Here is a 55,688-nt window from a genome sequence, read left to right as displayed (position 1 = left end):
CCGGCCGCCCAAAAGTCTTTGTGGAAGGTGCTGGCGTTATCGCCGTATCTAAGTGGGAAACCCTGATTGGTTCAGTATCAGAACGACTGAGAGTTACGATCCCCATACCAGCGAGTCGAATGGACAAGGCAATTCATGGCTTGGAGATTGACCTGCGTGGTGTTGGGTTAACCCTTGAAGAAAGAACAGCTACTGACCCTACTGAAAGCGCACCAGATGCTGACTTGGAAGAGGATATGGGAGATGTGGTAGTTTTGCGCAATCAGGAGGCTGTTATACCCACAGCCACCATTGCTACAACACCCTCGCCCGAGCAACAACCCGTCAAAACACGCACATTCACACGCCCCAGAACACAACGCCCGTCATAACAGGAAAAACCATGAATACTTATTTTACTGCATCCCTGCAGGGCAAAACCCTGTCTGTTTATTCACGAAAGTCTGGCAATGACCAGGCAATCGCCATTCTTGCTCTGGGTACACATCCTCGTTTTTATATTAAAGACAATGACGTCTACCACGATAGTCGCGACCTGAAACAAGCGATTATCCATCACGGAACATCCCCTGACGATGCCCAGACAATACTGTGCGCAATAAATAAAGCCGTGCTTCGCCAGCGCGATAAGCAAGTTCAACGTGGGAAACTGGCTGCCAGTGTCATTCTCGGTGCTGCCGTTACCCTAGCCTTCTTCACCGCCTGGAACCATGGAGCCTCTGTTACCATTACGCCACCGGTACCATTGAGCCTACAGCACGTGGTTCAGGCACCAGTGATACCTGTTTCTACCGCACCAACTCGACAGCTCCAACCAGCCCCTGCAGATAGATTGTCCGTAGATTCGGTACCGATTAGCCGCCAGCCTGAACCTGCAGTCGAGCCCTCGAAAACCGCCGACTATCAAAAGACAGCTGAGATTTTGCATAAAACAGCCCAAAGTGGCCAATACACGATCGCACTGTCCTCTGGTCACGCACGCACGCTGTACGTATTTGCTGACCCGTTGTGCCACAACTGTCAGATTATTGAACCCGCGTTAGAAGCCCTATCAGAGAAGTACAATATTGAAGTTTTCCCGGTAACCCTCGTTGGCAAGCAACAGACCCTTAACCTGGTGAGTCCTATCTTGTGCCAGGCACCAGCGGCGCGGCCGGCACTATGGAAATCGCTGTTCCGCGCAGACGCTGGTTTAGCGCCTGGTGAAACCGCTTCACAATCAACGTCATGTGAAGCAGGGGAAACCGCCGTCGCCAAAAATGACGTTGCCTTTGATTACTACACCCTCCCTGGCACCCCGTCCTTATTGGCAGATGATGGTCGTTACATCCCCCTGCAGTCCCTGAAAAGTGACGATGCACTGGAAGCCTTCCTAAATTCAGCAGTATCCCAGTAACACCTTCCCTCTGCTTATTCCCTGATTGAGGTTACTCATGTCACGCCCTGTAGAAGTCGACCCGCGCCGGGTGCGCAGGCCGCTAGGCTATACCTTTATAAATGATGCGTTACTTTCTCCGATGGGGGTTCAACTCAGTCTGCTAGCTGGCTTAATTGCGGGTTTCGTTATGCCAGCCACACTGTTGCTTTCCGTCCCCGGGTTGCTACTTCTGGTCATGTTATTTGCCGATCGTCCGTTTCGTATGCCATTACGCATGCCAACAGACATTGGCGGTATGGATCTAACCACAGAACGTGAAATGCCCAAGTATCGCAAAGGCCTGGGCGGTTTTTTCCGGTATGTGGTACGCACCCGCAAATATATGCCGGCTGCCGGTGTCATGTGCCTTGGGTACGCCCGCGGTAAAGGTTTGGCACGAGAGCTCTGGCTGACGTTGGACGACGCTTTGCGGCATATGCTGCTATTGGCCACCACGGGCTCGGGTAAAACCGAAGCCCTCTTATCGGTTTTTCTGAACTCCATTTGCTGGGGACGCGGTATCTGTTATTCAGACGGTAAGGGCCAGAATACACTGGCCTTCGCCATGTGGTCTCTGGCTCGTCGCTTTGGTCGCGAAGATGACTTCTACGTGTTGAACTTCATGACCGGTGGGACAGACAAGCTGTTGCAACTGTTGCTCAATGATAAAAAACGGCAACCATCAAACACCATCAATCTGTTCGGAACCGCCAACACCACGTTTATCATCCAGCTGATGGAGTCCATGTTACCCCCCGCCGGCAGTGGCGATCAGGGTTGGCAGGACAAGGCAAAATCAATGCTGTCTGCCTTGGTCTATGCCATCTATTACAAATGCAAACGGGAAAAACGCCGAATCTCGCAAAAGGTCATCCAGGAATATTTACCCCTGAGAAAACTTGCAGATCTCTACCAGGAAGCGAAACGAGATGGCTGGCACCGTGAGGCATACAATCCATTGGAGAATTACTTCAACACGTTGGCTGGTTTCCGCATTGAGTTGATTAACAAACCATCGGAATGGGAACAAGGGGTATATGACCAACACGGGTACCTGATCCAGCAATTTAACCGGATGCTGACCATGTTTAACGACCTCTATGGCCACATCTTCTCAACCGATGCCGGTGATATCGACATCGAAGATGTACTGCACAACGATCGCATCCTCTGTACGACCATACCCGCACTGGAGCTCTCTAAGGGAGAAGCATCCAATATCGGTAAACTGTACATTTCAGCCATCCGCATGACCATGGCCAGAGACCTGGGCTGCGAGCTCGAAGGGATGATGAACGATGTGCTGATCGTCAAAAAATACAGTGGCAAGTTCCCCTACCCGATCGCCATGGATGAGTTGGGTGCCTACTTTGGCCCAGGCATGGACAACCTTGCAAGCCAGATGCGAAGTTTGGGATACATGCTCATTGTCTCTGCCCAGGATATTCAACGGTTTATCGCCGAACATAAAGGCGAATACATGACGGTAAACGCGAACCTGCTGACGAAATGGTTTATGACACTCCAGGACGAAAAGGATACATTCGAGCTGGCCAGGATCACCGGCGGTAAAGGGTATTATGCCGAGCTGGGTTCGGTAGAGCAGGCAGGCGGATTTATCACGCCCAACTACGAAGATGCAGCCAATAACTACATTCGCGAGAAAGATAGGTTAGACCTGGGTGATTTGAAGGACATGAGCCCTGGTGAAGGTATGATTTCCTTTAAAAGTGCGCTGGTACCGAGTAATGCCATTTATATCCCGGACGATCAGAAAATGGCGTCTTCACTGCCGATGCGTATCAATCGTTTCATTGATGTTGAAACCCCTACCGAAGCTGAGTTATTTGCATTAAATCCGTCATTGCAACGTAAACTGCCCCCCACTGCACAAGAGATTGACGGTATTCTTCAACGACTTGATTTAGCGCTCGATATAACCGCGCCTGTAGGCATGATGGATCCTGTACTCAAACGTGTCGCTGCAGTGGCACTCGACCTGGATAACCGTGCCGACGTCAGTTATTCACCGACTCAACGTGGTGTGTTGCTGTTTGAAGCGGCCAGAGAGGCACTGCGTAAGAACAAACGCAATTGGCGCCAGTTACCGACACCACCAAAACCTATCCGCGTATCAAAAGAAGTCGCACAGTCATTGGCAAACGCCGGCACAAACGAAATCACTTTCCGCTAGAGAGAACCACATGCAACGCTCTATGATTAGACCGCTTGCCCTAACCGGGCTACTGGCGGCGCTTCTCGTCTCACTCCCTGCGAAAGCCTCGCCAACATTCAGTGTGGGCTTTTCCCCTTCGCACTCTGCAAAAACGGCAGTAATGGATGTCATTAACCATGCCCAACAGACGTTGAATGTTGAAGCCTATTCTTTTACTGACAAAGACCTGGCCAAAGCATTGCTCGTCGCCAAAAAAAGAGGGGTAGTAGTCAGAGTTATTGCCGATCGTAAAGCCAACAGCGATCGCTATACTGCAGTGACGTTCATGGCCAACAATGGCCTCAACGTCCGCCTCAACGACAAATATGCTATATTTCACAATAAGATAATTCTGGCTGACGGTCATACCTTACAAACGGGCAGTTACAACTACTCTTCAAGTGCAGATAAACGCAATGCGGAAAATGTACTGGTAGTACGTAATCAACCCCAATTGGTCACTGTCTATCAACAAGAATTCGAACGGTTATGGCTGGAAAGCCAACCCCTTCTCCCTAACTACTGAGGCACCGGTATGAGTGACAAAAACCTGGACTATCGGCGCGGCTACACCGAACTTGTAAGACTGTGTGCAATGATGCTGATAGCTCTGACTGAAACAGAGTCCAGGGAAGATGACACCAGGCCGGTGTTAACAACTGAGCGGGCGGAGGACCTGCGTGATGAATGCGCCAGATTGCTTAATCTCTTTGTCGCACAGGAGCATTTTGACGTCGATAAACACGATGTCATTATGCATCGCATGATGGCCATCTTCACTGAGATCACGGGCAACGACAGTGACGCCTGGCTAACGTATCAGCCAGCGTTGCAACAGCTACGTAAACATCTCAACTGAAAATGAAAAAAGCCGGCTCAGTGAAAACTGCAGCCGGCTTTTTTCGTTGTAGTGATCATTGCTGAGGGCGATACCCCGAACGCGGTTTACTCTGTTCGGCTTCGGGCTGTTCAGCAGTGGAAAGTTTATGTTGCCTCTCCCCAGTTGAAATATCTTGCTGAGACGATTCATAACCCGCCATCATTCGTTGTTGCGGATCACTCAATGGCAGTGGTGCATCTCCACCTTCATTGAACCAAGGCACCATGGAACACGCCTGCTGAACAAAATCAGATCCCCCCTCAAACTTAAGATGCTCCCCGCTTTTATTCTCTGACAATGCCATACCGCCGGCGATATGCTCACCCTCATTCACGCGATGATCACCCACTTCAATCCGCTCACCTTTATCCTGAAGCTCGACACGCCCATCACGCACATACTGCACCGTTCCATCACGTGTAACCTGTGTGGCATAACCTTCTAAAGCAAAGGCCGGTGTATCGTCAGCCACGGCGCATACAATGCTGTTGGTTGATATCGGCGCGGTACGTTGGGTCCGTTTCATGCGATACGCAAAGGCGCGCAGCTGAGCGATTGCGGCTTGATCATGACTCAACGCCTGCTGCTCAACCCACTCACGATATGACAGGCGACGATTGGCCGGATCGGCTTTGAAAGCGGTACGTTCATCCTTAACGGCGAGACGCAGTGCCGCCATCGCCTTCATACGTTCGACTTCGATAATGTGGTACGTCAATTTCCGTAACAACGGATCGCCAATGGCGACTCTGGCTCTCGCCTTCTGCCAGGCAAAGCGTTTGGACTCATTCTGGTAACGTCGTTTGACTGCACCGGCATCTAACGTTGGACGTTTCCAGGCATTTTTATAAGCCTGGTAACGCGCTTTTAAATCTGCACGTGCATCGGCTCTGGCTAAACGCCGCTCAAGCCGGGCCGTCAAATCACGCGCATGCAATGTCGGTTCATAACGGAACTCATGCACGATAGCATCTGCCGCTGTCGTGGTGTGATCCTTGGTGTAGGTACCCGCATTATCAAGCAACTGGAACTGCCCCAAATCTTTCTCCAGGCAGTTCAGCGTAAGGTCAGGATGAACACTGCTGGCCTTCACCGGGGGAAGTTCAGGATTATCGATGGAGTAGATGGCCAGCCCTTTCCCTTTCGGTTTTAACGCCAGGCCGGCCTTAACCAGAATGCGGTGAATATCCTTCCAGGCCAGGTTGGGATCAGCCATAGCCTCATCAATTTTAAACCCACACTCAGTGACGGCGTAGGTATGGAGGCTTTCAACATCAGCGTAATACTCCAGTGTTTTTGCACCAGAGGGAGTCAGGCTTTTCTCACGTTTGGATCGAACAATTTCGCCCTGTTCGTTAACAGCAAAGAACCCGTTGGTCGGTGTCCAGTTGTACTTGAGTTCAAGTTCACGTGCCGCTTGCTGCAGTCGGATCCGAGTGAAGGAATCATCGGCCGCTTTATACGTTTCAGGGTGAATACGGTTGGCCGCAACGTGGCAATGGATGTTGTTCGTGTCGGTATGGATCGCCGCGACGTACTGGTGTTCTGACATACCCAGTGCCGATAAACTGTGACGAACACTATCAAAGATGTGTTCCGTCGACGGGTTATCGGTTTCTGGCCAGGACAGAAAATAATGCAGTACGGGATCCTTGCAACGCGTGTTCTGCAATGCAACTGCATTCATCTCTACCGATGCGGTCGCGATGTTAAAACAGTTCGTCTCACACATGACACCATCAAACATCACTTGGGTATGACCATTCGGATCGGCATGCATGATGTGTTGCAAGTCCGCATCACCATTCCGGCTGATGTAATCAACAAGGTGGTTAAAGATGGCATCTTTTGAACGTGGGCGACGCCAGCCTGGGTGCTCGGGTTCCAGTGGAGTATCGGGTTTATCCTCATCGCGGACAACGGTATAGGCGACCAGCTGTAAGAAGCTGCTCTTGCCGTCACGCCGTTTTTCCGGGATTCGAATAATCATGCTGTCAGACTCACTCCATACCCACTTTTAAGATTGCCTTCTGAATCGTCATCAACACGTCAGAATACTCTTTACTCAACACCCCGCCGCCCTCTTTAAACAGGTGCTTTTGCAAGCCACCAAGACGGCGGAGTTCCATAATCAGTTCTGTATCACATTTGGCCTCGATACGACGACCGAGGGCACTACGAAGCATGAAAGCTCCGATACTTAATCCTGCGGCATCGGCCTTCTTCATGACGGCATCTTTGTCTTCAGGAAAACAACGAATGCTGGGAAGCAGGGCTGTTCTGTTCCGGCTTTCGCTTTTACTCATGGTGAGTTTTCCCTTCTAGTCTCGTCAGAAAACAGTCTCGTGGGGTGTCGGGGCTCTGCCCTGACCCAGCGTTTTGTTGAACCGACTGCGTGCAGGCGGTGCTACAAAACACATCTGGTCCCGTCTTTGAAACCGGATATCTGTATTATGGTTGATATCGCCTGTTTTGTCATTACACCATGGGAGAACTTTTTCGGGAGTTGTGCTTGTTGAAGGCATTCGTATACTATTGTCGTTATTGAGATTAATGAGAATGGAGATGTTGAACATGGCAGCAAAAAATCAGTACAGCTCAGAGCAATTAGAATTGGCTAAAGTTCAGCTTGATGAGCTTCCAGATTTGAGCAAAGAAAGACTCACTGGAAAAGAAGTTCTGGAAGGATTGAAAGACAAAATTATTGTATTGGCTACGCAAAAAGGGTACACCGCCAAGGACATTAAATCCGCCCTCGAAGCATGCGAAATCACAGTCAGTGAACGTTCCATTCAGGACATGATAAAAAGCACAGTTTCCTCGAAGAGGAAAACAGCAACACCACGTAAGTTGAAAACGATAAATAATGCACAACCTGACTCAGTTCATAGTGGCAATTCGGCTGCACAAAACTAAAAATCATCTGGTTACGGTTCAATGCCGTAACCAAAAGAAAGGTAAAATGTATGCACATAGATAGATTAATCTGAGATGTAGATAGCATTCTCCTTTAGCACTCGATGTGCTTAAGGAGAATAAGAGGATTTTCACCAGTAGTACGTTGGCATCTCGTCTATTGTATCCCCATCTACATCAAACTGAATCATATTCAGGTCATGCTTAACGGTCATTGAATAGACAAACTTTCTAAATTTCTTTGACAGCCCTAACGCTTTCAATCGCAAAACGATGTATCGGTATCCCCACAAGTCAATAACGAAACCATAATCATATTCCATTATCCAGTTGTATTTCTCAGACGCGCAATTTGCTATCAACCCCAGAGTCGCATTGTCTTCAATCGTCATATGTGCAGTACTGCATACCAGACACCGCTTTATCTCAACAGTTTTTCTCATAGATTATCCTTATGGGCAGCAGGGTATCGCTGCCCATATACAATGATTATTTCAATGCCTTCATCGCTTCGGCCATTTTCCATAGTGCATTATTGAGTTTAATGTCACCCGTTATGCCATTCACTGCGCGCGTTTTACTGCGTTTCCCGGTCGCCGTTCGCCCATCAATACCACCTTTGATCATGTTCTCTTGAACACGCTGGTAGGTTGTCCATAAATCGGGGTTGTTATCTTCTCGCCGTCTTGCCTGTAGCACTTGCTCGGCAGATATAGGCTGGTGAGTTTCGAAATATTTGTAACCCAATGCAGCATCTGCGTAGAGCATTTGCTCATCACGATTTAACGTTATGGATTTCATTTCCTCGCGTGACTCGGTGACTTTATCGAACAGACTGAGAACCTCATACGCCCCTTCGATAACTTTCCCGACGACATCCCCTTTGTGAGGCACGCGAACCTCACCGAACGTATCACCACACACCAATCCGTTATTGCAGACGAAACGGAAAACGCCGGGGATCATCTGGTAACTACTGCTACCGTCATGACTGTTTAGCAAAATGATTTCCGGAACTTCATCATGCTGTCCGAAGCCATCACGGCGCAGGCGAAGCATATGGCGTGTATGGCCTCGCTTGCCTTCATCGCGAACCTTTGTCTGACAGGCGTAAAACGGTTGGAATCCTTCCTCCCGCAATTTATCCAACAAGCTGATCGTCGGAATGTAGGTATAACGCTCACTACGGGAGGCATGTTTCTCCTCGGAAAAAACGCTGGGAACAAACGTGGCCAACTCATTGTTGGTCAACGGGCGATCTTTACGGATAACATTGGCGTTGCGGAAACCTGAATATAATCTTTGCATTTTTATTCTCCCAAACTCTGTTTCTGGTGTTACTCCCCTTCCCGGCGTTGCCGGGCGCGGAGCGTCTTGTGCTGTGACATTGAGACCGGGCCGGGGTACAAGGCGAAACCGCAAGGGCACCACCGCAAGCCGCATGCGCAAGCGAATGACTGAAAGGAAAGAGTGCGAACGGGTGAGGATGGCGGCGCAAGCGAACCCTTGTGGGGTCGACGCCCCGGCTCAGCGTCTGTCACGGCAAAAGACACTCTGAGCCATGCCTGTTGGCAGGGAGTGGCACCGAAACCACTCACCTGGTGAAGCCAGGTTGCCTTAGTGTTGCCGCAATTTGCGGTAACAGTGAAAGCGGCGCCAGCGAATAGCTGGCTGCAAGCGGGGGCTTAATCGGGTGGTGCCGGCTCAATGCCGGCAGCGCCCGACTCCGGGAAAATAGATTCAAATTGCCGCCCCGAGAGACGGCACACTAAAGCTAACAGGTATATCCGCGCTGAATTTCCAGATAGCGCAGCAACTGCGCCCACTCAAACACTTTTAAAGCGGGGACGCGTGCCGGTTTTCTCGCCTTACGTTGTTGCAAGATGTAGCGCCCGATCGTTTCGATATAATCATCAATAATCATTTTTTGCTCTCCGTGATAAATGACATCCCGCAGCGTTTAACTGCGGGAAACGATAGGTTTTAAGCCGCTACCTGCGCCGGTTCTGCCTGACGAAAAGCACTCACCCGCGTCACGATCTGGCTGTGTGGCAGCGTGACATGATCGCGCAGTTTGAAATGCTCATCCCCGAGCTGTACGTAAATGTCAGTGATGTTACCGCTGTACATTTCCATCATTTTGAAGGACGAATAACCCGCGCTAAATTGCCAATCCAGCGGCGGCAACATTTCCAGCTTTTCCCTGTATTCGTCTTTGCAGATGCGCTGAACCGGCAATTTTGCCGCGTCATTCATCGCGCACAAGGCTGCTTCAAACGTCACCAGTTCGCACGCAGGCTTGACCTGTTGCAACTGCGCCAATGTTTGACCGGCTGACGTGACATATTCCCCATCCAGCCAAATAGCCACACCAACCGGCCACATTGTCCCAGGCACATAAAAAACCATTTGCTGTTGTTGTTCGATCGTTGACATAACCACTCCCGTTAGTCAGTGCATCAGAAGCCGCGGCGGCTTCTTTCTGGTGTATACCCCTTTTGGCTTTTTGCCGGCGCGGGGTGACTGGCGCCGTGACAACTTGACCGGGACGGGGTATCAGCTGACGACGCAAGGGCGGGACCGCAAGCCGCATGCGCAAGCGAACGACCAACGGGAGGGAGTGCGAACGGGTGAGGATACCGGCGAAGCGTACCCTTGTGACGGCGGCGCCCCGGCCCAGGGTCAGTCACGGGGACGGACGCCTTGCGCGTAGCCAGGACTAAAGGGGGGACACCAGAAAGGGCCAGGCCTTTAGCCTGGTATCCTTAGCGCCCGGCCGCATAGGCGGTCGGGCAGTGAAAGCGGCGCAGGCGACAGCCTGCTGCAAGCGATGGGTGCATTGGTTCCTGTCGGCTCAACGCCGAAAGGAACCAACAGGGCGCCACAATACGGACAGGAAAGGGGCCAACGAAAAAAGGAAATACCCGGCTGGACGAATGGGAACAGAAACGGCACCTGTGGCGCCGTCTCTTGATGTCAGTCGTTAGGGTTTGGCCAGACAGGTCACCTGACCCGCCCTCCCCATCAAATGAACAAATCAGCAGGGACATCAAAACGCGTCGCCAGCGCCTTGATGTGCTGCACAGTCAACGCACGGCGACCACTGAGAATGTTGCTGACATTGCTTTTAGACCCCAACTCATCTTCCAGATCAGCGGCTTTTAAACCCTGCTGATCCATCAGGGTGCGCAACGCGGCGATCCCGGTAGGGATCGCCGCCAAGCGACGGTTAAACGCCTCAAATTCCGGGGCGCTGTTTTCATACTCTGCAATTTTGGCCGCAAGCGGTTCAAAAAGCGGGTTGCTCAGCTCGTCGCGATCGACAAGATACTCAATCAGCTCGAGGGCTTTTTTATATTCAGCCTCGCTTTTATCACCGGTCATCAGAGGAATGCATTTCACCGCGTTGGCAAATGTCGCGATCATGCCTTCGGCACTGGCGGCGTCGATATGAGTGGCAACAGTCATTCTTTATGCTCCCTATAGTACTTGGTTAACTTGTCGTATTCGGCGTGAGTCGCAATGTGCTTTACAAAAAACTTTTGCTTTTCAAAGTCAATGAAAGCCATCAACCGCAACGTGTTACCGGACACATCAATCACCCACCATTTCTTACGGTATTTGAAGTTATCCAGTGACGGGATCGCTCTTTTCATCTCATCCGGGCTGTTAAAGGTCTTTTTTTCCAGAACCCTCATCAGATCCAGAAGCGCCAACGCGCTATTAGGGTATTTCCCGGCAGCCTCATTAAACGGCTGTCTACTGATCACATGCACCGCAAATCCCTTAGCCCTGTTTTCATCTTGAAAACATTGTACCCTCTGGCGGATTTGTTTTCAAGTTGAAAACTATTATTTTCTTCATTGAGCGCGTATTTCAAGCCGCTCCCCTCATACCTTACGTGGCAGTTTATTCGGAATAAGCAACGCGTTGAATGCCCGTTCGTCATCAGTCAAATCAGCTTCAACCTGCTGCAATCTTTCCATCACCGCCCACAGCGCATCAGATTTATAATGCTGCAGGTTACAGCCAGCCATGCGCGGAAACCGCTCGAACCACGCGAAAAATCCCTCGGTCAGGTCGTCCTCGTAAATGTCGCGCTTGCTCCAGTACGCATACCATGCGCCGACCGTACTTGGCGTTACAAACGCCAGTTCAACTTCGGCCTGCGCCAGCTGATTCTGATAGCGACGGCGCTGTTGCTGTTTTTCCCTCGACTGCCAACGGTCTTTCCGTTCGGCCTGCATATCCCACTTTCGTTCCCGCCGTTCCCGGCAAAGTTCGCCATAGGCGGGGAACAGGGTTGCAGCAACATCGCCGGACAGCGGAAGTGGACTATATTGGCCACCGCTCTCAATAAGCCTGTCCAGCGCCTCAATGTATTGCTGGATGGATGATCCACCCCGCTCATCCGGGAAATAGTTTGACGATATTTGGCGAATATCGCTCGCTAAAATCTGTCCTCGACCGTTGTTCAGAACCTTGAAAAAGGCTTTGGCATACGGAAACGCGGCGAGCCGCTTGCCCTGCTCTTTCTTACGCTCGACCAACACCACGGCATGGACGGCGGCTTGCTGATATTCGTTGACTGGCACCAGTGCGCGATTATTCGGGATCATACGCAAAATCCCCCCATTCTCAGCGCAACCGCCAGTTTCTCCGGGCGGGTGAATCCATGACGGTAGTACTCACCGACCACGTTCAATACCCGATTAATCGTCTCCGGCTCAAAATTGTCAGCGGTATGCACCCAGGCAATGCAGTCGCCCTGGTTAGCGGTTAACGATGTTCCCTGGTACGGAAGAACAGCAGACCAGCCCGGCACATCCGCCCCCGCGCTGCACAGATAAATCGCGGTAACATCATCCCCCTTCGGGCTAATCCGACACACCACGGGTACCTGCCCACAAAATTCGCACACCTCTTCTGCGTTCGCTACCCACCCCTTCGGCAGCGCCAGCGCACCCAGCACGGCATTGTTCAGCATTCTCCGCCACGCCCTGCCCCGATCGCGATACTCTTCCAGTTCGGTAGCACTCATCCCGGTTAACTGCTCAAGGCTCAATCTTTGATTTTTCATGGTTTTGCTCTGCCGCCTTCCGGCGGCAGCTCCCTGTCAGTTAGGCGGCAGCGCGGACGTCAGCAGCAGAATCAGTGTTGAGGGGAGTCCCCGTATCAGTGGAACTCTCCAGCACAGGCTGCGGCTGCGCTGCGGGTGACATGCAGGCGGGCAACCAAGAGGTCTCTTTCAGCACGGCCTCGGCGAACTCCGCCGCTTCTTTGCGTTTCATGCCCTCGGCGTCGCTGGCATTACCGGCGCGACCGGCACTGTTGAGTGCGTCAACAATCTGGTCTTTGGCGATGCGTGAAAAATAGTTGGCAGAGGTCGGTCTCCACCAATCGCCGATCTGGAAGTTCAGCGCCTTCTCAACACGCGCCAGCTTGGTACCCACGCGGTTGTCATGCAATTGGCACTCTCTGCCATCGAGACCGTGGGAAACACAGTAGGCCAGCAGCGCCAGCACGTCTTCCTGTGGCCATTCCAGTAACCAGTCGAACCCGTCGACCCACTCCTGCGGAAAGCGACTCAGCCAGCTCTCATGCAGCGCGTTCAGCGTCTGGTTAGCGAGGCCGTTTTCACTGCCTGCGTCCGCGGATTGGTTCAGGCAGTTGCTGCGTTGGCTGTCCACGGAGGTATGCAGTTCGCTGAAATACCTCTTTCCAAAGATCCGGCGTGTTAATGTGAAGGTGTGCAGGACAAGAGCAACCATCGAATTTTGTGCCAACGAGGCGGCAACGGCCAGAGTGCGTTCGGCAGACAGACTGTTGACCAACACCTGCGATAACCCTTTCTCTGACGGTGGGGTTTCTTTATTGGCTTTTTCACGCTCGGTTTTCTCAACCAGCTTGATGTCTTCCATCTTCATCAAACCGCGTTGGATATTAATTTTCCCGTCTTGCAGATAGGCAACCACACCCGCCGTGTCGCGTACATCCAGCGACCATTTGTTGATTTCAGCGTGTTCGTTGATCTCGACAAGACGTGCGTTAATTTGCCCGATACGCGGGGTATGCTCCCACTCGTCGTCGGCATCAGCGCCCTCGAGCTGGCTTTCGAGCAATTTTTTCTCAGACTCCAGTTGATCAACTTCTGCATTCTGCTCGTCGCTCAACGTGGCATGGGCATAGAGCACGTCGAAAACCTTTGCATCCTCACCCCAGCTCCTCACTTCCTTGCACCGGCCTTGTGCCCAAGCCCAACCTTCTTCTTTAGCGACAATGTCCGCCGCGTCCTGCAGCTTGGCAAGCGCCATCGTTTCCAACTGCAACCGATTGGTCAGGATGATGCTGTCAGCAAACAAATCTTCACGGGTTTCACCACCTGCCGCTTGGTAGGCTTCCAGCCCAACAAAATCGACCAAATCACTCTCTACCGCTGACACTTCATCGTTCAGCACGCTTTCACGCAACGCCTTGGGTGTACGGTATTGCTCGTAATAATGACCCTTTTCCCATGCCTGAATCTGACGCGGGTGATCATCGGTTGCGCCCAGTGCGGCTAACTGGTCAAAATTGATGTCGTTGGTTTTCAGCAGTTCCAGCAGGGCTGGCGCGACGGTCGTCAACTTGAGGCATTTTTTGACATGAGCCGTGCTGTAACCAAGAATGGCCCCGATCCGTTCAACAGACGTTCCCTTTTCCGCCATGACGCGGAAGCTTTCCAGTTGGTCAGCAGGCTCCAGATTAGAGCGCTGTACGTTTTCCGCGATGGAGATGGCATGAGCGTCGTCTTCACACACCACCAAGACGGCTACCCTGAACTCTGGCGTCACAGGAACGCCTGCCGCAGACCGTCCCTGCTCCATCAGCACGTTGAGGCCCAAACGGCGGGTTTCACCGGCAGCAACCCCGTACAACCCATCAGCCATGAGATACACGACGAGATTCTGCAGCAGCCCAGCGCCCTCAATACTGGCCGCTCGCCCTTCAATATCTGCGGTCGTACGGGGCGTTATGCGCGCATTGAGGGCCGTCGCAGCCAGCTCTTTGAGCATGACATATTTCAACTCGGCCTGAGCCAGGGTCGCTTCGACAAACTGAGCAGCCTCAGTCTTCACGATTTTTTTTGCACTTGGTTTGGTCGTGGTCTTGGACATGGGTAATTCCTCCATCAGTGATAAAACGTGCCCAGAATCCGCCCTATCCGGCTTCTTTCTGGTGTATTCCCCTTCGGCTTTTTGCCGGCGCGGGGAGTCTGGCGCCGTGACACAAAGACCGGGCCGGGGTATCAGCTGACGGAACAAGGGCGGTGCCGCAGGCCGCAGCGCAAGCGAGTGAACGACCGGAGGGAAGGAAAGAGTGCGAACGGGTGAGGACACCGGCGAAGCGTACCCTTGTGCTGTCGGCGCCCCGGCCCAGCGTCTGTCACGGAGACAGTCTCCATGCGCTGCAGCCGCAGACTGGGGGAGACAGCGGAAAGAGCCAGGCCTTTAGCCTGGCAGCCTTAGCGACCGGCCGCATAGGCGGTCGGGCAGTGAAAGCGGCGCCGGCAATAAGCCGGCTGCAAGCGCCTTGTCTTGACCTTTAGCCATCAGACCCTAGCGATAGCCCGAAACCCGCTGGGGTTCGGCGGAGTCTGAGACGCCGGTAAACCGGGGGAACTGACGGAGTGGGGCTGACGACCCGGCACCGCCGGGGAGCCGAACGGGGGCCATAGCCCTTGATCTTCGAACATAAAGAAGATGTGAGCTAAAACAAAATCGACGCCAAACGCATCGCCCATGGCTCAGAAAATAAACGTCAGGGAGAAGATCCGGGCAGAACGCCCGGACAATAATTCAATCAATTGCGCGAAAAATCAGCGCTCTCTCAGGGTGACTTATGCTGCTGACATAATCTTTTAGCGCATCCTGACGGTCGATAAGTCCCTGACAGGTCAACGCATATTCGCTTCCCATCTCGGAAACCTTCCAGGCAAGCTGATTCAATACAAACAGGGTCGCTATAATTCCAGCGGCATCGGCCGAGACCTCTGCATCGAAGTAGTTCCCCGGAATACTCAACCTGTACGTGCCCTCAGTCGGGGCAATGTAGCCCGTTGGCCGGGTTGTTATGATATCCGTCCACGGAGCAACATGGCCGCTGAGTCCGCGCGGAACCTCATAAAAAGCCCACATGCCCCCCTCGTAATTACTGTGTTTATGCAAAAAGCTGATCGCCATACTCTCACCCAGCGGCGTCGCAAACAGCCTCGGAACAAAGGCCAAACGGCGTCGTGCATCGGTAACTTCGATTTTGGTCACGGATCCCGCATCGGATTGGGCGGTATTTACTGAGGTATTCATTGTTTCTCTCCGGCTTCTTTATGGTGCCCCTTTCCGCTATTTATGAGTGCGGGGAGCACGTTGCTGTGACACCAGACTGCCCCGTTCCATCAGGGGCAGAAACAAGGGCGATACCGAGGCCGCAGCGCAAACACCCGCCCCTCGGGAGGGGGTGCGAACGGGGGAGGAAGCGGGCGTTAGCCTGTACCCTTGTTGATGAACCGGAACAGGGCAATGTCTGTCACAGCAAAAGTGATCACCGCCGACAGCACGTATAACGAGGCTCAGAGTGAAGCCGTTGGCAACGGCTTTCCTTAGCGGCCGCCAATGGCGGCCAGTGAAAGCGATCTATCCTTCCGCTTTGACGATATCAATCGCGTGCTGGATAGCATCCCAGTTGATCCCAACATTGGCATCATGGTTGTCATGAACGATTTCCATCGCCGCCTCAATTTCGCAGGCAGTCAGCGCACCGTCTAACTCAAGAAAATCATCATCCAGCCAAAAACTGCCCACACACAAAGCGTCTTCGGGATAGCGTTTTAAACGGGTAATCAGCCCTGCAATCGTCATTCGTTCAAACATTGTGCTATTTCCTTTTGTGCCAAAAAGCGCCCCTAAGGGGCGCAACCGCCGTATTACCCGCCGTAATTCGGGACGTTACCTAACACATATTCCGGGCCAACAACCTCGGCGTAACCGTATTCATCACGCTCTTCTGACCATTCCAGATCGTCACTGGCACTGTCGATATATTCACCACACGCATAGACGTGATAACCGCAGAACCCCTCACCTGCCTCACTGAACGTATGAATGACGTGACAGGAAAACTGTTTACTCAGCGCGCGGATATCGGCACATTCCGGAGGCGCCCACCGTGTATCAAAATCAATCTGCACAGTCCCTCCAAAGGCTGTCACATCGACATCGGCCTCGTTGAAAAAACTCACTTCCCCTTCGTCCCGGGCAAAATCGGTCACGGCGGTCAGTTGATCTGGGTTTCCAGTCACGATAATTCGGTTTGCACACCAGTTAGGCATCATTCTTCTCCAGTCAGGTTGTCGGATATCGGCTTGCGCCGTAGCCAAAACACAGACGTGCGCAAAGCGGAGAATGCAGGGGCCGTACCGCAGGCCGCAGCGCAAATGACTGACCGCAGGGAGGGAGTGCGAACGGGAGAGGATACGGGCAACGCGAACCCTTGCAGGCGTAGCGGCACGGCTACGTTCGGGCTACGGCGTAAGCCCAGGCGACGCCATACCCTTTTGATCCCCGCCTGCAGGGCGGAAAAAGGGAAGACAGCACGAAGGTTAATATCAGGGGATCGGTCGCGGCCGGTTCGAGGCCGGCAGTGACCGTTGGGAGGAAAAAGGAAAATGACAAGACAGACGGGAGCGCGATGTTTCGGGGCCCCGGCCCTGCCGGGGATCCTTTTCGTGGCCAGCCCTGGCCACCATAAACCCTGTGCTAGTTCACGTCGATATTGACCAGTTGATCCAGCACCTGCAGTAGCCTGGCACACGGATAGGTTGACCAGACCGGCAACAACGTGGCCAGCGTAACGGCCTGGGCGGCCAGCATCAGCCGACGCGGCAAAGGCCCCTGCTCATAGTGCTTGACGGTCCGCAGCGAAACACCCAGATAATCCGCGGTCTGTTTTTGCGTCCAGCCCAGCGAACCCCGCCAGGCCTTCATACCTGCAGAAGGCATAACAAGCGATACCACGCCTCTGGACTGGGGTGTTGTCTGGTCATGGCGCGTCAGCGCCTGCAGTTGCAAGACGATTTGCGGTGGGTCCATCCGGAGCAAATCGGGGAGCAGGCGGATCAACATCAGTGTCTGGATCCCCAGACGCGCCGATCGGGACACGCCACTATTTTCATAGGTTCGGTAAGTCCGTTCTGACACCCCCAGAGCATGAGCTGCATCCTCTTGCCGCCAATGGCTACCAGGACGTAGCGAACGCGCCTCAGACAGCGTAAAATATTGACCGGCACGCCATAATCTCAATTCAAAAACATCCATGCATTGCCATTCCTTCTAAAAAACAGGCAATTTATGCACCCTGAAACGCGATAACAAACACATAATCCGGCAATAATTGCCCCCTTAGAGCAATTTACCCAGTTTCTTGCGCGCCTCTCCCAGGGGAGCCAATTCGCTCGGCTGTTGAACAGGTTCGACCGGAACCACCGATCGACAATCCTCACCGGACAACGCCGTAATCACGTCGCGGATCGCCGCCATATCGGGTTTCCAGCCGGTTGTCTGGCTGACCAGGTTGACCAGCTGCTCGCTGGTCAACTGGCCGTTATACATCGTGGCCAGCAACACCGGTAACCGTGGGTCGAGCTGATGTAATGCCGCCGTTGTGATGATGGCATTACGCAGGAAATCCCCGCGTACTCGCTGCGAAATGGATTCAACCACATCCAGGGCATGGCGATCGGCTTCGCAGTCCAGCTGCAAATAGCTGGTAAATTTACGGCGGGTATCACTGCTGTTATCGCTCACGGTTATCCCTCTTGTTTATACAATGCCATTTCACTCGCCAGCGCCATTTGCGGGCTTTCGACCAGCGTTATACGCTCTGCCGGCAGTTTCCAGGCTTTTCTTACCGCAGATTCTATCAGCGGAGCGCCCCCACCGACCAGCCAAACCCGGTTAACGTGGCGGAATCGCGCCAGTTCGTTCACCACACGATCGCCAAGCCGGGTGATACCGTGCTCTATCGCGGCGATAACGTCATCAACCCGGGAAGCATCATTAATCAGCTGTGACAAAAAGGCGCGATCATGGCGGCGTTGGATCACCGTATCCGCCACATAGGCGCTCGTATCGCTGTCCGCCATACGCAGCGCCGTCAGCGCGGCCTGCGTCACCATCGAAACACCCAGGGTGGGATTACCGTGGATCGCCGTCACATCGTCGAACTGCCCGACAATGACTCCGGCATCGAGCGTCGTACCGCCCAAATCGATAACCAGGGACGTTTCCAGCGGCCCGACATTCTCCCGCACCAGGGGAGAAAACACCGCAGGCAGGGATTCTGGCATCACTTCAACAGCCGCCACGGTAAAGGCCTCCCCCTTGTTCAACGTCACAGGTCGAAGCAGGTTGTCGATTTTTCGCTGAATATTAACCGTGTTTTTCTGACAATCTTCGGTATAAAACTCACTGATCGGCAATGTGACGGTCAGCTTTACCGCTTGTGGCTCCACGCCACTGTTTAGCAAGGCATGATGCACCGCCAGGAGATTGGTATCACCGTACTGATACTCAATGTGGGTCGTGCTGATCGCCTGTTGGCTGACATCGTCAAAGGTATACTTCACGCCATCAACGAGATAGTTGAACGTGCGACGGCTGCCGATACCATCGATTTTCCATCCCTGACGGAAAGAATTGGGTGACAAGGTCGTGCGTAAATCCCCCGCCACATACCAGGCCAGTTTCACATTGGTAGAGCCATCATCACAGCAAATATGCATTTCACACCCCTTTAGTTACTCAATTTGAGTATCATTATAAGAAAAACATAGACCACATCAAGATATAGTTACTCATTTTGAGTAAAATAAAATACTCAATATGAGTTTGTTATGTACTCACCCGCGTCGTTACGCATCAAACTGAGTCACTTTATGATTGAAGAACCCCCTACTGACTCCATTGATACTCAGCATGAGTATCAATGGAGTTTTGTCGCGCCGCAGTGCTGTCATTAACGCGAACCGGGCAACACTCTTAACCCACCGACGTCATACAGAACTCGGTTTGCGTAATGAGAAATTCAAGATGACCTTGTTTCTCGAGCAGGTGGTCAAAGGTCGGATCGTCCGACGGGAGACGCTCCATAAAGTCGTCCCCACCACATATCCGGCAGGCGTCATCAAACACGTCGCCACTGTCACGGGTCGTCGGATCCAACCCTTCGGCATAGGCCAATAACCGCTTTCCTTTGGTACGCGCTGCCGCCATCAAATACACCCCTTCATCTTTGACCAGCAGCACATCACACCCCTGTTGGCGTGCTTGCGTGATCACCTCAAATGTCTTTTTACCTTTGAAACAAATCTTGTTATTCATAGAGATATCCAATTTTTTAATGGGCGACATTCACCGCCCTGATGATTATTTGTAGACTTCGGCGATGACGGTGGTCAGTGCATTCTGGTTCGACAACGGCTCCAGACGAGCACTCAGCAGGACCAGTTCTGTTGCCAGTAAGCTGGCGGCAACGCTGAGATGTTGATCATGCTGTTTTCGACTATTGATGTAGCTCAGCAGGGCGAATGCAGCATCCGGGTGACTTGCCTCCATCGCGGTAAACCCGGTGGTTTCCGCGTCAAAGTGCCCCATCGCTGTCAGTAATACTGCCTGTCGCCATAACGGAAAATCGGCATAAACACCGGCGGTGTGCAGGTGTTGTCCAAGGTGGAAGAGATCGGCCATCAAATCGCTGAAAACCGAGGTGACATCGCGATCATCGCCCGGGCATCGTTCCAGGAACGCCAATACGGCTTCCGCCGCCCCAGAGACGCGGACCAAAGTGGCCTCCGTCGCCTCATCCTGCAGCGTACTGCTCGTAGGGTTGGTGGCCAGTTCGGCCAGAACTTCTTTCAATAATTTCGTCATAAACCCTCCCGTTTCGACTTCTTTCTGGTGTATACCCCTTTTGGCTTTTTGCCGGCGCGGGGTGACTGGCGCCGTGACAACATGACCGGGACGGGGTATCAGCTGACGATGCAAGGGCGGGACCGCAAGCCGCACGCGCAAGCGAATGACCAACGGGAGAGAGTGCGAACGGGTGAGGATACCGGCGAAGCGAACCCTTGTGACGGCGGCGCCCCGGCCCAGGGTCAGTCACGGGGACGGACGCCTTGCGCGTAGCCAGGGCTAAGGGGATACACCAGAAAGGGCCAGGCTTTTTTGCCTGGCGGCATCAGCGAACGACCGCACAAGCGGTCGGGCAGTGAAAGCGGCGCAGGCGACAGCCTGCTGCAAGCGATGGGTGCATTGGTTCCTGCCGGCTCAATGCCGGTTGGAACCAACAGGGCGGCAAAAAAAGAGAAAAAGGGGGCCATGCCCCCTTCCCCTTAAACTGCGTGTAACACCGCCTTGAATTTCGTGATCATATCAACCAGGCGAAGTCTTTCGCTCCAGCCGTTGGCGTAATACATCGGGGTATGCCTGACTTTAAACATTTTCATCGTCAACGTATTTCCGGTATAGACCGAGGCCGGTAATCCCAAGAGCGCAAGCTGGATAAAACACATATCCGCAGCCAAAGGATCGATATCTGTACAACGGATATAAAGCGCTTGTTGCGGGTTATACCCTTTAGAGAGCAGGTGTTCAGCAGCGGCGATCACCATGCCGCCCGAACCACTGGCAGGTTCATCCAACGTGATAAACGGGCGATGTTCCAGCTCTTTAACATGGTCCCCGAGTGTCAGGGCGGCAATGAGTCGTGAGACTTCGCACGGCGTGAAGAATTGCCCCATCGACGACGAGCCAAATTCAAGCTCCATAAATATCCCGCCCAGCAGGTCATCCATTCCCCCTTCCATCGCGTCGATTAAGAAACAAAACAGTTGCTGCATCCTCTGCAGATCAACAGCCTCGTATCGCTTACAAATCTGAACCGCTTCTTCCCTGCCCTCCTCTGACCGTACTCGCACCAAATCGAGTTCATTAGCAGCCAGGCGAATGAAGTCGCGGAAAACATCGAGACGACGGTGATAGGTCGCAATAACAGAGAACGTTTTGATGAATTGTTTTCTGGCTTCGCGTGGCGTCATACGCGGCGCACATTGAACCGGGGTTTCGGGGGCTAACAGTGCATCGAAGGAAAGTTGGTTGCTCATGGTGTGTCTCCCTTGGGAGGCAAGAACTCATTTTCTCGCCATGGCGCAAAAAACAAGGCTCGCCTGTCAGGGATGTGGCAGGTACGACGGCAGAAGCCGCATGCGCAAACGAGTGGAACAACGTGAAAGGAGTGCGAACGGGTGATGCCGGCGGCGCCAGCGAATACTTGCCACAGACCAGTGCGAGGCTAGATTAAGCGCGGCGAAACATGAGATCTCGCGCACCATCACACAACAATTAAAGTAATATCATTTTAATATCATAATAATCCAATAAAACAGGCTTGACACACAAACCCAAAAGACTATTATTTAAACCTCATTTCACTATCAAAGTAATATTAAAAAAAGGTAGAAACGATATGATTATAACAGTAGGAAACACCAAGGGCGGGGTAGGCAAAACCACTTTGGCAGTAAACATCGCTGCAGCACGAGCACAACAGGGTCGAGATGTATTATTGATAGATGGGGATCGACAAGGCACGGCTCAAATCGCTGTTGGCATAAGGGCAAATGATGATTCGCTGCCAGGTATCGCCTGTGTGTCTTATCCCGAAGGACCGATCCTTCGTGCTCAAGTGCTCCAGCAAAAGATGAAATATGATGACATCATCATTGATGCAGGTGGCAGGGACTCCACAGCGTTACGTGCTGCTTTAGTGCTATCCGATGCACTGTTGGTTCCATACCGTCCTGGAAGCTTCGACGTTTGGGCTCTTGAAGACATATCTGCACTGATCAAAGAAGCGCGGAGTGTGAGAGATGGGTTGAACGTTTTCGCTATTATCAACGCTGCCGACTCCAATCCACACTCGATTGATAATCGAGAGGCAGCAGAAGTGATTGCAGACTTCCCAGAACTGACACTAATCCCCAAACATATTGTGGCGCGTAAAGCGTGGTCGAATGGGGCAGCATCAGGGAAATGTACGCTTGAAATGAAACCAAGGGATCCCAAAGCTGACGCTGACCTGGAAAGATTAATATCAATCTTATTTTCATAGTCATTTAACACCATTTGAATATTAAAGTAATATTAAAAAACGATTAAAGAGGTAATAAATGGCTATTGTAAGACCAACGAAAAAAAACACTACCCCTGCTGAAGACAGCGCGGCAGAAGCCTTTATAAATTCGGCTCCAGATGGCGCGGCAACGCGAAGAAAGGGCGTAGTAAAAGGCAAACGTCAACAGATCACGTTAACGATAGATCCTGAGATTTTGGACCGGCTCGATGTGAAAGCCGCTGAAGATGGCGTGTCTCGGGCTGCACTCATCAACATCGCAATTCGCCAGCTATTGAACCGAGGAGCCACGGTTGGAGGCGGGAGTTAATTAACAATTACTTTAATATTAAAACAATATTTAAGTAGGATTATTTGAATTGCATTTTGGATGGTAATTGAGAGGAATAACCAATGACACACGAAGTTATAGAAAAAATCATTGCCCTGGCCGATTACCAAAACATGATTAGCCCAGGGAGCCACCCAGCAAAGGGGCAATTCGTTGTCACCAGCACAACTTGTGGCGATAACGCAATGCGTCTGGGTTATTGCGTTCAAGTTCGAAAAGGCCGCGGTCAATTCGGCTCTGACATGGTTTTTCTACGCCATCCGGACGGGACAATAAACACGCATGAGAATCAGTTCTATCTCAGCATGACAGACGTACAAATTCAGCTTGCTCGATCGATATTCAGTATCATGCCAGAAAACGAAGATGACTCGCGAGGCTATTGTTGCTGCGGTAAGATCCGCGAAGTCGGGTTCATTGTCGAAAACTCAGGTTCAGTACCAACACCTGATCACCCGTTTGTGATAACGGTCTCTAGTGAAAAAGCTTAACAGAATAGTTAAGCATATCAATACACTCACTGCCAATCAAAACAGGATTATCACAACATCAAAAAAGTATCTTTTAGATATTATTTTAATATTAAAATGATATCTAAAAACGATTCAATTTTGAACGTGAAGCAATAAAACTTTCTCCGCAAAACCCTCGTCCAGCACATAGAAATAACACTCCGGGACGTTAAGTACACGTGCCAGTGCGCACATAGTCGTAAAGGACGGGGTGTAGGTACCACTCTCGTATTGGGAGATCCGCGAACGGGCGGTGGCTTCATCAATACCCGCCAGTACGCCCAGTTTCTCTTGTGTAAGCCCAGCCCGGAGGCGGGCGCTTTTCAGTCGTTGGGGAACCATGGTCTGCCGTCATAGAAAGGATTGACGACATGTTTAGCATCACTTAACATCAGACTTGTTTAGAGTTACTAAACATCAGAAACACCAACCATGCAGTACGCCAGGAAACACCAGGGGAAAAAGGCCGGTCACTTGACCGGCCTGCCTGTTTTTATCTCTAGGCCACTCGCTACCGACCTTTGAGCATCGCCACTGCGTCCGCTTCTGGCATCGAAAATTGCACCCGATGCCGTGCCGCCACATCCAGCGCAAACACCTTCGTATACACCTCCGTCGAGCTGACCGACTTGTGACCCATTAGCGCCTGCAGTACCTTGAGCGGAATGCCGGCATAGAGCATATGCATCGCGTAGCTGTGGCGGAAGGTGTGCGGGGTGATAGGTACCGAGAACGTCACACCGTCGCGCGCTGCAGCCTCCACGGCCTCCGCCAGCCAACTGCGTACCGTCCGATCGGTGATCGTCCACAGTCGCGCCTTCTCCATGCGACCCGTTTTGGGATTCCGACGTTCCAGCGGAATTTTCAGCGTGGCCACCATTGTCTGCAGCTGCGCGACGTACTGCGGATCGGACAGCGGTACCAGGCGGTGTGCTGAGCTGCCCCTCGGAAGTCGGCCAGCAGTTCGGGCGGCTTTTTCCGTGCGTTGCTTGAGCGTGGCCAATTGCGCGAACGGGTAGGGGAGCACCAGTGAGAAGTTCTCGCGCGTCAGTGCCAGCGCCTCGTTGATACGCGCACCGGTATTCCACAGGGTGGCTATCAGCATTTTTCGGTACAAATCCGGCACATAGTGGAGCAGGGCGCTGATCTCCGGCGCCAGCAGGTATTTGGGAAGGTCGTCATGGACAAGGGTCATCTGTCGCAACGCCAGCGCGGCCGGATAATCGATAGCCACGGGCAACGGTGCCGGATTTGCTGAATACGAGCCAGGCAGGGCAGGGAGGGGCGAGATATTCATGGCTTTTCCTCGACCGGTAACGCCGCCAGCGACTGGGCCATCAGAACAGCCTGAACGCGGCGCCGTTTTCTTTCCTGCCGCCATTCTTTCCAGAGGACGTTCTGGGCCGACCAGGGGGTCGCATCAAGACGAGTATGCGGGAGACCCGCTAACTGCCTCAGTCGCCGGGCCTGGATGATGGCCTTGAGTCCGAGACGGGTGTACTGGTACTGCCGCGCCTCAAAAAATTCATCAAAGTCGGGGGGAATATGCTCTGCAGAATGAATAGTCCGATCAGCCTCCCCCTGAATCACCGGCAACTCCCTAATACGGTACATTAGCTTTGCGGGTAACACCCGCCAGTCCCCGGCAACAGCTGAATAGTCGAGGACAGGAACAGATATTGTCGGAACCGTGATAGCTTTGGAGTTCACGTCACCGTGATCGGTAGCAACTCCAGCACAGCCCTCTACAAATTGCTCAATCAGGAAGACCAGCTCAGTGGCGATAAAAAGACGCTCACTGGCCTGCTTCGCCGCCACTGCTCTTTCCTCCCGCCGGCGGGTAAAGTAGTGGGCCAGGTACACACCGCCCAATGCCGCGCCGGCGGACGAAACCGCCGTGATGATCTGCGGCCACAGGCCGGCGCTGTCTTTGACGATCTTCACGCCCTCAGTGGCAATAAACCAGTCACCCATGAGTGTTCCTTATTGAGTACAAAATCCCACCCACCATTATGATCACTTCTCTGCGGAGAGGAAAAAGGGCCGCGAAAACATGGACCCCGTTTGTCCGATAAGGAGCCGGGCTAACACCAGATGTAAATCCACCTTCACAGCACCTTCCGGCAGCCCCCTAAAATCTCTGGCGTGCCAGAAGTCAATTCGCCAGCCATCTTCTGGTTGTTCATGGATGTTTAAGCGGCGGGCCAGTTCCTTCCCGTTCAGATCAACGATGAAATGAATATCAGGGGAGATCCCGTCCGGATTGGCAATACCAGGTTCGCAGAGATACCACACGAATCTGTAGCCACTATCCTTCAGCTCACAAAAAAGTTCCTGCTCGTCCACTTATTCCCTCTTCAGTCCTTTCCACAAAATTATCACGCCACGCAATCACTCCAACCCTCACGCCGGTGACGATGATCGCCCTCGCAGTTACCAACCGAAAACATCACCCAGATGATAATAAGCAGGCACATAGACACCCTATTAAATTACCGGACAGGCGTTTCCGGGTGATCCGATTTTTCTTCTATTTCAAACTTTCCGGAAAGTGTACCACGGTCGGGGAAGGAGCAAAGTGCCCTTTTTTGCCCCTGCGCGGCGGATCACGGGAGAAGGCGTAAACACAACATCTGGTAGCTTAAGCAGCTGAATGAGCCACCACATGTTGTGGCAGACCGTGCGGCGGGGAAGGGGGATGATCGGCAGATCCGGGACTTGGGGTTTTCGGATCTGTTCTTGAACAGAGGGACGCAGAAGACAAAAAATACTGATGACACCTTGATTAGAAACCCGGTTATGATACCGTTGCAACCACAAACTAATAAACTTAGAAAGTTAGAAAACAACAAGCCAATAAGTTTATCATTTTAATTTTTTACTAAGGTCGAACACCAATATGCCTACGAAACACATAGATGATAGCACTGCAGCTGAGCTTGATGAACTTTACGTCCGTTGCGTCACCTTGACGCAGCAGCCGGTTAAGGAGGTCGAAGTACTGCGTCTGGCCATATACAAAGGTATCCGCAACATTACCGACGACGATATTTTGTCTGCCATGTCGGTTAAAGACACCGTCTGGCAGGGTCTTGCCGATACCGTCTGGAGTGAAATTACGGCTCACTGGCCTGCTGAGGGGATAGACGATCAAAGCTTTTCCCAGGTAGCGGCCGAACACTCCTCAACCTGGCGTGCGCATCCGGCAGAGAAATGCCAGAACAATATTCGCAAGGCGCTCGATAACGGACGTCTTCAGGAACGAACGCTGGATGAGCGGCTCTTTGAATATGTCGATATGCAATCTGAGGAGATTTATGTCAGGTACGACAAAGACCAGATCGCACAAAGAACCGCGGATTTAGAAAGCGCTGTGATGCTCCTGAAAGGAAAAAAACTTTCCGAGGTTAAAGAAGAAAACCAGCGTAACTTCCTGATGCTCCAGACGCTCAATAAGCAGGGCGTCAGCCTGCAACCGGACGGGGCAGGGGATTTTACAATCTGCCTGACGGAGGCTCCTGCTGATGAGTGAGCCGGCCCCCCCCGTCCCTGAGCAAGCGACGCCGATCCGCCCGCCTCCGCCATGGTGGCAGCAGATCGGCGAAGTGGCCTTGACGGCCGTGATCAGCGCGGCGCTGACCTGTTTAGTGCTTTTGGTAGTGGCGCTGCTGTTTGGCTTGAAAGAGAGCGGCAGCGCCGCCGACTGGCTGGCCGTGGTGACCAACGGGATCGTGGCCGTCGGCGCGGTCGGGGCATTCGTCGTGGCGCGCCGTTGGTTGCCGCAGCTGACCACCCAGGAAGGCTATAAGGAGGCGATCCAGCTGGTCAACAAGCACTACATCTGGCTGGGCCATCAAAACTCGTTGCTGAAAGATGCCGGGTGGGCGATGACCCGCTTTAACGCACTTCAGGCCGACTTCACTGCCTACGGTTACGATGCATATCGGGAGGCAATTGCTCCACTGGCTACCTCCGTCAACAATGAGAAAAAACGTAAGGACGAGGTGGAGCGTATAGCGTTCCGCCTGAACACCTACGGCCTGCAATTTTCTGGCCGGTACAAAACCCGCCTGGTGCAACTGGAAGGGGCTTTCCAGAACGCCGTTTACGCGGCGGCAACCTTGCAGTCTTATCTGCAGACGGATCTGAACATTCAGCATCGGTATAACAACCTTCACCCCACAAACCTTCATATGGTCGGGACAATTTCCGATTTGCATGACGAAAGGGCCGCCCTGAAAACGGATGTCATCCAGGCGTACGAGGCGCTGGAAACGCACTGTAACCAGATGGCCACTGCCCACGCGCGCATCTTCAACCACGCACCGGCCATCGGCGACCTGTTTGTGGTACGCCGGCGGTAGGACAAATGAAAAGGCGCTGACGCTCGAGCGGCCAGGCGGCGGGATGACTGGTGCCTGGCCGCAGCATCGGGCGGTCAGTTCCGGTTATGACCAAAGCGGCGCGTCAGCAACACTCGTTTCCAGTGTGCCTCACGCCGGTCAATCTCCCCTTCTTCGCAGTTCAACCCCATGACCTCAAGCACGGAAAATTTGACCTGATCTGATCGCGGGCCCACGAGATCGCCGAATGCCTCCTTCAAGCCGGCATTGCCGCCATGCCCGGTTCGCAGGTAGCTCATCCAGCGTCCCCACACCCCCTCCGCGCCATCCGCCTTACCCACATACAGCTTCCCGCCCTCCTCATCGGTCAGCAGGTATATCCCTTTGACGTCAGAAAGCGCGCGGATCCACGACCGGTTATCTTCCCGGAGGATCAACCCGAGGGTCCGCATGTCAATGCACACCTCCCGGTAGCCCGGAAAGCGGCCCAGGGCGCGGCGGGCTGGTGAGATGTCGGTGATCGCCAGATACGGGGCCACAGCCTCCGCCAGCCGGACAAACGCCCGGGCATTGGCCGCCGGCGCCCGTGACACATGAAGCCGGCCGGCATACTCGCTGAGGGCAGTGACAGGTGCCAGCGCATAGCGGTAATAGGCCTCATCACGCCCACTGACAGACTCCATCACACGCGGCAACTCACCGGTCTTATAGGTTCCGGCGTACATCCAGCGCAGCTTGTTCTCCGTCTGGATCAACGAAACCACATACGGGCGCCTGAATACCTTTTTCTTTTGCCAGCACTGCCATTCATCGAAAGTGCCGTGTTCAAACTCGGTCAGCGGATCTTCGTCGTAGTCGTTTATCGACGCGAAATGGACGTGACAACGGTCGGGGCTTAAATCGGGCAGAACCAGCGTCAAATAACTGAATAAATCCATATTATTCATAATCTTAATGGAAGCTAGGGAGGCAGGCAAGCGCCACCGGGCGTTTTCCCTGTATGACGGCGGCCGCCCGATCCTGCACCATACGGGCGGCCAAGGGAGATGGACAGTCAGGGCTGGGAGGGGGCAGGCACGCGATGTTTCAGGCGCCGCGCCTCTTCCTGATCCCGGTATTCGCTCGCCTTTTGTATTATTTCCGCCGTCGGCTCCGGCAGTTTTTCAAAAAATTCCTTAAACCGGATACCGATCGATTTCAGCGAAACACTGGTCGTTCGTGCCGTTTTGAGGTTGGTGTAAACCAGGCGGGTAAGCGGTTTGGTCAGCTCTTTCTCTTCCAGAAAGCGCTTGAAGGTCCACAGATAGATATCAACCAGCTCCAGCCCGGCACTCTGGGTTCCAGACTGGAAAACCAGCGGCTTCTCCGGCATGTTCTTCATGTTCATCACCGGCAGGCCGGGTCCCAGCTCCCACGGCTGTTCGCGGATCTGACGATAAAAGACGCTCAACTCCCGCTGGGTGGTGTTGAACTGCGACTGTTGATCCACAATGATATTGGCCTTGCGGTTGGGCGCCCCCAGGCGGGAACAAATTCCGTGCAGGACGGACTGGAATCCAATCATGTTGGGCATGATCTGCAGCTTTTGCTTACCGGTTTTGCAGTTGTAGCTCAGCTCGTCAAAGTTGACCATTGCCCAGTACAGGGCATCGGTAATGATTTCAACTGATCGGGCGTCACCCAAAGCATCGACTCGCTGAAGCAACACACTACAGACCTCGCTGAAAAGCGCGGATGAACGTTCATTATGGGGCTCAAGGCGGGCGCGCCACGCTTTTTCTGCAAGCTCGTCATCAAAAAGATTTGCCAGATTCAGCAGCAACGGGTAGCGCAGCGGGGTCCAGTAGGCCGTCCAGGGCACCACCGGGTTCATTCCCTGATCAAACACCTGATCAAAGAATGAAATGATGGCGTGATCGCGTTTAACCACCTGCCAAACATCAAACCGCATCCGGTGCTTCTTCTGCAGAATAAGCAGCGTATCGACCACCTCACCAAGACGGTGTATGCCCAGTTCTGCGGCATGCAAGCGCTGTACCTTCAGTTTCTTACGCAAAGCAGCAAGCCCTGCTTCGGCAACCTTGTCCAGGTCGTCCGGCGAAGAAAGCACGCCGTAAGAAAGCACCGGCTGAGTAGGGTCAAAAAGGTTCGGGCCGGTATGTCCGGTTTCATCTACATAAAAGTGCATTCAAGATCCCTTTATCTGTCAGTCTGAAGCGAAACAGTATTATTCACGTGAATGTAAAACCATCCAGTCATTGGGTGCAAGGGATCCGCTTATGCCAGAAACCGGATCTGCTCGGAGGAAAACAGGCAATGGATATGATTATATCAAATCGTAAATAAATTCATATTCAATATGATATTTATCATTATAAATAACATCATACCTGATATGATGTTTACCAGACTATACGTAAACCATTCTCAGTATGATTTATCACTTAACCGGACATTATCAGACGGAGCGTGCAGGATGGGTCAGGCACTGAACTTTTCTCTCAGCTACGAACAACTGCTGAAGATCACCGAAGACGAAATTAAAAAATGTGAACTCGACGGCAGCAGTGAGTGGAATGCTCATCAGTGGATGAAAGCCGACGGCATTGTGCAGATGTGGCACATCCTTGCACTCCAGGGGTTGCCGAAAGACGCCGGATTTGACCGCGTGAAGGCTGACCTCGCGCAGCTGAAATCGCTCATCCGTCAACGTCGGGGCAGAGCATGACAGCGGTAACCGCCCGCCGTCCGTCGCCGCTGCAGCGGCGGGTGCTGATTGTGCTGGCCGCCCTCGATGCAAAGCGGCCGGGGCCGGTGGCGACGAAAGATATTGAGCGGCTGCTGGCGCAGGGCGGGGAGGCCCCGGTGTACGGCAACAACCTGCGCGGCTCCTGCCGCCGGCTGGAAGCTGTGGGTTGGCTGCGCACCCTGCGTAACCGGCAGACACTGCAGCTGGCGGTGGAACTGACGGACGCGGGCAGGGCGGTGGCCACGCCCCTGCTGGCCGAGGAACAGGCTGCTGCGCACGAACAGCAGCGCCGGAACGACGTGCGCGTGCTGCCGGTGCGCCCGGCAGACACCCTGGCCGACCAGGAACTGGTGATCGCCGGCATCGCCTATACCGCCTGCCGCGTGGCGTTTGTGGTGCGGATCGACGGTACCACCTGCCTGCAGCTGTGGTGCGCGGACGGCACGATCGCGCGGCTGGAGGGAGACGCCCTGCAGGTCGCCGGATGGTATCAGGCGGCGTATGACGCCGGGCTCCCGGTGCAGATCCAGGTGAACGAGGGGAGTGCACGGGAAAAGGAATAATAACGAGTCAACCCGCGCAGGCTTGGAACCGTCAATCATCGGCGCTATGCTGGAGATTGATGCGAAAATGTGCAGGAATATCATTTCCCCAACGGTAATGGATGACCTATGGACACGGTAGAAGAATTAAACGGCACGTATTTCTATAAAGGGTACTCCCAGTTAACGCCCCAGCAGCTGTGGTGGCTGATCACCGTTGATGCGCTCCGGGAGCACCTGGGGATCAGCGTTGCCGATGCTGTCCTAATCGCATCGGGACAACCCTGGCTTCCCACGCGACAAAAACCAGGAACGGCCACACCCGGCACATCAATCGCCTCGAGATTGTCGCGGAAGTACCTGGATAAGCCTTTGCCTAAAGGCATTCGACTTCCCACACTCGTCGGCGAAACGCCACAACGTTTGCATATCAGCTACGTAAATAACTGGGGCAAATTTGTCGGCCGTAATGTCCCCTGGGTGGGTTATGCACTGTCGGCCTGGACAATTTACGCGATCGGTCGCGATGTGAAAGATCGTTTCAACCTCATTGCTCGCCCGGCAGACAGAATTCTGTGGACCTACTTTTGATGATGAAGACACCCGCGCAAATCGAACAAGAAATCATTGAATTTTATTACGAAAACTTCAGTCCCCGGAAATATGCCTTTTGGGGCCCGAAAGTGCCCGTCAACCTGGATACCCGCTTGCGGGAAGACCTAAAGATTGGCTGGGATGATGGTGGCGACGCGATAAACACCTATTTGAAAACATGGGATGTTGACCCTGGCAACATGGAGTTTACTCACTACTTTGCACCTGAATTTTTTGGTTCAAAGGTACCCGAACAGCCACTCAGACCGCTCACCATCAGGATGCTGGTTGAATCGGCCAAGGCTGGACGCTGGTTGTATTAACATGAAGCGAGAGGTACCAACATGGATCTGGTGAAAATCGCGCGCCACTGGCGCCAAGAAAACCCATCGCTGAATCGGACAGGCGGTGTGGTGTTAATTTGGGATGGCGAGCCGTATGGCTGGAAAAATACGTTAAGAGATGCCAAAGCTGAGCGACCGGGTGCCATTGCTGTCGATGAAGATGGGGGCGTTTTCATAGCTGAAGGGGGTGATGATGACGCGGGGGCAAAATGCTGGGTTGTTCTCAACCAAAAATCAACGTAAAACCTAAGCCATTGATTTATTTAACATAATGTTCGTTACCTGTACTTTTTTAACATTTTCAATAAGTTATAAACAATACTAAACTGCCTTTATTAACGTCAGAGGATGGAAGAAGGATATCTGCTAGTACAGATACAAAAAAACCACCGATTAGGTGGTTTTTTTGTACTACAAAATTTTGTGTTCGTCGGCTTGCGTCTTTCAGCGTCGCAGGGAGAGTGCCGTCTCTTTATCCCTACCGATGCAGTAAGTACATCATTTATCTGACAGCGAGTCAAGCCCCATGTACTCTAAAACTTCTTGTTCAATATCGTCTCTTGTTGGATATCCGGATGTCGCTTGGTACAAATCAGATAAAATCGTGTATTTCTCCCTTAACTCAGTGAGTTCTTTCCGTAACGTTTCAACCTCAGGCCGTAACACCTCCAACTCGGCTGTCTGCGTCTGACCGTTTTGAATTGACCTATCAAGTTTATCTTGCAAAGGGTGCATCCCTACCGCAACAAGCAACCCCTGGTCAATCGCCTTCATATCGTTACGAGATAACCTTCGACCAAACGACTCATCCCGCCGATAGGCTCGATCCTTGCCCCTATGGTCTCGAGACTCAGGAGGAAGGATACGGGTAGGGGAAACTGTCTGGATCATTTCACACACGGCAAAACTACGCTTACCCGTATCTAACTCCTTTATATCCCTGATGGAGTCTACTTCAAGTTCAAAAATCGCACGATTATACTCATGGGCTACCGGTTCCTTCGATGTTATCGGAACCACTGTAACGCCTCGACTGTCGACTTTAACGACAACCGCCGGCCTTCTCTTATGCATTTCCCCATCTTGGTGATTGCATGGGTACATTGCACTCTTAGTTAAACCAGTTTGAAAATTTAAAGTTTGATAAATGTGTCCAAACTCAACGATAACGATAGCTCCTTTTTTAACGAACCCAGCCGCATTTCCTATACGTCTTTTGGCCAAAATTTCCGACAGATAGATGTCTTTGCTGACATCTTTCTCCGTTAACCAAATTCCCCAATGGTCGGGTGCAATCCCCAGAAAGAACCTAACTCGCCAACGTTTACATGCTTCCCCCGAAAATGCTTTCGTAATAAATATCGGGGTGTTCTTATCATTTAAGGGTACGAGAATCTCTTCTATGTTATCGATGCGTTCCGTACCCAATATACGTTCATTGGTTTGATCGTTGGAGTCATATGTTGAGTAACTAATGGAAACAGTGGCCATTCCTATTCCTTTGTCCGCCAATGACAAATAAAAAAATAACACTTATATATCAAAGCATTGAAATTCATTCAAAGCTTAAAAAAGATAATAATTTAACAAAAATTGAGCGTATTTCATTGGGGGCGTAACAAAGGCTCAATATAACCTCACAATAATGAATATCGGCCGAAACAGCCAATATTCTATACTCTACTATCCAATGCCAAAAGGATCACCTGCTTATGTGTGGCCGTTTTGCCCAGTTCCATAGCCAAGACGAATTTCTCATCGCCCTGCGTTCCGAAACGCCGGTGATCACCACCGGCGACTGGCGCACTCGGTATAACGTTGCCCCCGGCACGCCGGTACCGCTGTTCCATCATCATGATGATCAGCTGCAGCTGGCGCCGGTTGACTGGGGGTATGCGCCAGCATGGTGGCTCGCCCACGGAAAATCGCCCCTCATCAACGCCCGCGTCGAAACCGCTGCAAGCAGCCGGATGTTCGCACCGCTCTGGAAACATGGCCGTGCGCTGGTACCGGCATCAGGTTGGTACGAATGGAAAAAATCCTCGGACAATCCGCGACTGAAACAGCCGTATTTCATCTATCCCGCCGATCGCAGCCCGCTGTTCTTCGCCGCGTTGTGCGCCACAGATCCGGAAGAGGCTGGCAGCTTCGTCATTATCACGGCCGCCAGTCATGACGGTCTGGCAAATATTCATGATCGGCGCCCACTTGCGCTGCCGGCAGCCGCCGCCCGCGACTGGCTCGATAACCGGTTGACTCCGCCGCCGGGTGATATGTTGGCCGACACTTACAGCCTGCAGGCGGAGAGTTTTGCCTGGCAGCCAGTATCTTCAGACGTCGGTGCCGTTCGCAATGACAGTGCATCACTCATTGTGGGTATCGATACACCAAAAGTCTGACCCGCACGTTATCCACAGTTTTGGTGGATATCATGTGTGCAAGCTCACGTGAAGAACGACAAAAGCTGCAGGAAAAATCACTCAGAAAATTATTATATTACGCCGGATCACGCCACGACCCCGGGTTTCAGGCTTGCGTGTACGCGCGTTTCGTTTATGATTTACTGTATATATATACAGATAAATTATGCTTATTATGAACACTAGAGAATTGTGCTTTTTTTCACCAGGCCAGCCGGTAAAACTCCCACTCTACGGAACACCATGCCCGGCAGGCTTCCCCAGCCCTGCCGACGACTACATAGAACAATCAATTGATTTAAATGATTTTATTCGACACCCGGCCGCCACGTATTTCATCCGCGCAACGGGCGAGTCAATGAGCGATGGCGGCATACTGTCAGGGGATTTGCTGATCGTCGATCGGGCTGAAAAACCCGTGCATGGCAGCATCGTGATCGCCGCGGTCGACGGTGAGTTTACCGTCAAGCGGCTACTGCTTACGCCCAGGGTTTGTCTGGCGCCGATGAATCCCTCCTACAGCCCTATTTACCCCGAAGAACTGGAAATTTTCGGGGTAGTGATCCATGCCCTGCACTCGTTCGTGAGGTGACCATGTTTCTCTTGGCTGACGTCAATTCGATGTACTGCGCCTGCGAACAGGTTTTCCGTCCGGATCTCAAAGGGCGTCCAGTGGCCGTTCTTTCGAACAACGACGGCGCCCTGGTGGCAATCAACCGCGAGGGAAAAAAGCTAGGGTTGAAACGTGGGATGCCTTATTTCCAGGCAAAAGAAATCATCAAAAACAATAATATAGAAATATTCTCGAGCAACTACGCTTTGTACGGCGACATGTCGATGCGATTCATGACCATTTTAGAATCTCTCGCGCCCACAACAGCATATAGTGTCGACGAGGCCTTTTTACAGGTATCTGGCATCGATGCGGTCGAGTCGTTCGAACATTTTGGCCATCGTGTTCGCGATACTATTTTGCAGCAGACAGGACTCACCTGCGGGATCGGTATTGCTCAGACAAAGACCTTGGCTAAACTGGCTAATCACGCCGCAAAAACCTGGCCGGCTACCGGTGGCGTCGTTGATCTGACAAATCGGGAAAGGCAACGACGGCTGATGGCGTTACTGCCGGTGAGCGAAATTTGGGGGTGTGGGCGGCAGCTGACCAAAAAACTGGCCACGATGGGGATTGCGACGGCACTTCAGCTTGCCGACAGCAACCAGGCGTTGATACGCAGGACGTTTGGGGTTGTGCTCGAGCGCACCGTGCGTGAACTGAACGGTGTGTCGTGTATCTCGATCGATGCGCTGCCGGCAAAACAGCAGATCATCGTCAGCCGGTCGTTTGGCCAGCGCGTAACGCAGCTGCAGGACATGCACCAGGCGGTGTGCCAGTATGCAGAGCGGGCTGCCGAAAAACTTCGCCGAGAGAAGCAATATTGCCGACACATTTCAGTTTTTGTGCGAACCAGCCCCTTTGCGCCTCATGAACCGTATTACGCCAACAGCCACAGCGTCCAGCTCATGTTGGCCACGCAAGATACCCGCGACATCGTGGCCGCGGCTGTGAAAGCCCTCGATGCCATCTGGCGTGACGGTTTTCGCTATCAGAAAGCGGGCATTATGCTGAACGATTTCTGTGATAAGCCTGGCCAAATCGATTTGTTCGACGAACATCCGCCTCGTGCTGGCAGCGAACAATTGATGAAAGCTGTCGATGGCATAAACCACTCCGGGTTAGGCAAAGTTTGGTTTGCCGGCCAGGGGATCAATAAATCCTGGGCAATGCGCAGGGAACTGCTTTCTCCAAGCTACACAACAAGGCTTCGCGACATCCCTATAGCCAAGCTATCTTAAGTTCACCCGTTCAAATTAATTAAATTAAGTCAAATATTCGAAATTAAATATCACGTACTTTTCATCACTTATCATTTCATCTAATACTATAAAATCCATTTCAATCAAAAGATAACAACGAATCATCATCATGATAACATTGAAATTTTGTATTAATCCTATATAACTCTCATACTTTTAATTGTATAATGATTTTGAAGTCATAATAAACCAGAGGTTATAATGAAGTACCGCAGCGACATTGACGGCTTAAGAGCTATTGCCGTTACTTTAGTGATTTTATTTCATGCAGGATGCATCTTTATCAACTCTGGATTCATCGGCGTTGATGTTTTTTTTGTTATTTCAGGTTACTTAATAACAAAAATAATATTAGGCGGGATAAAAAACAAAGAATTTAGCTTGAAAAAATTCTTTATACGTAGAATTTGGAGACTTCAACCTTCTTTCCTATGCGTAATAATATTCACGTTAATCATTGGCAGTATTTTCTATTTACCAGAAGATTACAACACATATCTGCACAGTGTTAAGAACGCATTGTATTTCTCATCAAACAAATACTTTGCTGATGTTACCACAAGTTATGCATCACAAGATTCCAATTACTTGTTACTATTGCACACTTGGTCACTGTCAATTGAATGGCAGTGGTATATAACATTCCCAATAGCATTACATATAGCATTAAAATACTTTCCCGAAAAGAAAGTTATAATAGCAAATCACATAATCACTATTGCGTTATTAATCGCATCATTATACTTATCTTATCATTCTAACATTGACAGATATTATGATTTCATTTCACGTTGTTTTGAATTACAAATTGGCAGTTGCTTAGCATTTTACAAATTCAACGAAAAAAGCAATAAATTTACCAACCTGTTTGGCCTGATAGGTCTACTAAGCATCATATCCATAGGTTTTTATCCAGGAATTATAAATGGGTATCCTAACATTTACACAGTGGCAATAGCATTAGCTACTGGGATGATTATTTTTTCCGGTGAAAAAACAAATTCCATTTCATCTTTTATACTATCGTCAAACATCTTAGTAGGTATAGGTAAAAGGTCATACTCTTTATATCTATGGCATTGGCCAGGGATCGCCTTGCTACATTACCTTAATTTGTTCAATAATACGATGATGTTATTATTAACTTTGCTAGGATCATGCATATTTGCTTGTATATCCTACAAATACATCGAAATGCCGTTACGTAAAGTACAAAAAAGTCTTTCTTTTACTGTAACAATCTTAATCGTCATTCCTCTATTAATGTCTGTAATAATTTACTCGATAGCAAAAAAAACCGACAATTTTCCTTGGCGATTCGGAAGTGAGTTTTCAAGATCGTCAGCTCTTATAGATGAATATAAATCTCTCTCCGGTCATCGATCAGACTGCATAACAGATCAAGTTGATAATGAAAACAAAGATGTACTTTGTACTTTTGGTGAAAAATCATCAAAAAAGAAAGCATTATTCATAGGTGATTCTAATTCAAACCATTATTGGATGTTCTTGGATGTTTTAGCTAAAAATGCAAACCTTGCAATAACGTCACTAAGTACATCGTCTTGCTTAACATTACCTGGGATTTATCAATTTGATTGGTGGCATTTTTATAACACTGTATATCAAGCATGCTATGACAATACAAAGACATATTATAAAAAAATAGAAAAAAACAAATTTGACTATGTCATTATTGGTGAATTATGGCCAATGTATGTAAGCGATAAAATAATTAACCAACCTGGAGATAATCGCTCGTTAGAACTTTCCATAAAAAGATTAGACGAAGCTCTGAGAAAATCATTGGATATCATAGTTAAATCCGGTTCTGTGCCGGTAATAATGAAAGAGATCTACACTCGGCCAGAAGGATACGAAACATGTCTGAAAGAAAAGGTTGTTCTAAGGCAGGAATATACGCATGGAGAATGCAATAGCCAAGAATGGTCACAGTCCAACATGGGTTGGTTTGATAATAAATTTATTGAATTACAAAAAGACTACCCGTCTTTGATAGTTATCGATATCAAAGATGCCCAATGTACCGGGAATAAATGTAAAACTGAAATTGATGGAGTTTCTATTTTCCGTGATGTAGGTCATTTGAACGATTTTGCAGCGTATAAATTAGGAGAAATATATTTACGATCAAATGGAAACCCTTTCAAATAGTCTTCTGTAGATAAGAAAGGTGTAGCCACAATACCTATGTTGAGAGGATCAACAACGATCCTCTCAGTTCCCCCCCTCTTGCTAGACCTGGTCTTTTAACACCGCTGGACACACCCCAGAGGTGTGGATCGCAACGTGCCGTTGCGATGATGGCCTTACCGGCAAAAGAGCTACATTGGCCTTTCTAGCAACTATTTATGAAGTTCAAATTTTTCATGGGACCCGCCGGTTATCCGGTGGGGGCTACCGCAGTTTACATCATTAAACTTTAGGTGTTTCCCATAATAGAGTTATCCACATATCTACAGGATTGTTTTTTAAGTACTTTTTTTATGTTTTTTAAAACATTTTAAAAGCTTTTTAGACAACGCGTGAGCTCTTTCGTGGTGCGGCCCTCAGCCCTGTCAATATGGGATATACCAAAACTAACTATGGGTGAAACCTATAGTTAGTATGGGTAACAGCTAAAGTTGTTATGGGTAACAGCTAAAGTACGTATGGGAAATAGCTAAAGTTAGTTTTTTCTGTGAATCCCTATGGGAAACAACATAAGTTTGCCTTGACCACATCATCTAGCTGATGCAACTATGGGTACATTACAAACAACCCATAGATAGTTATATGAATGAAAATAAAGGGATTGTTAAAACTAGTCGCCCAGCTATAGCACAATCTAACGAACTGACCGAGGCCGCTTACTATCTCTCACTGCAGGCAAAACGAGTACTGTGGTTATGCCTTATGGAAACCTATCGGCAAGAAGACCATCCAGGTACGTTTACAGTGCGGGTTGCTGATTACCAGCGATTGTTCAAGGTGAGCCAAGCTACGGCCAGTACAGATGTCAGGAAGGGCATTGATGCCTTGTCAAACAGCTCTGTTACCTTCTTTCCATCTGATGGAGAGTATGAAGAACGGAAACGCCCTTGGCTGGCAGAAGCTGGTTTAAAACGAGGCCGAGGTTCATGGAACATTGAATTCAATAATAAAGTGATGCCGTACCTTCTTGATCTTAGTAGTCAATTCACTACTTACAATCTTTATGATTGTGGCCGCATTAACAGTGTTAGAGCTATCCGCCTTTACGAAAGCCTATGTCAGTTTAGAAAATCCGGCATATGGATCACAACACCAAATTGGTTAGCTGAGCGTTACCAACTCCCACAATCGCAACGAGATAATTTTGCTGAGATGAAACGGACGTTCATCAAGCCGGCCCTGGATAAGATCAGTAAAGAAACCCCCTTGACTGCCTCGATGTCAGAGACAGACGACGGCAAACTGATTTTTACCATTATTACTAAAAACCCAGAGCCACCCTTACCTAACGTTTGAACTTTAGCTTTTTCCCATACATTGAGCCTAACGAACTTGTGCTGTATCCCATAGTCGTTGGGCTAAATCTCATCTTCTGCCGAACGGCATGCAAAAATGATAGTAACTTTAGCTATTTCCCATACCCATGCTTTTCAAGGCATCCGAATCGTCTTTTTCTTAAGCTTTAGTTCTATTTCGTCGATCATCAGCTGGAGCATTTTCACCAGGTCTAACGTCAATTGTTCAGCAGCCTCAAAACTGAGTTTAAGAATGTTGATTTGCCCTTCACCCAACACATTTTGCAATGTGACTCGTTTGAACCCTTCCAGGTGACGCCTTTCTTTCAATAACTGAGTAATACGCTTGGTGATAATCTTTGCTATGTCAGGATACTCGGGGTTTTCGAAAACGTGCAGATGGCTTTTAACCAAGGGCTCCCAGGAAAACAATATGTCGTATCGAGTAACAAAACGGGCTTGCTTGGGTGGAAAGTGCCACAACACAATAAACGGCATGCTATTTCTCATGCACAGCTCAAAATGGTGCTGCCAGACATTGGGAATTGCCCGTCCTTCACACAACAGATAATAATCGGAAGGCTTAAGTGTTGGGACACTCACGGGCAGCGGATCAGACAAAACAGTGCCAATCCGGGTTTGCCAATGTTCGCGCAATGCTTCGTTCATTGGAGGGATCGTAATACATAACCAACTGAGAGGGATGTACACGGCTATAGAAGGGTCAACAACCCCTTCTTCTGAACTAAGGTATACCTTACAGCTCTCAACGATTTCGACAGCTCGAGGGTTATCTTTGTGCGTTTCCAGCCAGGCGATAAATGGACTCGGTACAACATGGCACAAATTTCCCCAGCTACGACCATATTTATAGAGCTCCCAACCAGTTTGTCGGATGTAGTGATGTTGCACGTATCGCACTAATTGCTGAGTCAAATCATCCTGAGAGGTTGTTTTGAGTCTGAATCTTTTACGCGGTTTGATAAGTAAATCAATAAACAACGTCGCCATAAATGCCTATCAGTCTGTATACCGTGACTAAACCTATAATGTTACTCAAGATTTCCGTGAATAGCATCCCGAAACACCAGTTCTATTCGCCGTAAAACCCTACTTTATGCACGCTTTAATGTGGATTGATCAGTAATCGATCAATGGATTTGTTCAATACCTATAGGACAACTATTGCTACCGTGGATTCATCCGTAATTATTGTCCACTACTACCCCAAATGGCCCCCCATCCTGCTAAGCCGGTCTTTTTTCAGTGATTAAAAGTTTACTGCAGTGTAGATCGCAACGTGCCGTTGCGAAGCTGTACTTTGCTGTTGGTGAGCTACCTTGGAGGCGTAGCCGACTTTGGTGGGTGGACATTGTAACTTGAGGAAGCGATTGAACTAGGATTTTTCTGGTTATGAAGGTCTTGTGCTCTATGCGATGAGTGTAGTTGCCCGAAGCAAAGCGGAGGGAGCTATTTTCGAGAGCCTGGCTTTAGCCGGCACGAAATATACTCCCCTTTTTTGGGGCTTGTTTTGTTCAGAAATAACCTTCGAAATTACCTACTTTTTGGTGAGCATGTTCGAAGTTAACTGAATGTTATTTCATCAACTGTTTGAGTTGACGGTCGGAGGCCATGAACTACGACTAATTTCTCGTTCCAGGCGGCTTTTGAATGGAATCTTAGACACATACAAGAGGGTTTTTATCTCTTACATGCAGCACAAAACCCGCGTAGGGGCACGGGGCATTGTATTGAACGGTGAAAATAATGCTTAGTGGAGTACGCCGGCGCGTTCCAGCAACAACCGGTAATACTGTTCAGGATCATCCCGCTCTAAAGACGGGTGTTCATCAGTTAGGCCGCGCTTGAGCTGCATAATCTTGATTGGATGAGCCTCTGCACTAGTAGACCAGCGAACCCAAGTCATTTGATACCTGTTCACTATTTTTCCATTACGCGTTCGCATTTTAGAGGCAATTTCATCTAGCTCTTTCCCTAGATCTTCAACGATCGCCTTCTTCTCTTGCAGCAAATCGGGACTCACGACCCACCTCTTAATCTGTCGCAAGCGATTTTTCAACGAATGGTGTGAATCAATATCAATACCAAGGCGGGCCATGCGTAGTTGATGACGTTCGTGCTTCTTGCGCAGGGATTCTGTTAGGCCGTTGACCATCGCCCACTGGCGGTAGCCATGAAGCCATAAGCGAATTTCCTCAACAGCGATCCCACGGCTGGTAAAAAAGCGTTCTGTTAGAAAAATACGCATCGCTTTATATTGGCCAGCATCAGCATCCCAAGCTCGATGCACAACCAGGTAATCCAACTCCTCCATCACATCCCTGGCATGGGTCGCCACATCACAAGATTTACGGCCACTCTCATAAATATGCAGCACGCCGATGGCACGCGCGATTTCCTCGAACGGAGCAATAATCTCAAACGGGTAATCAGCATCCGGGTTATAGTCGCAGTTGGCTGCTAATGCTAAGGAAAGTGCGGTCAATGCACGCCGGCTTTCTTCACGTGTGCTCACTCGCATAGGTTTCGGGGTAAAACTTGGATCGTTTCGACGTCGATATGGGATATATCCACGCTGACGCAATGCAACCAACGCAGAATTCCGGTTCCAGTCATGCTGACGAATACGAGCAACGACTTTAGCAGCGGCGCCACGAGGTACGGTACCGGAGAACACCGCTACATGGTGACAGTGGATTTTGGGTTGTCCTTTCCGTAAACGGTTTGATTCACCCCGACGAGTTGGACAATAGACAGGTTCAGGACGAACCTGATAGTTGATGGCTTGCTCAGTCACCCTGTCCTGAACTTATGGCGGACAGGTATTGTTTTCTAAATAGCATGCGTTATAATCTCTGCAGGCCAGCGCCTGCTTTTGACCCCCTGATATCTGACTCTTCCGCCAAGTTGATGACAGATTTCGGGGGGTTTTTGCATTCAAGGCCTGTACCTTCCAAGCCTTGTTCCCTGGACATTTAGGATATGCCCTATCCACTACAGCCTGTAATTTTCGTTACACACTGTTCGAATTAAGTCGACTGCTCAGGTACTTAGTACCTTTTAAAAACAGCACAAATCACTGCAAATACTACCCGATTTTCGCGGCCTTGCAACAAAAGGATCTCTGGTGATCTTTTTTTGTGCAGTTCACCTACATTTCTGATGATTGACCAGCACAACTAGCTCGATATTCCCGCAAGCCCCCCTTAATAGAAAGATAGCCTGAGTGATTTTCATACCGCAATAGAGCCATCCTCTATCCAGCAAACTAAATTCAATAAGAATCCACCTAAATAATCACATTAGAATTGCTTTTTTAAGAAAAACCGTTCAATAAATGAGCAAACGGACAATTGATTAATATAGTTAATTATTCTGTTTTGATAGTTATGTCGATCTAATGATCTGCAAAAAGGATCTTTTCTAGATCATTGATTCAAAAAATTGAGTTACACAGGATTTTAGCTCTGTTTATAGTATAGTTCACAGCATTTCAGATCGTCAAAAAAACCGTTTACACAATTTAACTTTGCAAATACACTTCGCGGCATACTTAAACACAGGCTTCAAAGGATCGCTAGTCCGCCAACTAGCAAGCCGTTGAACCTTGTAATTTAGCTTTAGCCTGGACTGCGCCTGATTACACCTAATCGGGCACCTCCCTGCCCCGGGTGTCGGGTGCAGTCCAGGCTAAAGCGCAGTCAGGAGAAACCGCGATGTCCGTTTCCTCTTACAACAGCCTCTGCCAATCATCCAACATGGGATTGATTTTGGCGGAGCCTGCCTGTCTTGCTGCGCTTTATCATTTTTCTACCGCTCATCAACGGGGAATGTCATGGAACGCTGGTATCTCGCCTGCCATAAAGCGGGTAAAGACAATGTCTTTAAAGCCCAAATGACGTTAGAACGCATGAATATCATGGCGTTCAGCCCTGTCATGCGTACATACCGTCCCCGTTCCGATCGTCCAGGCCAGCTCCGGCCGGTGATGGAGCAAATGTTTCCTGGGTACCTCTTCATCTTCTTTGATACCGAAATCCACCATTCATCGAAAATCGAACTCTGCCCTGGAATAAGTCATCTGGTACGTTTTGCCGGTGAAATCACCCCAATTCGAGATGCTGTTGTGGATGACGTAATGCAGTTACCTGTTTGCGTACAAGCCTTTTCCCGTAAGAACCCAGGCAAACGACGCTGGGATAAAGGGGCATCACCTCTTAATCAGCAACAGCGCCAACAAATACAGGCGTTGGTTGATACAAATGATGGCGACACCCGCAGCGCCCTATTCTTTGCCTTCATAGAAGCACTGCGCTAAACGCTCCCCCCGCTTTATTTGATTTCAGCATTTCTCTGTACAACCGGAGGATAGATGTCGAAGCAAGCCCTGAGTAAAACCATTGCCGTTGACTGGCAACCCGAAGATTTTGTTTTGCAAACATTCGCCCTTGAAGACGATGCCCGAAGTACTTGCCGAGCTGAAATTGACAGCGGAAAAAATTTCCTCCCTCAATATTTATCCCTGCTGAGTCGTTGCCGCTCACTGCGCCAAACGTCACGCCAGCAGCAAAGACATCCCTAATTAACACCCCCTTGGCTGCCCGGTACCCCGGGCGGTCTTTTTTATTGATTACGTGCTTACGTCTCTACGTAACCGAGGTGATATTTATGACACAACGAAAAAACTACTCATTGAATGCCAAACATAATCAGATGCTTAATGAGCAAGCGGTAAATTTGACGGGGATCCTCAGTCGTCCAGTGGCCTGTCGTGATGTGCTTGAGGCCATTTTGGACCTGACCTCAACACTGGATAATAACGCCCTGGCACAGCGAGTTCTTGATCGTGCCAATGAACCAAAGCGAGGTCGACGCCCCGGCCCGAGGAAAAACCGCCTATGAAATCATTCCTCCCCGTCGCTCTCGCTCCGGTGGTGTTGACTGGGTGTGCCCTTAATACCCACACACCGCCGACAGTACCGGCACAGCAGTTTGTCACGACGCTGATCCAAGAACAGCTCCCCCTTATCCATCAAGCACAGGCAGAACTCGCTAAAGCCAGCCGTGTACATCTTTCACCGGGCACGCCATTACCTTTACCTGCTTCATCAAAAGTCCTGCCGGCAAGAAATGCAACTGAGACACCTGCACTGGCGGGTCAGGCTGTTCCTACATTGCATGCTATTCGTTATCTCGGTGAACGTGTTGGGACGCCTGCGCTGGCGGGTGCAGGTAAATCCCAGACACTTCGCCAGGCTTTACGCCAGATAGCCCCGACAGGATGGCAGGTTACCTACTCACAAGAGCTTAATCCGGATGCTCGCGAATCATTACAGTGGGCTGGTAATGATCAATGGCCATTCGTTTTGGACGAAGTTTTGCAGCGACAGAACAAAGTGGCATTGCTCGATTGGCAAGCGAAACGGGTATCTGTTGCGGCCAAATCTGCCGCGTTTACACCTGGCGCGATTGCAGTATTGCCACAAATCAAAACGCCAGGTGCCACATCTACAGCGCCAGCTATTATCAATAAGCAAAATGGGGTTGTTCCTGGCCAAAACCCATTCAGTAAAAAAATACCGACACCGTCCCCTTCTGCAGTAGTTAAAACCACTGCGTTTGTGACCTTGCCTAAAACAGTTATTAAGCCAAAGGTATGGCGGATAGAAGCCGGTAGCACGCTGAAAGACACGCTGTTTAATTGGGCTGCAAGTGAAACGTGCGCGACTCCGGGAGTGGCTAATTGGACAGTGGCGTGGTTGACACAAGCCAACTATCGCATCGATGCTCCGCTGCAGTTTGAGGGGAGTTTCAGAGATGCACTGAATGGGCTATTCACGCTATACGGTACGGCAAAAGTGCCACTGTATGCGGGTATACGTAACGAACAATGCGTCATATCGGTGGATGATAAGGAGATCCACTGATGATTTACTGGCTGTTATCGATATTTATAGGTTTCCTGGTCTGGAGCAACATCACGCCCCATGACCAGACAGGCTCACAGCTGCAAGATAGCACGCTGAGCCAGCGTGCTATTCAAACCGTCCGTTACATCAATAACATCAATGACTGGCGCTATAACAACCCTTCGCAAAAAGACGGTGTGATCCCCGACAGCGCCTTCGGCTGGTCATCCCTACCTGAATTACACAACGTGCTGCAAGCTGACCGTGTATATGTCTACCAACCAGACCAACCGGGGCTGATGTCTGCGTTGTTAGCTCAGAGCCGGCATTCTGCCTTAGTTGGAAAGGTCGTCGGAAGACGTCTGATCGACAGTTTTGGCAATGACATGCAGATCAATGTACCGGACAGCATTGCTGACGGCAGCCTGGTGTACCTCAACTAATCTCTCCTCACCCCAAGGTTAAAAATGAAAAAACACCTCCCCTTAACCGGGCTGGCGGCGACATTGTGTTTGCTGCTTTCCGGCTGTGCGCCGCTTGAACGTATCGACAAGATCGACAACACGGTCTCACAGAACGAAAAAAAAGCCGACAACCATATACATGCGATAAAAAATGGCGCTGTGGTTCGTGACCTGACATCACAGTGGATAAATCCCTATCCATTAAATGCGCAGGCCGGGGGTAATGGATTGCTACCGCCCTGTGCCGTCGCCATCAACCGCCCCGGTAGCATTACGTTGGCAGAGGTCAGCGCCTTCATCAGTAAACGATGCCGCCTGCCTGTCGTCGTCACCCCGGATGCACAAGCCATGCTCGCCCCAACAGGAGGCGGGAAGACGGAACAACTCAGTGGCCCCGTTCCCGCACCAGACCCTAATGGGATGGTGCCATTGGCCGCGTTGGGCGGCTCACCCGTTCGCCCTGCACCGGCGATGACCAATGGTACTGCACTGAGGGGCGTGCTCTGGCAAGGGGAATTAGGCGGGTTGCTCGACAATGTCACCACGCGCCTGGGATTGTCATGGCGTTATGAGCAGGGCCGGATCGCCATTTTCTACCTCGACACCCGGACGTTCCCGGTCATGTTTATGGACAGCAAGGCAAGCTTTGGCTCCAAAACCGTGAGCGGTACAACCTCATCAATGGGGGCTACGGGCGACAGCAGCGGCGGTGGTCTCAGTGGCGACTCCAATACCTCCCAAGCGACAGAAATGGAAATCAAGTCCAGTCTGTACGAGGACGTCTCAAATACCATTAAATCAATGCTGACACCGGGTACCGGCCGTATGAATTTGTCCGCTGGCGTGCTAACCGTTACCGATACGCCGCGTGTCCTCGAACAGATCGGCCGTTATCTGGATGACCGTAACAATGAGCTCAATCGACAAGTTGTGCTCAACGTACAGGTCTACAGCGTAGAGAAGCGTACTCAGGATCAGTACGGCATTGATTGGAACGCCGTATTCAACAGCGGCAGCATCGGATTGTCCTTGACCAATGCGTTCAGTGGCGCCGCTTCCGATGCCCTGAATGGTGGAGTTTCTATCCTCGATGGTAAAGGAGCCGGCACAAAAGCCTTTATCAAAGCACTGTCCGAACAAGCTAACGTCAGCGTGATGACCGAAGCATCCAGCATGACCACTAACCTGTCCGCAGTACCCATTCAGGTTGCTCTGCAGCAGGATTATGCCTCCAACGTCACCACTGAGAATACGGCAAACGTAGGCTCATCAAGCAGTATCACCAAATCAACGATCACAACCGGCTTCAACATGACGGTGTTGCCTTTCCTGATACCCAAGTCGCCAAAAATGCAGCTGCAGTTTGCCATCAATATGTCGGATGACCCGACCATGCGCACGTTTACCAGCGAAAAAACGTCTGTCGAACTGATGAAAACTCGCCTCAAGACGTTTACCCAGCGCGTCATTATGCAGTCCGGGCAAACGCTGGTGCTGAGTGGTTACCAGTCACTCAATAACACCGCCAACCGGCAAGGTGTCGGCAGCTTCCGCTTCTTCGGGCTTGGTGGCGGTGCCAACGGTGAAAACAACAAAACCATGCTTGTCATTCTTATCACTCCTGTCATTTTGGGATAAGCCATGAAACAACAGACTACCTACACGTTGCAGAATGGGAAGGTTTGGCTTGTGGCAGGATTGCACTGGCAATATCTTCCGTTACGTGGGCGCCGTAGCATGCGAATGCGCGCTAAAGAGGCAAATGCCAGTCACTGGGCGGCGTTGTCTATCGGCGACGGACAAGCTCAAGGCACGTTACTGGGCACTGTCACTATCTCTGATAAATCCCCCCGGACAAAGGGGCAACATTCGTTGGCATCGATGGCGTTAGCTGTTATGCCGGTGCTACCAGAAGCCTGTTACGGTGTTTTCCCCCTCGCTGATGGCCAATATTGGTTTGTCGCTATCAGCGACGGCATGCTCTCCCCGTTCGGCGACATCGTAGGCGACGATGCAGCCATACGAACCGCAGTTTCAAATTTTCTACAGATAACCTCGGCACCAACAGCAGGTTGGACGGTGTACGCCCCACGTGGTTTTTTCCCGGATAAGGAAACCGAAGATAAGGCGCTCTCAGCACTGATCGACAACAAAATCGGTTTACGACGCGCCCGCCTGAGCAAAACCCATAACCCGCAGGTACTGTGGTTATGGGGCGTTGCAGTGGTGACCCTGGGCGTGGGATACGCCAGTTACTCGGTATGGCAAACGCAACAGGAAAATGCGCGTATTGCCGCCGCTCAGGCCGCATTGATGGCCAGACAACAATTGGAGCAACAGGCACCTGCAGACAATCTGAAACCCTGGGCAATGCAACCGAAATTCCCCTCGATGCTCAGTGCCTGCAGTAGCGTGTGGAAAGACGCGCAGATTTCCATTGCGGGATGGGTGTTCAACACGGCCACATGCGATGCACACGGCAAAATCATACTGCATTATACATTGCCGAATGGGGGAACCGTGGGTGACTTTGCCTTGCGGCTGCCGGTGCTCTACGGCTCAGATATTGAACCGGTATTTAACATTCCCGGCAGCGCTGATGATGCATCCTTTTCCTTAACCGTTCCGCTATCACTGCCGGAATCCCCTGAAGTTTTACTCCCGGGCAACCAACAGATTCAACATCTGACCAGCTATGCCCAGCGCATCAATGCCCGTCTGCGCCTCAGTGAAACAGATGCTGCCACCCAGTTAACACAGGGCGACATACAAAACCTGCCCTGGCGTACCTATAGCTTTACGTTCATTACCGACATACCGCCTGATCGGTTGTTTGCCCCTACGCGCTTCAATAGCCGTGGAATAAGGGCTTCCAGCATCACGACCACGCTCAAAAACAACCGTCTGGAATACACCATTGAGGGACTTCTGTATGCCAACCGTTAAATCCTGGGTAACACCCTGGGCGTTGTGCCTGGTGTTGACCGCACCCGGTGCATTCGCCGCGCCTGTCGCTGACATACCGGCGTCCCCACTTGCTACACCTTCGGCTGAACAATCGGTGAAGCCGCCAACATCAGCAGATATTCCACTGCCAACCACTTTCACCCGCAACGAGGCTGGACGGGCATTAAACCTGGGGCAACTCGAAGCCATACAGGCTGAGACGGTGCTGTATGAGGCTCAACTTGCCAGGGCCAAAGCCTTGAATGAGTTGCAAAAGAACGGTTATGACCGAGGACTGGATCAACCTTTCAATCCGGCGCCCCCTGCTCAGGACAACAAGAACGAAGTCAAGGGTGCAACTCAAGATGCCCCCCCGCCACAAATCGTTGAGATCACCGGGAACGGTAAGGGCTTTACCGCTGTGTTAGCCCTCAGTAATGGCAACCAGGTCACTGTGCAAGCAGGGAACCGCATTCCAGGTACGGAATACGTTGTTAAACGTATCAACCTCAATGAAGTGGTCGTCACCGGGAAAAACCAAACAATGGTGTCACTTTCCTTTGCGGGGTAGCGAACATGTTCGAAAAACGCGGTTCAACATACATCTATTTGGACCTGACAAAGTCTGAAGCCCCCACCCTGTACATCTCGGATGCTCACATCAGTCACTTGGCCGTTCAGTCTGAAATTGCTAACGCGCACAAGAAATACCCCAGGTTACACATCGAGCGTGTACAGCTCGATAAATTAAGAGAATTGCAGCAAAGTCAGGTAACAGACAATCCCGATGCTAACGATTACTCCGCTCAACAGGCCAAAATCATCGGTTTTTTTCGGGAGGCCAAGAAGAAAGGGGCCAGCGATATTCATCTGCTGATCGGGATGAACAATGTGACCGTGGTGCAATTTCGCGTGCACGGTGATCTCGAAACGGTGACCCAATTGGATCATGCCGAAGGGGTAACGCTAGCATCAACTATCGTGATGTCTATGTGTGACGTGGCCGAAAAGAGTTTTAACCCCAATCGTGCGCAAGATGGGCGGGTGCGCAAAGAGTTTCTGCAGGGGCTTAAGTTATTCGGCGCACGTTATGCCCATACGCCAGCAGAGTTTGGTTTGTATGTCGTAATGCGCATTTTACCTGATGAAGGCAAAGCCCCTCCCACACTGGACGAATTGGGTTTTTTACCGGAACAACAAACACTCATTCGCCGCATGCTGGCACGCCCCGAAGGCGTGATTATCCTGTCAGGCCCGACCGGCTCCGGGAAAAGTACCTCCCTGCGTACATTCAGCGAGATGTACCTGTCTTTTACAGGTCACCGTAAACGCTTGATGACGCTGGAAGATCCGCCAGAGGGGTTGATTCTAGGAGCAGTTCAGACCCCCATCATTGCCGATAAAAACGATCCGGATGCCGTTAGTCGTGCCTGGGTTAGGTCTATTTCTGCCGCGTTGCGCTTAGATCCTGATGCCATGGTCGTCGGCGAAATTCGTGATGCCAACTCAGTTAAATCTGCACTGACGGCGGCCAAGTCCGGCCACCTGGTGGAAACGACGCTGCATGCGAATGACGCTGTCGGCATTCTTGACCGCCTGACCGACACATTGGGTATCCCCATGGGCCAGGTGGCCGATCCTCAAGTCATGATCGGGCTAATTGCCCAACGACTGGTGCAATTGCTGTGCCCGCACTGCAAAAAAAGCTGGAGTGAGGTCTGTGACAAGCTGGAAGAAGAGAAGAAAGGGCTACTTGAGCGGTTTTGCGAGGTGGAGAAACTGGCCTTTCGTCATCCGGAGGGATGTGAGCACTGTTACAAGGGCGTTACCGGTCGGCGTGTTATTGCCGAAGTTATCCGCCCTGATGCCCGGTTTATGGAACTCTTTCGCCATGAGGGCAAGCTGACCGCACGCAGTTATTGGGTTAACGAATTGGGGGGTATTACCCGCGGCCAACATTTGCTGCGTTATCTCAATGCAGGGATGGTCGACCCGATTGATGCGGATTACATCAGTCCGCTGGACGAGGACAGTCTGACCTTGCTGCCGCCGGAGATAAAATCATGATTTCTCGCTTGCGCGAACGTCTGACGGCATTGCGGGGCAAAGTGCCGTCATCGGAAAAAATGAATGAAGGGTTAGGCCGTTGGCTGGCTCAAAAAACCTTTTCCACCGCCGACCGACTGACCCTCTACGAGGATTTGGCTTTCCTGCTCGACAATAACCTCAAGGTGGAAAAGGCCCTCCAGGCAATGATAGGAAGCTACGGAGGAAAACGCCCCCCGGTTGTTTATTGCCTGGAGGAAATGCTCAACGCCCTGCGCCAGGGAAAATCAGTCGACCAAGGGCTCTCATCCTGGATACCCCAGCAAGAAGCTGCAATTCTCAGCGGCGGTGTCCAGGACGGTAACCTGGCTGCTGCTTTATATCGAGCCATTACTGTTGTTCAGGGAATGTCGGATATGAAATCAGCGTTGGTTTCCACGCTGACTTACCCATTAATGCTACTGGCAACCACCTTTGCAATGATGAAAATGGTGACTGTCTATTTTTTGCCTCGGCTGGAGTCATTATCAGCTCGAGATCATTGGGTTGGCGCTTTGTGGTGGCTTAGCGCCATCTCCGAATTCTTTGTCAATCACGCCATTATCCTGTGTGTGTTCATCATTCTGTTCGTTGTTTTCGTGATCTGGTCGATGCCGAACCTCATAGGGAAAACACGGCAGCATGTTTTAGACCGTTTATTGCCCTGGAGCGTATATCGCGACGTTCTCGGTGTGGGGTTCCTTCTTAATTTCAGTGCATTGATGCGGGCACAGGTGAAAACCGAAGACGCCATCGAGATGCTGAGTCGCTATGCGCCGCCCTGGTTGTATGAGCGCTTAGCTGCCACTCAGCACCAGGTCAGACAAGGTAACCACCTCGGTCTGGCATTACGCAATGCCGGCTACGGTTTCCCTTCCCCACGTGCTATCGACAAGTTGGTCCTGCTGACCGATGGCGATAACGCTGAAATCATTATTGAGAACTTTGCTCGAGCCTGGCTTGTGCAAACTGTAGTCCGGATCAAGCGGACGGCGTCCTTACTTTCCAACCTCGCATTGGGCGCCAACGCTGGATACATGATCCTGATCGTCCTTGCTACACAAAACCTCAACGACCTCGTGGGCGCACATTAATGTGCCCATCTTTCTAAAAACCTAAAGGAAATAGTATGGAACAGACACAAACACCACTTCGTTCAGTGATCAACCGTGGTGCAATTACCCTGCTTGAAGCAGCTATTTATATCGTTATTGCTTTGGTAATACTGACGGTTGCCATTACCCAGGGAGGGGGGTTGTTTAACAAAAACGATGCCAGCACTGAGTACAACAATGCCGCAGAGTTGCTGACTAACAGTCGCAGTATGCTGAAAACCTCTGGCATCTATAACTTCGCAGCAGCTGATGCCATGACGGGGGCACTGATCCAGTTTGGTGGTGCGCCGGCAAACATGACTGTTGTGGGTACAAAGTCCTCCGGAACCGCCAAGCTTCAAAACTTGTGGGGTGGGGCTGTCACCGTGCAACCCGTTGCTACCGCTGGCGGTCAGAAGTCCTCCTTCTCACTGACCTACGCGGCGGTTCCACAGGAAGCGTGCATTACTCTGGCGACAAAGCTGAGTGCGGCGCCGAGTGTTGTGACCACCATGGTTAACGGCACGTCGACTAATGGTGCAATCGCGGCGAGCGCCGTTGGCGCACAGTGCACTGCAGATAAAGGCTCGGTGGGTCAAAACACCCTCACTTTCACAAGCAACACCTGATGCCCATCCCGCCGGTAACGTCTTGTTGCCGGCCTCCATCTGGAGTGCATTCTTATGTTGTTTTCTTTTCAACGTGCCTTGTCCTGTCTGGTGTTGGGCGGGGCGTTATTATTATCGCTGCCGGCACAGGCGTTCTGTTTTAATGAAGCCGGGGCACGCTATAAAGTCGACCCCCTATTACTGCGTTCGATGGCTACCGTCGAAAGCAGCCTAAACCCCCGAGCAGTCGGCATGAATCGCGATAAGAAGGGGCACGTCACCAGTCGCGATTTCGGGCTGATGCAAATCAATGATCGGCACATTCCTCAATTGCGTGCTCTTGGGCTTATTACGAGTGAACAAGACCTGCTGAACAATACGTGCCTCAATGTACAAATCGGAGCATGGATACTGGCGAAACACCTAAAGCAATGCGGCGTAAATTGGCAATGCCTCGGCTCCTACAATGCCGGGTTCGCTGACAACAATGGCCCGCGTCGCATGATTTACGCCCGTAAGATCTATGCCATGTACATGAAACTCAAGGGAGGTGCGGCCTGATGGCCATGTACCTTTTGAAGATCACTCTGCTGATCGGCTTCGCCAGTATCTTTCTCGTTATCCTCACACAACCGCTCGTTAATCAGGCCAAGCAATTTCTACTCGAACATCATGGGCCACCGCTCACTCAATTGCAGATACGTAGCGTCACGTTAACTTTCGTCGGCACCGGCACTGTTCTGATCGCAACAACAGCATTAACTGGCTTCCCGTGGTTAGGGGCCGTCAAAATCATTGGATTACTCGCATGGGGCATCCCAATGGTGTTACTAGACATGCGGAACTACTGGCTGCCACTACGGTATACCAATGGATTTTGGCTGACGGGCCTGCTGTTTACCTGTCTACCTGAGAACAGCCTCACCATAACAACTGCGCTTATTGGCAGTGGCAGCATGTTCATCTTCTTGTATGCCTTTCACTACGGTGCCAAACGCCTTCGGGGTGATGAAGGATTTGGCATGGGCGATGTGCATTTGATTGCTGCGCTGTGTGCCTGGCTTCCCTGGCAATTGGCCAGCCTGCTGAGCGGATGTGCATTCTTGCTGTTTATCGCCGGGGCGCTTCTGACAAATAAAAGCCCTCAGCCCTATGCTCCTTGGTTGTTCGCCTTATTGGCGGGACTTGCCGGGTGTTTCCCTCACTCAACCATATTGGGTGTTTTATGACTGATAACGTTACCCGCCCTCGCATCAATAGGGGGCTATCGTTGATCTCAATGGCCATCGTGCTGGGGATCGTGTTGATCGCTGCGCCGATCGGACTGGAAAGATATTCCAACTATGTGGAGGAACAAACCTGGGTCATAACAGCGACACACCTGAGCACCGTGAGCCAGGGCGCACGCCGATACGTCAAAGATAACTACGACACCCTACTGAATCAGGTTAAGGGCGGCGGTAATGTCACGGTAACCGGACAAATCCTGCGTGATAAAGGGTATCTGCCGACAGGTTTCTCTCTGACCAACAATAATACTCAGAACTATATCCTCGCGGTGACACGCAATCCTGCACAAACCGACAAACTGGTTGCGTTTGTTTTGACTGCAGGTGGCCAGGATATTGCGTTCAAAGGGCAGCGGTATATTGCGCAGAACACGTCTGGTCTTGGTGGGTATATCTATCCCGCCAATATTGCCAACGGTGCCGGCGGGGGCTGGGAAGTCAATCTGGCCAGCATGGGACTTAGCGGACAAAGCGGCCATCTGGCGGTTTATTTAACGTCAGAGGTATTGGCCGGCGGAGCGGAAGAAAGTGATCGCTTGTATCGCTTCCAGGTTAACGGTCGTCCCGATCTCAATAAGATGCATACTGCGATTGACATGGGCACCAACGACTTGAATAACGGGAATAATATCAATGCTAAAACGGGTAATTTTAGCGAAGATGTTAACGGGAAAAGATTAATTGCCCACGATAGTGTTTGGTCCAGCGGGTGGATCACCGCTAACGGAGATATCCGCAGTAATAGCGGTTGGCTCATTACCAAGCATGGCAAAGGCTGGCTCAACGAAGACCACGGCGGTGGGCTTTATATGGATGATAACGACTGGATTAAGTCGATTAACAATAAAGGCATTTATACCGGAGGCCAACTGAAAGGGGGGAGTGTTCGTGCCGATGGGCGCGCATCCGTGGGCGAATATCTACAACTGGATGGTACAGCTAATGAAGGATGGGGCTGTAGCCCTAACGGATTAGTGGGTCGCACTGGCGATGGCGCTCTGCTGTATTGTCAGAATGGGTTATGGCGAAGTACAGGAAAAGGCAACGGTGCCTATCAACAACTGGGGTACCACATAGGAAATTATTCAGGGTCTAATCCTGGGACTTCAACAATGTCGGTGAGTGCCCTCGGGGGACAATCCACCAAGAACTGGGGCGTTAATGATGGTTCTTGTGATAACACTTACGCTTTGACCGCATTCGTAAACGGTTTAAATGTCGCGACGAGTATAAATAACAATCCGCAATGGGCCAAAAACACCACGATCAACTTCACCGTACCGGCGGGCGCTACATTCAACATTGTTTCCGATCCGTTACCTGACCGTGGATGTAGCCCCGGGTCGTTCAACGTATTGAGTTACCAATAAATCGCGTTACCCCACCTTTCCGTAGGACAC

General features: G+C 51.0%; 64 protein-coding genes (1 of these 64 running past the window's edge). 35 read left to right on the top strand and 29 right to left on the bottom strand.

Annotation, left to right across the window (positions count from 1 at the left end; genetic code table 11):
* The 5 genes in view from QDT79_RS24980 to QDT79_RS24960 are tightly spaced (at most 37 nt apart) and all read left to right on the top strand, a layout consistent with a single transcriptional unit that may run on beyond the window.
* A protein-coding gene (locus tag QDT79_RS24980) for a secretion/conjugation apparatus DotM-related subunit (protein ID WP_308317253.1) crosses the window boundary here: on the top strand, positions 1-371 show its final stretch. Its footprint begins 889 nt before the window's first position; only the last 371 of its 1,260 coding nucleotides appear in the window; its start codon lies beyond the left edge, outside the window; it ends in the stop codon at positions 369-371.
* Positions 372-382: 11 nt separating this feature from the next.
* Complete coding sequence (locus tag QDT79_RS24975; RefSeq protein ID WP_308317252.1) at positions 383-1,396, top strand: thioredoxin domain-containing protein; 1,014 nt, start codon at positions 383-385, stop codon at positions 1,394-1,396.
* Positions 1,397-1,433: 37 nt separating this feature from the next.
* On the top strand, positions 1,434-3,611 hold the full coding sequence (gene trbC, locus QDT79_RS24970) for an F-type conjugative transfer protein TrbC (RefSeq protein WP_308317251.1): 2,178 nt from the start codon (positions 1,434-1,436) through the stop codon (positions 3,609-3,611).
* Positions 3,612-3,621: 10 nt separating this feature from the next.
* Positions 3,622-4,158 (top strand): phospholipase D family nuclease, encoded by a 537-nt coding sequence (locus tag QDT79_RS24965; RefSeq protein ID WP_308317250.1) that lies wholly within the window; start codon positions 3,622-3,624, stop codon positions 4,156-4,158.
* Between the two features lie 9 nt (positions 4,159-4,167).
* On the top strand, positions 4,168-4,491 hold the full coding sequence (locus QDT79_RS24960) for a hypothetical protein (RefSeq protein ID WP_308317249.1): 324 nt from the start codon (positions 4,168-4,170) through the stop codon (positions 4,489-4,491).
* A gap of 55 nt (positions 4,492-4,546) precedes the next feature.
* Here QDT79_RS24960 and traI read toward each other — a convergent pair whose 3' ends face one another.
* Both traI and mobA read right to left on the bottom strand, forming a co-directional pair.
* Positions 4,547-6,502 (bottom strand): TraI/MobA(P) family conjugative relaxase, encoded by a 1,956-nt coding sequence (gene traI / locus QDT79_RS24955; protein WP_308317248.1) that lies wholly within the window; start codon positions 6,500-6,502, stop codon positions 4,547-4,549.
* A gap of 10 nt (positions 6,503-6,512) precedes the next feature.
* The gene (gene mobA, locus QDT79_RS24950; RefSeq protein ID WP_010895858.1) at positions 6,513-6,818 is read right to left on the bottom strand and encodes a plasmid mobilization protein MobA; all 306 of its coding nucleotides are present in this window, start codon (positions 6,816-6,818) and stop codon (positions 6,513-6,515) included.
* 268 nt (positions 6,819-7,086) lie between these two features.
* Between mobA and QDT79_RS24945 the strand changes: the two genes are divergently transcribed.
* On the top strand, positions 7,087-7,428 hold the full coding sequence (locus tag QDT79_RS24945; protein ID WP_242503224.1) for a mobilization protein MobC: 342 nt from the start codon (positions 7,087-7,089) through the stop codon (positions 7,426-7,428).
* 131 nt (positions 7,429-7,559) lie between these two features.
* Here the strand turns inward: QDT79_RS24945 and QDT79_RS25115 are convergent, their stop codons facing one another.
* The 18 genes from QDT79_RS25115 to QDT79_RS24860 all read right to left on the bottom strand — a co-directional run bounded on the left by QDT79_RS25115 (position 7,560) and on the right by QDT79_RS24860 (position 21,625).
* A complete protein-coding gene (locus QDT79_RS25115; protein ID WP_373275494.1) occupies positions 7,560-7,871 on the bottom strand; it encodes a DUF5983 family protein in 312 nt (103 codons plus the stop codon).
* Positions 7,872-7,917: 46 nt separating this feature from the next.
* Complete coding sequence (locus QDT79_RS24940; protein ID WP_308317247.1) at positions 7,918-8,736, bottom strand: DUF932 domain-containing protein; 819 nt, start codon at positions 8,734-8,736, stop codon at positions 7,918-7,920.
* Between the two features lie 466 nt (positions 8,737-9,202).
* Positions 9,203-9,352, bottom strand: a complete 150-nt coding sequence (locus QDT79_RS24935) for a hypothetical protein (RefSeq protein ID WP_165366676.1) — start codon at positions 9,350-9,352, stop codon at positions 9,203-9,205.
* A gap of 59 nt (positions 9,353-9,411) precedes the next feature.
* The gene (locus QDT79_RS24930) at positions 9,412-9,864 is read right to left on the bottom strand and encodes a hypothetical protein (protein ID WP_308317246.1); all 453 of its coding nucleotides are present in this window, start codon (positions 9,862-9,864) and stop codon (positions 9,412-9,414) included.
* 588 nt (positions 9,865-10,452) lie between these two features.
* A complete protein-coding gene (locus tag QDT79_RS24925) occupies positions 10,453-10,896 on the bottom strand; it encodes a helix-turn-helix domain-containing protein (protein WP_308317245.1) in 444 nt (147 codons plus the stop codon).
* Positions 10,893-11,204 (bottom strand): type II toxin-antitoxin system HigB family toxin, encoded by a 312-nt coding sequence (locus QDT79_RS24920; RefSeq protein ID WP_142106028.1) that lies wholly within the window; start codon positions 11,202-11,204, stop codon positions 10,893-10,895. Before QDT79_RS24920 ends, QDT79_RS24925 begins: the two co-directional genes overlap by 4 nt.
* Positions 11,205-11,318: 114 nt before the next feature.
* Positions 11,319-12,047: a plasmid SOS inhibition protein A gene (locus tag QDT79_RS24915; protein WP_130016780.1), complete on the bottom strand. Its 729-nt coding sequence runs from the start codon at positions 12,045-12,047 to the stop codon at positions 11,319-11,321.
* The gene (gene psiB, locus QDT79_RS24910; protein ID WP_127146969.1) at positions 12,044-12,508 is read right to left on the bottom strand and encodes a conjugation system SOS inhibitor PsiB; all 465 of its coding nucleotides are present in this window, start codon (positions 12,506-12,508) and stop codon (positions 12,044-12,046) included. The genes QDT79_RS24915 and psiB overlap by 4 nt, the downstream gene beginning before the upstream one ends.
* 40 nt (positions 12,509-12,548) lie before the next feature.
* The gene (locus QDT79_RS24905; protein WP_308317244.1) at positions 12,549-14,585 is read right to left on the bottom strand and encodes a ParB/RepB/Spo0J family partition protein; all 2,037 of its coding nucleotides are present in this window, start codon (positions 14,583-14,585) and stop codon (positions 12,549-12,551) included.
* A gap of 681 nt (positions 14,586-15,266) precedes the next feature.
* Entirely contained in the window at positions 15,267-15,773 is a 507-nt protein-coding gene (locus QDT79_RS24900; protein WP_308317243.1) for an antirestriction protein, read from the bottom strand.
* Positions 15,774-16,100: 327 nt separating this feature from the next.
* Positions 16,101-16,337: a hypothetical protein gene (locus QDT79_RS24895; RefSeq protein WP_128865569.1), complete on the bottom strand. Its 237-nt coding sequence runs from the start codon at positions 16,335-16,337 to the stop codon at positions 16,101-16,103.
* A 53-nt stretch (positions 16,338-16,390) separates the two neighbouring features.
* Positions 16,391-16,798 carry a DUF1281 family ferredoxin-like fold protein gene (locus QDT79_RS24890; protein WP_308317242.1) on the bottom strand — a complete coding sequence of 136 codons (408 nt, stop codon included), beginning with the start codon at positions 16,796-16,798 and terminating at the stop codon, positions 16,391-16,393.
* A 424-nt stretch (positions 16,799-17,222) separates the two neighbouring features.
* Positions 17,223-17,780: a helix-turn-helix domain-containing protein gene (locus QDT79_RS24885; protein ID WP_129935332.1), complete on the bottom strand. Its 558-nt coding sequence runs from the start codon at positions 17,778-17,780 to the stop codon at positions 17,223-17,225.
* A gap of 84 nt (positions 17,781-17,864) precedes the next feature.
* The gene (locus tag QDT79_RS24880) at positions 17,865-18,269 is read right to left on the bottom strand and encodes a plasmid partitioning/stability family protein (protein ID WP_129935331.1); all 405 of its coding nucleotides are present in this window, start codon (positions 18,267-18,269) and stop codon (positions 17,865-17,867) included.
* A 2-nt stretch (positions 18,270-18,271) separates the two neighbouring features.
* Positions 18,272-19,246, bottom strand: coding sequence for a plasmid segregation protein ParM domain-containing protein (parM, locus tag QDT79_RS24875; protein WP_308317241.1), 975 nt, complete (start codon positions 19,244-19,246; stop codon positions 18,272-18,274).
* A 256-nt stretch (positions 19,247-19,502) separates the two neighbouring features.
* Positions 19,503-19,844: a DUF3085 domain-containing protein gene (locus tag QDT79_RS24870; protein WP_165367280.1), complete on the bottom strand. Its 342-nt coding sequence runs from the start codon at positions 19,842-19,844 to the stop codon at positions 19,503-19,505.
* 45 nt (positions 19,845-19,889) lie between these two features.
* Positions 19,890-20,393 (bottom strand): hypothetical protein, encoded by a 504-nt coding sequence (locus tag QDT79_RS24865; protein ID WP_129935328.1) that lies wholly within the window; start codon positions 20,391-20,393, stop codon positions 19,890-19,892.
* A 461-nt stretch (positions 20,394-20,854) separates the two neighbouring features.
* Entirely contained in the window at positions 20,855-21,625 is a 771-nt protein-coding gene (locus tag QDT79_RS24860) for an N-6 DNA methylase (RefSeq protein ID WP_308317240.1), read from the bottom strand.
* A 362-nt stretch (positions 21,626-21,987) separates the two neighbouring features.
* On the opposite strand from QDT79_RS24860, the gene QDT79_RS24855 reads away from it, so the two are divergent.
* The 3 genes from QDT79_RS24855 to QDT79_RS24845 all read left to right on the top strand — a co-directional run bounded on the left by QDT79_RS24855 (position 21,988) and on the right by QDT79_RS24845 (position 23,475).
* Complete coding sequence (locus tag QDT79_RS24855) at positions 21,988-22,632, top strand: AAA family ATPase (RefSeq protein WP_129935326.1); 645 nt, start codon at positions 21,988-21,990, stop codon at positions 22,630-22,632.
* Positions 22,633-22,690: 58 nt separating this feature from the next.
* Positions 22,691-22,963, top strand: a complete 273-nt coding sequence (locus QDT79_RS24850; RefSeq protein ID WP_129935325.1) for a ribbon-helix-helix domain-containing protein — start codon at positions 22,691-22,693, stop codon at positions 22,961-22,963.
* A gap of 83 nt (positions 22,964-23,046) precedes the next feature.
* A complete protein-coding gene (locus QDT79_RS24845; RefSeq protein WP_308317239.1) occupies positions 23,047-23,475 on the top strand; it encodes a plasmid protein in 429 nt (142 codons plus the stop codon).
* 114 nt (positions 23,476-23,589) lie between these two features.
* On the opposite strand, the gene QDT79_RS24840 is transcribed toward QDT79_RS24845, so the two are convergent.
* The 4 genes from QDT79_RS24840 to QDT79_RS24825 form a co-directional block, all read right to left on the bottom strand.
* Positions 23,590-23,838, bottom strand: coding sequence for a helix-turn-helix transcriptional regulator (locus QDT79_RS24840; RefSeq protein WP_129935323.1), 249 nt, complete (start codon positions 23,836-23,838; stop codon positions 23,590-23,592).
* 169 nt (positions 23,839-24,007) lie between these two features.
* Positions 24,008-24,793 (bottom strand): site-specific integrase, encoded by a 786-nt coding sequence (locus QDT79_RS24835; protein WP_308317238.1) that lies wholly within the window; start codon positions 24,791-24,793, stop codon positions 24,008-24,010.
* Positions 24,790-25,470 (bottom strand): hypothetical protein, encoded by a 681-nt coding sequence (locus QDT79_RS24830; RefSeq protein ID WP_308317237.1) that lies wholly within the window; start codon positions 25,468-25,470, stop codon positions 24,790-24,792. Before QDT79_RS24830 ends, QDT79_RS24835 begins: the two co-directional genes overlap by 4 nt.
* Before the next feature lie 42 nt (positions 25,471-25,512).
* Positions 25,513-25,842, bottom strand: coding sequence for a hypothetical protein (locus QDT79_RS24825; protein ID WP_308317236.1), 330 nt, complete (start codon positions 25,840-25,842; stop codon positions 25,513-25,515).
* A 553-nt stretch (positions 25,843-26,395) separates the two neighbouring features.
* On the opposite strand from QDT79_RS24825, the gene QDT79_RS24820 reads away from it, so the two are divergent.
* Complete coding sequence (locus QDT79_RS24820) at positions 26,396-27,028, top strand: hypothetical protein (protein WP_262245333.1); 633 nt, start codon at positions 26,396-26,398, stop codon at positions 27,026-27,028.
* Positions 27,021-27,860 (top strand): hypothetical protein, encoded by an 840-nt coding sequence (locus QDT79_RS24815; protein WP_262245332.1) that lies wholly within the window; start codon positions 27,021-27,023, stop codon positions 27,858-27,860. Before QDT79_RS24820 ends, QDT79_RS24815 begins: the two co-directional genes overlap by 8 nt.
* Before the next feature lie 74 nt (positions 27,861-27,934).
* Here the strand turns inward: QDT79_RS24815 and QDT79_RS24810 are convergent, their stop codons facing one another.
* Together QDT79_RS24810 and QDT79_RS24805 are read right to left on the bottom strand one after the other, a co-directional pair.
* A complete protein-coding gene (locus QDT79_RS24810; protein WP_308317235.1) occupies positions 27,935-28,777 on the bottom strand; it encodes a GIY-YIG nuclease family protein in 843 nt (280 codons plus the stop codon).
* Between the two features lie 116 nt (positions 28,778-28,893).
* Entirely contained in the window at positions 28,894-30,027 is a 1,134-nt protein-coding gene (locus QDT79_RS24805; protein WP_308317234.1) for a DUF3800 domain-containing protein, read from the bottom strand.
* A 288-nt stretch (positions 30,028-30,315) separates the two neighbouring features.
* Between QDT79_RS24805 and QDT79_RS24800 the strand changes: the two genes are divergently transcribed.
* The 5 genes from QDT79_RS24800 (at position 30,316) to QDT79_RS24780 (ending at position 32,311) form a co-directional block, all read left to right on the top strand.
* Positions 30,316-30,567 (top strand): hypothetical protein, encoded by a 252-nt coding sequence (locus QDT79_RS24800; protein WP_308317233.1) that lies wholly within the window; start codon positions 30,316-30,318, stop codon positions 30,565-30,567.
* Positions 30,564-31,151, top strand: a complete 588-nt coding sequence (locus QDT79_RS24795; RefSeq protein ID WP_308317232.1) for a hypothetical protein — start codon at positions 30,564-30,566, stop codon at positions 31,149-31,151. Before QDT79_RS24800 ends, QDT79_RS24795 begins: the two co-directional genes overlap by 4 nt.
* 108 nt (positions 31,152-31,259) lie before the next feature.
* A complete protein-coding gene (locus QDT79_RS24790) occupies positions 31,260-31,721 on the top strand; it encodes an STM2901 family protein (protein ID WP_241391443.1) in 462 nt (153 codons plus the stop codon).
* Positions 31,721-32,047, top strand: coding sequence for a DUF1493 family protein (locus tag QDT79_RS24785; RefSeq protein ID WP_308317231.1), 327 nt, complete (start codon positions 31,721-31,723; stop codon positions 32,045-32,047). Before QDT79_RS24790 ends, QDT79_RS24785 begins: the two co-directional genes overlap by 1 nt.
* A 21-nt stretch (positions 32,048-32,068) precedes the next feature.
* Positions 32,069-32,311 carry an antirestriction protein ArdR gene (locus QDT79_RS24780; protein ID WP_308317230.1) on the top strand — a complete coding sequence of 81 codons (243 nt, stop codon included), beginning with the start codon at positions 32,069-32,071 and terminating at the stop codon, positions 32,309-32,311.
* Positions 32,312-32,566: 255 nt separating this feature from the next.
* On the opposite strand, the gene QDT79_RS24775 is transcribed toward QDT79_RS24780, so the two are convergent.
* Entirely contained in the window at positions 32,567-33,559 is a 993-nt protein-coding gene (locus tag QDT79_RS24775; protein WP_308317229.1) for a type II toxin-antitoxin system PemK/MazF family toxin, read from the bottom strand.
* 221 nt (positions 33,560-33,780) lie between these two features.
* Between QDT79_RS24775 and QDT79_RS24770 the strand changes: the two genes are divergently transcribed.
* The 5 genes from QDT79_RS24770 to QDT79_RS24750 all read left to right on the top strand — a co-directional run bounded on the left by QDT79_RS24770 (position 33,781) and on the right by QDT79_RS24750 (position 39,873).
* The gene (locus QDT79_RS24770; protein ID WP_308317228.1) at positions 33,781-34,467 is read left to right on the top strand and encodes an SOS response-associated peptidase family protein; all 687 of its coding nucleotides are present in this window, start codon (positions 33,781-33,783) and stop codon (positions 34,465-34,467) included.
* A 196-nt stretch (positions 34,468-34,663) separates the two neighbouring features.
* A complete protein-coding gene (gene umuD / locus QDT79_RS24765) occupies positions 34,664-35,080 on the top strand; it encodes a translesion error-prone DNA polymerase V autoproteolytic subunit (protein ID WP_308317266.1) in 417 nt (138 codons plus the stop codon).
* A 2-nt stretch (positions 35,081-35,082) separates the two neighbouring features.
* A complete protein-coding gene (gene umuC / locus QDT79_RS24760; RefSeq protein ID WP_308317227.1) occupies positions 35,083-36,342 on the top strand; it encodes a translesion error-prone DNA polymerase V subunit UmuC in 1,260 nt (419 codons plus the stop codon).
* A gap of 222 nt (positions 36,343-36,564) precedes the next feature.
* Entirely contained in the window at positions 36,565-38,538 is a 1,974-nt protein-coding gene (locus tag QDT79_RS24755; RefSeq protein WP_308317226.1) for an acyltransferase family protein, read from the top strand.
* Positions 38,539-39,159: 621 nt separating this feature from the next.
* The gene (locus QDT79_RS24750) at positions 39,160-39,873 is read left to right on the top strand and encodes a replication initiation protein (RefSeq protein WP_240505000.1); all 714 of its coding nucleotides are present in this window, start codon (positions 39,160-39,162) and stop codon (positions 39,871-39,873) included.
* A gap of 134 nt (positions 39,874-40,007) precedes the next feature.
* Here the strand turns inward: QDT79_RS24750 and QDT79_RS24745 are convergent, their stop codons facing one another.
* Positions 40,008-40,883 carry a hypothetical protein gene (locus QDT79_RS24745; RefSeq protein WP_129935294.1) on the bottom strand — a complete coding sequence of 292 codons (876 nt, stop codon included), beginning with the start codon at positions 40,881-40,883 and terminating at the stop codon, positions 40,008-40,010.
* Between the two features lie 760 nt (positions 40,884-41,643).
* Entirely contained in the window at positions 41,644-42,690 is a 1,047-nt protein-coding gene (locus QDT79_RS24740; protein WP_308317225.1) for a Replication protein, read from the bottom strand.
* A gap of 1,038 nt (positions 42,691-43,728) precedes the next feature.
* On the opposite strand from QDT79_RS24740, the gene QDT79_RS24735 reads away from it, so the two are divergent.
* The 14 genes from QDT79_RS24735 (at position 43,729) to pilV (ending at position 55,658) form a co-directional block, all read left to right on the top strand.
* Complete coding sequence (locus tag QDT79_RS24735) at positions 43,729-44,211, top strand: transcription termination/antitermination NusG family protein (RefSeq protein ID WP_128865609.1); 483 nt, start codon at positions 43,729-43,731, stop codon at positions 44,209-44,211.
* A gap of 54 nt (positions 44,212-44,265) precedes the next feature.
* Entirely contained in the window at positions 44,266-44,475 is a 210-nt protein-coding gene (locus QDT79_RS24730) for a hypothetical protein (RefSeq protein ID WP_128865608.1), read from the top strand.
* An 86-nt stretch (positions 44,476-44,561) separates the two neighbouring features.
* Positions 44,562-44,795 carry a hypothetical protein gene (locus tag QDT79_RS24725; protein WP_128865607.1) on the top strand — a complete coding sequence of 78 codons (234 nt, stop codon included), beginning with the start codon at positions 44,562-44,564 and terminating at the stop codon, positions 44,793-44,795.
* Positions 44,792-45,820 carry a toxin co-regulated pilus biosynthesis Q family protein gene (locus QDT79_RS24720; protein WP_308317224.1) on the top strand — a complete coding sequence of 343 codons (1,029 nt, stop codon included), beginning with the start codon at positions 44,792-44,794 and terminating at the stop codon, positions 45,818-45,820. The genes QDT79_RS24725 and QDT79_RS24720 overlap by 4 nt, the downstream gene beginning before the upstream one ends.
* Entirely contained in the window at positions 45,820-46,245 is a 426-nt protein-coding gene (pilM, locus tag QDT79_RS24715) for a type IV pilus biogenesis protein PilM (RefSeq protein WP_128865605.1), read from the top strand. Before QDT79_RS24720 ends, pilM begins: the two co-directional genes overlap by 1 nt.
* 24 nt (positions 46,246-46,269) lie before the next feature.
* Positions 46,270-47,904 (top strand): PilN family type IVB pilus formation outer membrane protein, encoded by a 1,635-nt coding sequence (gene pilN / locus QDT79_RS24710; protein ID WP_308317223.1) that lies wholly within the window; start codon positions 46,270-46,272, stop codon positions 47,902-47,904.
* Between the two features lie 3 nt (positions 47,905-47,907).
* Positions 47,908-49,212 (top strand): type 4b pilus protein PilO2, encoded by a 1,305-nt coding sequence (gene pilO2, locus QDT79_RS24705; protein WP_308317222.1) that lies wholly within the window; start codon positions 47,908-47,910, stop codon positions 49,210-49,212.
* A complete protein-coding gene (gene pilP, locus QDT79_RS24700) occupies positions 49,199-49,783 on the top strand; it encodes a type IV pilus biogenesis protein PilP (protein WP_308317221.1) in 585 nt (194 codons plus the stop codon). Before pilO2 ends, pilP begins: the two co-directional genes overlap by 14 nt.
* Positions 49,784-49,788: 5 nt before the next feature.
* Positions 49,789-51,279 (top strand): GspE/PulE family protein, encoded by a 1,491-nt coding sequence (locus tag QDT79_RS24695; RefSeq protein WP_308317220.1) that lies wholly within the window; start codon positions 49,789-49,791, stop codon positions 51,277-51,279.
* Positions 51,276-52,391: a type II secretion system F family protein gene (locus QDT79_RS24690; RefSeq protein ID WP_308317219.1), complete on the top strand. Its 1,116-nt coding sequence runs from the start codon at positions 51,276-51,278 to the stop codon at positions 52,389-52,391. Before QDT79_RS24695 ends, QDT79_RS24690 begins: the two co-directional genes overlap by 4 nt.
* Before the next feature lie 35 nt (positions 52,392-52,426).
* A complete protein-coding gene (locus QDT79_RS24685) occupies positions 52,427-53,020 on the top strand; it encodes a type 4 pilus major pilin (RefSeq protein ID WP_017891024.1) in 594 nt (197 codons plus the stop codon).
* Positions 53,021-53,074: 54 nt separating this feature from the next.
* Positions 53,075-53,560, top strand: a complete 486-nt coding sequence (locus QDT79_RS24680; RefSeq protein ID WP_017891023.1) for a lytic transglycosylase domain-containing protein — start codon at positions 53,075-53,077, stop codon at positions 53,558-53,560.
* Complete coding sequence (locus QDT79_RS24675) at positions 53,560-54,228, top strand: prepilin peptidase (protein WP_308317218.1); 669 nt, start codon at positions 53,560-53,562, stop codon at positions 54,226-54,228. Before QDT79_RS24680 ends, QDT79_RS24675 begins: the two co-directional genes overlap by 1 nt.
* A gap of 50 nt (positions 54,229-54,278) precedes the next feature.
* Positions 54,279-55,658 (top strand): shufflon system plasmid conjugative transfer pilus tip adhesin PilV, encoded by a 1,380-nt coding sequence (gene pilV, locus QDT79_RS24670; protein WP_308317217.1) that lies wholly within the window; start codon positions 54,279-54,281, stop codon positions 55,656-55,658.
* The last annotated feature ends 30 nt before the right edge of the window (positions 55,659-55,688 follow it).

Source organism: Serratia marcescens (genome assembly GCF_029846115.1).
Lineage (GTDB): Bacteria > Pseudomonadota > Gammaproteobacteria > Enterobacterales > Enterobacteriaceae > Serratia > Serratia marcescens_L.
The sequence above is the reverse complement of the archived record's forward strand: the minus strand, read 5'-3'. Positions and strand labels throughout refer to the sequence as shown.

Excerpts from the sequence above, each read along its gene's own strand:
- QDT79_RS24975 (WP_308317252.1), top strand. The coding sequence starts at position 383 with ATGAATACTTATTTTACTGCATCCCTGCAGGGCAAAACCCTGTCTGTT.
- trbC (WP_308317251.1), top strand. The coding sequence starts at position 1,434 with ATGTCACGCCCTGTAGAAGTCGACCCGCGCCGGGTGCGCAGGCCGCTA.
- QDT79_RS24965 (WP_308317250.1), top strand. The coding sequence starts at position 3,622 with ATGCAACGCTCTATGATTAGACCGCTTGCCCTAACCGGGCTACTGGCG.
- QDT79_RS24960 (WP_308317249.1), top strand. The coding sequence starts at position 4,168 with ATGAGTGACAAAAACCTGGACTATCGGCGCGGCTACACCGAACTTGTA.
- traI (WP_308317248.1), bottom strand. The coding sequence starts at position 6,502 with ATGATTATTCGAATCCCGGAAAAACGGCGTGACGGCAAGAGCAGCTTC.
- mobA (WP_010895858.1), bottom strand. The coding sequence starts at position 6,818 with ATGAGTAAAAGCGAAAGCCGGAACAGAACAGCCCTGCTTCCCAGCATT.
- QDT79_RS24945 (WP_242503224.1), top strand. The coding sequence starts at position 7,087 with ATGGCAGCAAAAAATCAGTACAGCTCAGAGCAATTAGAATTGGCTAAA.
- QDT79_RS25115 (WP_373275494.1), bottom strand. The coding sequence starts at position 7,871 with ATGAGAAAAACTGTTGAGATAAAGCGGTGTCTGGTATGCAGTACTGCA.
- QDT79_RS24940 (WP_308317247.1), bottom strand. The coding sequence starts at position 8,736 with ATGCAAAGATTATATTCAGGTTTCCGCAACGCCAATGTTATCCGTAAA.
- QDT79_RS24935 (WP_165366676.1), bottom strand. The coding sequence starts at position 9,352 with ATGATTATTGATGATTATATCGAAACGATCGGGCGCTACATCTTGCAA.
- QDT79_RS24930 (WP_308317246.1), bottom strand. The coding sequence starts at position 9,864 with ATGTCAACGATCGAACAACAACAGCAAATGGTTTTTTATGTGCCTGGG.
- QDT79_RS24925 (WP_308317245.1), bottom strand. The coding sequence starts at position 10,896 with ATGACTGTTGCCACTCATATCGACGCCGCCAGTGCCGAAGGCATGATC.
- QDT79_RS24915 (WP_130016780.1), bottom strand. The coding sequence starts at position 12,047 with ATGATCCCGAATAATCGCGCACTGGTGCCAGTCAACGAATATCAGCAA.
- psiB (WP_127146969.1), bottom strand. The coding sequence starts at position 12,508 with ATGAAAAATCAAAGATTGAGCCTTGAGCAGTTAACCGGGATGAGTGCT.
- QDT79_RS24905 (WP_308317244.1), bottom strand. The coding sequence starts at position 14,585 with ATGTCCAAGACCACGACCAAACCAAGTGCAAAAAAAATCGTGAAGACT.
- QDT79_RS24900 (WP_308317243.1), bottom strand. The coding sequence starts at position 15,773 with ATGAATACCTCAGTAAATACCGCCCAATCCGATGCGGGATCCGTGACC.
- QDT79_RS24895 (WP_128865569.1), bottom strand. The coding sequence starts at position 16,337 with ATGTTTGAACGAATGACGATTGCAGGGCTGATTACCCGTTTAAAACGC.
- QDT79_RS24890 (WP_308317242.1), bottom strand. The coding sequence starts at position 16,798 with ATGATGCCTAACTGGTGTGCAAACCGAATTATCGTGACTGGAAACCCA.
- QDT79_RS24885 (WP_129935332.1), bottom strand. The coding sequence starts at position 17,780 with ATGGATGTTTTTGAATTGAGATTATGGCGTGCCGGTCAATATTTTACG.
- parM (WP_308317241.1), bottom strand. The coding sequence starts at position 19,246 with ATGCATATTTGCTGTGATGATGGCTCTACCAATGTGAAACTGGCCTGG.
- QDT79_RS24870 (WP_165367280.1), bottom strand. The coding sequence starts at position 19,844 with ATGAATAACAAGATTTGTTTCAAAGGTAAAAAGACATTTGAGGTGATC.
- QDT79_RS24865 (WP_129935328.1), bottom strand. The coding sequence starts at position 20,393 with ATGACGAAATTATTGAAAGAAGTTCTGGCCGAACTGGCCACCAACCCT.
- QDT79_RS24860 (WP_308317240.1), bottom strand. The coding sequence starts at position 21,625 with ATGAGCAACCAACTTTCCTTCGATGCACTGTTAGCCCCCGAAACCCCG.
- QDT79_RS24855 (WP_129935326.1), top strand. The coding sequence starts at position 21,988 with ATGATTATAACAGTAGGAAACACCAAGGGCGGGGTAGGCAAAACCACT.
- QDT79_RS24850 (WP_129935325.1), top strand. The coding sequence starts at position 22,691 with ATGGCTATTGTAAGACCAACGAAAAAAAACACTACCCCTGCTGAAGAC.
- QDT79_RS24845 (WP_308317239.1), top strand. The coding sequence starts at position 23,047 with ATGACACACGAAGTTATAGAAAAAATCATTGCCCTGGCCGATTACCAA.
- QDT79_RS24840 (WP_129935323.1), bottom strand. The coding sequence starts at position 23,838 with ATGGTTCCCCAACGACTGAAAAGCGCCCGCCTCCGGGCTGGGCTTACA.
- QDT79_RS24835 (WP_308317238.1), bottom strand. The coding sequence starts at position 24,793 with ATGAATATCTCGCCCCTCCCTGCCCTGCCTGGCTCGTATTCAGCAAAT.
- QDT79_RS24830 (WP_308317237.1), bottom strand. The coding sequence starts at position 25,470 with ATGGGTGACTGGTTTATTGCCACTGAGGGCGTGAAGATCGTCAAAGAC.
- QDT79_RS24820 (WP_262245333.1), top strand. The coding sequence starts at position 26,396 with ATGCCTACGAAACACATAGATGATAGCACTGCAGCTGAGCTTGATGAA.
- QDT79_RS24815 (WP_262245332.1), top strand. The coding sequence starts at position 27,021 with ATGAGTGAGCCGGCCCCCCCCGTCCCTGAGCAAGCGACGCCGATCCGC.
- QDT79_RS24810 (WP_308317235.1), bottom strand. The coding sequence starts at position 28,777 with ATGGATTTATTCAGTTATTTGACGCTGGTTCTGCCCGATTTAAGCCCC.
- QDT79_RS24805 (WP_308317234.1), bottom strand. The coding sequence starts at position 30,027 with ATGCACTTTTATGTAGATGAAACCGGACATACCGGCCCGAACCTTTTT.
- QDT79_RS24800 (WP_308317233.1), top strand. The coding sequence starts at position 30,316 with ATGGGTCAGGCACTGAACTTTTCTCTCAGCTACGAACAACTGCTGAAG.
- QDT79_RS24795 (WP_308317232.1), top strand. The coding sequence starts at position 30,564 with ATGACAGCGGTAACCGCCCGCCGTCCGTCGCCGCTGCAGCGGCGGGTG.
- QDT79_RS24790 (WP_241391443.1), top strand. The coding sequence starts at position 31,260 with ATGGACACGGTAGAAGAATTAAACGGCACGTATTTCTATAAAGGGTAC.
- QDT79_RS24785 (WP_308317231.1), top strand. The coding sequence starts at position 31,721 with ATGATGAAGACACCCGCGCAAATCGAACAAGAAATCATTGAATTTTAT.
- QDT79_RS24780 (WP_308317230.1), top strand. The coding sequence starts at position 32,069 with ATGGATCTGGTGAAAATCGCGCGCCACTGGCGCCAAGAAAACCCATCG.
- QDT79_RS24775 (WP_308317229.1), bottom strand. The coding sequence starts at position 33,559 with ATGGCCACTGTTTCCATTAGTTACTCAACATATGACTCCAACGATCAA.
- QDT79_RS24770 (WP_308317228.1), top strand. The coding sequence starts at position 33,781 with ATGTGTGGCCGTTTTGCCCAGTTCCATAGCCAAGACGAATTTCTCATC.
- umuD (WP_308317266.1), top strand. The coding sequence starts at position 34,664 with ATGAACACTAGAGAATTGTGCTTTTTTTCACCAGGCCAGCCGGTAAAA.
- umuC (WP_308317227.1), top strand. The coding sequence starts at position 35,083 with ATGTTTCTCTTGGCTGACGTCAATTCGATGTACTGCGCCTGCGAACAG.
- QDT79_RS24755 (WP_308317226.1), top strand. The coding sequence starts at position 36,565 with ATGAAGTACCGCAGCGACATTGACGGCTTAAGAGCTATTGCCGTTACT.
- QDT79_RS24750 (WP_240505000.1), top strand. The coding sequence starts at position 39,160 with ATGAATGAAAATAAAGGGATTGTTAAAACTAGTCGCCCAGCTATAGCA.
- QDT79_RS24745 (WP_129935294.1), bottom strand. The coding sequence starts at position 40,883 with ATGGCGACGTTGTTTATTGATTTACTTATCAAACCGCGTAAAAGATTC.
- QDT79_RS24735 (WP_128865609.1), top strand. The coding sequence starts at position 43,729 with ATGGAACGCTGGTATCTCGCCTGCCATAAAGCGGGTAAAGACAATGTC.
- QDT79_RS24730 (WP_128865608.1), top strand. The coding sequence starts at position 44,266 with ATGTCGAAGCAAGCCCTGAGTAAAACCATTGCCGTTGACTGGCAACCC.
- QDT79_RS24725 (WP_128865607.1), top strand. The coding sequence starts at position 44,562 with ATGACACAACGAAAAAACTACTCATTGAATGCCAAACATAATCAGATG.
- QDT79_RS24720 (WP_308317224.1), top strand. The coding sequence starts at position 44,792 with ATGAAATCATTCCTCCCCGTCGCTCTCGCTCCGGTGGTGTTGACTGGG.
- pilM (WP_128865605.1), top strand. The coding sequence starts at position 45,820 with ATGATTTACTGGCTGTTATCGATATTTATAGGTTTCCTGGTCTGGAGC.
- pilN (WP_308317223.1), top strand. The coding sequence starts at position 46,270 with ATGAAAAAACACCTCCCCTTAACCGGGCTGGCGGCGACATTGTGTTTG.
- pilO2 (WP_308317222.1), top strand. The coding sequence starts at position 47,908 with ATGAAACAACAGACTACCTACACGTTGCAGAATGGGAAGGTTTGGCTT.
- pilP (WP_308317221.1), top strand. The coding sequence starts at position 49,199 with ATGCCAACCGTTAAATCCTGGGTAACACCCTGGGCGTTGTGCCTGGTG.
- QDT79_RS24695 (WP_308317220.1), top strand. The coding sequence starts at position 49,789 with ATGTTCGAAAAACGCGGTTCAACATACATCTATTTGGACCTGACAAAG.
- QDT79_RS24690 (WP_308317219.1), top strand. The coding sequence starts at position 51,276 with ATGATTTCTCGCTTGCGCGAACGTCTGACGGCATTGCGGGGCAAAGTG.
- QDT79_RS24685 (WP_017891024.1), top strand. The coding sequence starts at position 52,427 with ATGGAACAGACACAAACACCACTTCGTTCAGTGATCAACCGTGGTGCA.
- QDT79_RS24680 (WP_017891023.1), top strand. The coding sequence starts at position 53,075 with ATGTTGTTTTCTTTTCAACGTGCCTTGTCCTGTCTGGTGTTGGGCGGG.
- QDT79_RS24675 (WP_308317218.1), top strand. The coding sequence starts at position 53,560 with ATGGCCATGTACCTTTTGAAGATCACTCTGCTGATCGGCTTCGCCAGT.
- pilV (WP_308317217.1), top strand. The coding sequence starts at position 54,279 with ATGGCCATCGTGCTGGGGATCGTGTTGATCGCTGCGCCGATCGGACTG.